This window comes from Serratia sp. S4, from assembly GCF_000347995.1.
GTDB classification, from domain to species: domain Bacteria; phylum Pseudomonadota; class Gammaproteobacteria; order Enterobacterales; family Enterobacteriaceae; genus Serratia; species Serratia quinivorans.
This window is the reverse complement of record NZ_KB661120.1, coordinates 4,955,059-5,012,729: the sequence shown is the minus strand read 5'-3', so window position 1 is coordinate 5,012,729 and position 57,671 is coordinate 4,955,059. Positions and strand designations below refer to the sequence as shown.

General features: G+C 56.0%; 45 protein-coding genes (2 of these 45 only partly in view). 26 read left to right on the top strand and 19 right to left on the bottom strand.

The features are described 5' to 3' along the window. From SERS4_RS0124140 to SERS4_RS0124125, 4 genes are all read right to left on the bottom strand, one after another. Positions 1-610, bottom strand: partial view of a molecular chaperone gene (locus SERS4_RS0124140; protein ID WP_172641839.1) — the 5' portion only. The gene continues 116 nt to the left of window position 1, outside the view; only the first 610 of its 726 coding nucleotides appear in the window; the start codon lies at positions 608-610; its stop codon lies off the left edge, out of view. A gap of 49 nt (positions 611-659) precedes the next feature. Then, on the bottom strand, positions 660-3,161 hold the full coding sequence (locus SERS4_RS0124135; RefSeq protein WP_017894333.1) for a PapC/FimD family outer membrane usher protein: 2,502 nt from the start codon (positions 3,159-3,161) through the stop codon (positions 660-662). 98 nt (positions 3,162-3,259) lie between these two features. Next, the gene (locus tag SERS4_RS0124130) at positions 3,260-3,811 is read right to left on the bottom strand and encodes a fimbrial protein (RefSeq protein WP_012147346.1); all 552 of its coding nucleotides are present in this window, start codon (positions 3,809-3,811) and stop codon (positions 3,260-3,262) included. Positions 3,812-3,898: 87 nt separating this feature from the next. Next, positions 3,899-4,429, bottom strand: coding sequence for a fimbrial protein (locus SERS4_RS0124125; RefSeq protein ID WP_006317526.1), 531 nt, complete (start codon positions 4,427-4,429; stop codon positions 3,899-3,901). Between the two features lie 762 nt (positions 4,430-5,191). Between SERS4_RS0124125 and SERS4_RS0124120 the strand changes: the two genes are divergently transcribed. The 5 genes from SERS4_RS0124120 to fetB all read left to right on the top strand — a co-directional run bounded on the left by SERS4_RS0124120 (position 5,192) and on the right by fetB (position 8,674). Beyond that, on the top strand, positions 5,192-5,605 hold the full coding sequence (locus SERS4_RS0124120; protein WP_012147345.1) for a hypothetical protein: 414 nt from the start codon (positions 5,192-5,194) through the stop codon (positions 5,603-5,605). A 2-nt stretch (positions 5,606-5,607) separates the two neighbouring features. Next, on the top strand, positions 5,608-6,756 hold the full coding sequence (locus SERS4_RS0124115; RefSeq protein ID WP_017894332.1) for an FKBP-type peptidyl-prolyl cis-trans isomerase N-terminal domain-containing protein: 1,149 nt from the start codon (positions 5,608-5,610) through the stop codon (positions 6,754-6,756). A 15-nt stretch (positions 6,757-6,771) separates the two neighbouring features. Next, on the top strand, positions 6,772-7,053 hold the full coding sequence (locus tag SERS4_RS0124110) for a FaeA/PapI family transcriptional regulator (protein ID WP_026142570.1): 282 nt from the start codon (positions 6,772-6,774) through the stop codon (positions 7,051-7,053). Between the two features lie 183 nt (positions 7,054-7,236). Beyond that, positions 7,237-7,914 carry an iron ABC transporter ATP-binding protein FetA gene (fetA, locus tag SERS4_RS0124105; protein WP_017894330.1) on the top strand — a complete coding sequence of 226 codons (678 nt, stop codon included), beginning with the start codon at positions 7,237-7,239 and terminating at the stop codon, positions 7,912-7,914. Then, positions 7,901-8,674: an iron export ABC transporter permease subunit FetB gene (fetB, locus tag SERS4_RS0124100; protein WP_017894329.1), complete on the top strand. Its 774-nt coding sequence runs from the start codon at positions 7,901-7,903 to the stop codon at positions 8,672-8,674. Before fetA ends, fetB begins: the two co-directional genes overlap by 14 nt. A gap of 191 nt (positions 8,675-8,865) precedes the next feature. On the opposite strand, the gene SERS4_RS0124095 is transcribed toward fetB, so the two are convergent. Together SERS4_RS0124095 and SERS4_RS0124090 are read right to left on the bottom strand one after the other, a co-directional pair. Further along, positions 8,866-9,702, bottom strand: coding sequence for a TIM barrel protein (locus SERS4_RS0124095; protein ID WP_017894328.1), 837 nt, complete (start codon positions 9,700-9,702; stop codon positions 8,866-8,868). Between the two features lie 46 nt (positions 9,703-9,748). Continuing rightward, complete coding sequence (locus tag SERS4_RS0124090; protein ID WP_017894327.1) at positions 9,749-11,176, bottom strand: sugar porter family MFS transporter; 1,428 nt, start codon at positions 11,174-11,176, stop codon at positions 9,749-9,751. 563 nt (positions 11,177-11,739) lie between these two features. Between SERS4_RS0124090 and SERS4_RS0124085 the strand changes: the two genes are divergently transcribed. Both SERS4_RS0124085 and iolB read left to right on the top strand, forming a co-directional pair. Further along, on the top strand, positions 11,740-13,245 hold the full coding sequence (locus SERS4_RS0124085) for a CoA-acylating methylmalonate-semialdehyde dehydrogenase (protein ID WP_012147338.1): 1,506 nt from the start codon (positions 11,740-11,742) through the stop codon (positions 13,243-13,245). An 85-nt stretch (positions 13,246-13,330) separates the two neighbouring features. Continuing rightward, the gene (gene iolB, locus SERS4_RS0124080; RefSeq protein ID WP_017894326.1) at positions 13,331-14,152 is read left to right on the top strand and encodes a 5-deoxy-glucuronate isomerase; all 822 of its coding nucleotides are present in this window, start codon (positions 13,331-13,333) and stop codon (positions 14,150-14,152) included. 117 nt (positions 14,153-14,269) lie between these two features. Here the strand turns inward: iolB and SERS4_RS0124075 are convergent, their stop codons facing one another. After that, positions 14,270-15,106, bottom strand: coding sequence for a MurR/RpiR family transcriptional regulator (locus SERS4_RS0124075; RefSeq protein WP_012147336.1), 837 nt, complete (start codon positions 15,104-15,106; stop codon positions 14,270-14,272). A 197-nt stretch (positions 15,107-15,303) separates the two neighbouring features. Continuing rightward, positions 15,304-17,232: a 5-dehydro-2-deoxygluconokinase gene (gene iolC, locus SERS4_RS0124070; RefSeq protein ID WP_017894325.1), complete on the bottom strand. Its 1,929-nt coding sequence runs from the start codon at positions 17,230-17,232 to the stop codon at positions 15,304-15,306. Positions 17,233-17,766: 534 nt separating this feature from the next. Between iolC and iolD the strand changes: the two genes are divergently transcribed. The 4 genes from iolD to iolE all read left to right on the top strand — a co-directional run bounded on the left by iolD (position 17,767) and on the right by iolE (position 22,665). Further along, entirely contained in the window at positions 17,767-19,707 is a 1,941-nt protein-coding gene (iolD, locus tag SERS4_RS0124065) for a 3D-(3,5/4)-trihydroxycyclohexane-1,2-dione acylhydrolase (decyclizing) (protein WP_017894324.1), read from the top strand. Between the two features lie 64 nt (positions 19,708-19,771). Beyond that, complete coding sequence (locus tag SERS4_RS0124060) at positions 19,772-20,785, top strand: Gfo/Idh/MocA family protein (protein ID WP_017894323.1); 1,014 nt, start codon at positions 19,772-19,774, stop codon at positions 20,783-20,785. Positions 20,786-20,824: 39 nt separating this feature from the next. Then, positions 20,825-21,709: a sugar phosphate isomerase/epimerase family protein gene (locus SERS4_RS0124055; protein WP_012147332.1), complete on the top strand. Its 885-nt coding sequence runs from the start codon at positions 20,825-20,827 to the stop codon at positions 21,707-21,709. 59 nt (positions 21,710-21,768) lie between these two features. Continuing rightward, positions 21,769-22,665, top strand: coding sequence for a myo-inosose-2 dehydratase (gene iolE / locus SERS4_RS0124050; RefSeq protein WP_017894322.1), 897 nt, complete (start codon positions 21,769-21,771; stop codon positions 22,663-22,665). Between the two features lie 134 nt (positions 22,666-22,799). Here the strand turns inward: iolE and SERS4_RS0124045 are convergent, their stop codons facing one another. From SERS4_RS0124045 to SERS4_RS0124035, 3 genes are all read right to left on the bottom strand, one after another. After that, positions 22,800-23,120 (bottom strand): hypothetical protein, encoded by a 321-nt coding sequence (locus tag SERS4_RS0124045; RefSeq protein ID WP_017894321.1) that lies wholly within the window; start codon positions 23,118-23,120, stop codon positions 22,800-22,802. 481 nt (positions 23,121-23,601) lie between these two features. Beyond that, entirely contained in the window at positions 23,602-24,780 is a 1,179-nt protein-coding gene (locus SERS4_RS0124040) for a P1 family peptidase (protein ID WP_017894320.1), read from the bottom strand. Beyond that, positions 24,777-25,295, bottom strand: coding sequence for a GNAT family N-acetyltransferase (locus tag SERS4_RS0124035; RefSeq protein WP_017894319.1), 519 nt, complete (start codon positions 25,293-25,295; stop codon positions 24,777-24,779). Before SERS4_RS0124035 ends, SERS4_RS0124040 begins: the two co-directional genes overlap by 4 nt. Before the next feature lie 387 nt (positions 25,296-25,682). Here SERS4_RS0124035 and SERS4_RS0124030 point away from each other — a divergent pair, with 387 nt between their 5' ends. The 4 genes from SERS4_RS0124030 to gntK all read left to right on the top strand — a co-directional run bounded on the left by SERS4_RS0124030 (position 25,683) and on the right by gntK (position 29,932). After that, complete coding sequence (locus SERS4_RS0124030; RefSeq protein WP_017894318.1) at positions 25,683-26,378, top strand: pirin family protein; 696 nt, start codon at positions 25,683-25,685, stop codon at positions 26,376-26,378. 279 nt (positions 26,379-26,657) lie between these two features. After that, entirely contained in the window at positions 26,658-27,653 is a 996-nt protein-coding gene (gene gntR / locus SERS4_RS0124025) for a gluconate operon transcriptional repressor GntR (protein WP_017894317.1), read from the top strand. Between the two features lie 330 nt (positions 27,654-27,983). Then, positions 27,984-29,300 (top strand): gluconate transporter, encoded by a 1,317-nt coding sequence (gene gntT, locus SERS4_RS0124020; protein WP_012147326.1) that lies wholly within the window; start codon positions 27,984-27,986, stop codon positions 29,298-29,300. A gap of 104 nt (positions 29,301-29,404) precedes the next feature. After that, positions 29,405-29,932 (top strand): gluconokinase, encoded by a 528-nt coding sequence (gene gntK / locus SERS4_RS0124015; protein ID WP_017894316.1) that lies wholly within the window; start codon positions 29,405-29,407, stop codon positions 29,930-29,932. 48 nt (positions 29,933-29,980) lie between these two features. Here the strand turns inward: gntK and SERS4_RS0124010 are convergent, their stop codons facing one another. Continuing rightward, positions 29,981-30,574 (bottom strand): YhgN family NAAT transporter, encoded by a 594-nt coding sequence (locus SERS4_RS0124010; protein WP_012147324.1) that lies wholly within the window; start codon positions 30,572-30,574, stop codon positions 29,981-29,983. A 238-nt stretch (positions 30,575-30,812) separates the two neighbouring features. Between SERS4_RS0124010 and asd the strand changes: the two genes are divergently transcribed. From asd to glgP, 6 genes are all read left to right on the top strand, one after another. Continuing rightward, entirely contained in the window at positions 30,813-31,916 is a 1,104-nt protein-coding gene (asd, locus tag SERS4_RS0124005) for an aspartate-semialdehyde dehydrogenase (protein ID WP_017894315.1), read from the top strand. Positions 31,917-32,413: 497 nt separating this feature from the next. Beyond that, on the top strand, positions 32,414-34,600 hold the full coding sequence (glgB, locus tag SERS4_RS0124000; RefSeq protein ID WP_026142568.1) for a 1,4-alpha-glucan branching protein GlgB: 2,187 nt from the start codon (positions 32,414-32,416) through the stop codon (positions 34,598-34,600). Continuing rightward, positions 34,597-36,582, top strand: coding sequence for a glycogen debranching protein GlgX (gene glgX, locus SERS4_RS0123995; RefSeq protein WP_017894312.1), 1,986 nt, complete (start codon positions 34,597-34,599; stop codon positions 36,580-36,582). The genes glgB and glgX overlap by 4 nt, the downstream gene beginning before the upstream one ends. Positions 36,583-36,594: 12 nt before the next feature. After that, positions 36,595-37,872 carry a glucose-1-phosphate adenylyltransferase gene (glgC, locus tag SERS4_RS0123990; protein ID WP_012147320.1) on the top strand — a complete coding sequence of 426 codons (1,278 nt, stop codon included), beginning with the start codon at positions 36,595-36,597 and terminating at the stop codon, positions 37,870-37,872. 140 nt (positions 37,873-38,012) lie between these two features. Beyond that, complete coding sequence (glgA, locus tag SERS4_RS0123985) at positions 38,013-39,446, top strand: glycogen synthase GlgA (RefSeq protein ID WP_012147319.1); 1,434 nt, start codon at positions 38,013-38,015, stop codon at positions 39,444-39,446. Positions 39,447-39,537: 91 nt separating this feature from the next. Beyond that, on the top strand, positions 39,538-41,985 hold the full coding sequence (glgP, locus tag SERS4_RS0123980) for a glycogen phosphorylase (protein ID WP_012147318.1): 2,448 nt from the start codon (positions 39,538-39,540) through the stop codon (positions 41,983-41,985). 43 nt (positions 41,986-42,028) lie between these two features. Here glgP and glpD read toward each other — a convergent pair whose 3' ends face one another. Continuing rightward, the gene (gene glpD, locus SERS4_RS0123975; protein ID WP_017894311.1) at positions 42,029-43,537 is read right to left on the bottom strand and encodes a glycerol-3-phosphate dehydrogenase; all 1,509 of its coding nucleotides are present in this window, start codon (positions 43,535-43,537) and stop codon (positions 42,029-42,031) included. Between the two features lie 385 nt (positions 43,538-43,922). Between glpD and SERS4_RS25875 the strand changes: the two genes are divergently transcribed. Further along, a complete protein-coding gene (locus SERS4_RS25875; RefSeq protein ID WP_017894310.1) occupies positions 43,923-44,459 on the top strand; it encodes a virulence RhuM family protein in 537 nt (178 codons plus the stop codon). 203 nt (positions 44,460-44,662) lie between these two features. On the opposite strand, the gene SERS4_RS0123965 is transcribed toward SERS4_RS25875, so the two are convergent. The 4 genes from SERS4_RS0123965 to malT all read right to left on the bottom strand — a co-directional run bounded on the left by SERS4_RS0123965 (position 44,663) and on the right by malT (position 49,887). Continuing rightward, a complete protein-coding gene (locus SERS4_RS0123965; protein ID WP_012147315.1) occupies positions 44,663-45,421 on the bottom strand; it encodes a DeoR/GlpR family transcriptional regulator in 759 nt (252 codons plus the stop codon). A 36-nt stretch (positions 45,422-45,457) separates the two neighbouring features. Next, the gene (gene glpG / locus SERS4_RS0123960) at positions 45,458-46,294 is read right to left on the bottom strand and encodes a rhomboid family intramembrane serine protease GlpG (protein ID WP_017894309.1); all 837 of its coding nucleotides are present in this window, start codon (positions 46,292-46,294) and stop codon (positions 45,458-45,460) included. A 166-nt stretch (positions 46,295-46,460) separates the two neighbouring features. Continuing rightward, positions 46,461-46,787, bottom strand: a complete 327-nt coding sequence (gene glpE / locus SERS4_RS0123950; protein WP_012147313.1) for a thiosulfate sulfurtransferase GlpE — start codon at positions 46,785-46,787, stop codon at positions 46,461-46,463. Between the two features lie 385 nt (positions 46,788-47,172). Next, the gene (gene malT, locus SERS4_RS0123945) at positions 47,173-49,887 is read right to left on the bottom strand and encodes an HTH-type transcriptional regulator MalT (protein WP_017894307.1); all 2,715 of its coding nucleotides are present in this window, start codon (positions 49,885-49,887) and stop codon (positions 47,173-47,175) included. A 544-nt stretch (positions 49,888-50,431) separates the two neighbouring features. Here malT and malP point away from each other — a divergent pair. Together malP and malQ are read left to right on the top strand one after the other, a co-directional pair. Beyond that, positions 50,432-52,837 (top strand): maltodextrin phosphorylase, encoded by a 2,406-nt coding sequence (gene malP / locus SERS4_RS0123940; protein WP_026142567.1) that lies wholly within the window; start codon positions 50,432-50,434, stop codon positions 52,835-52,837. 9 nt (positions 52,838-52,846) lie between these two features. After that, entirely contained in the window at positions 52,847-54,937 is a 2,091-nt protein-coding gene (gene malQ / locus SERS4_RS0123935) for a 4-alpha-glucanotransferase (RefSeq protein WP_017894305.1), read from the top strand. 81 nt (positions 54,938-55,018) lie between these two features. Here malQ and nfuA read toward each other — a convergent pair whose 3' ends face one another. Then, entirely contained in the window at positions 55,019-55,594 is a 576-nt protein-coding gene (gene nfuA / locus SERS4_RS0123930; RefSeq protein ID WP_012147309.1) for a Fe-S biogenesis protein NfuA, read from the bottom strand. A 67-nt stretch (positions 55,595-55,661) separates the two neighbouring features. Continuing rightward, the gene (gene gntX, locus SERS4_RS0123925) at positions 55,662-56,345 is read right to left on the bottom strand and encodes a DNA utilization protein GntX (RefSeq protein WP_017894304.1); all 684 of its coding nucleotides are present in this window, start codon (positions 56,343-56,345) and stop codon (positions 55,662-55,664) included. Between the two features lie 42 nt (positions 56,346-56,387). Between gntX and bioH the strand changes: the two genes are divergently transcribed. Both bioH and SERS4_RS0123910 read left to right on the top strand, forming a co-directional pair. Then, positions 56,388-57,182 carry a pimeloyl-ACP methyl ester esterase BioH gene (gene bioH / locus SERS4_RS0123920; protein WP_012147307.1) on the top strand — a complete coding sequence of 265 codons (795 nt, stop codon included), beginning with the start codon at positions 56,388-56,390 and terminating at the stop codon, positions 57,180-57,182. 244 nt (positions 57,183-57,426) lie between these two features. Further along, positions 57,427-57,671, top strand: the 5' portion of a protein-coding gene (locus tag SERS4_RS0123910) for a YdgH/BhsA/McbA-like domain containing protein (protein WP_012147306.1). It continues 37 nt past the right edge of the window; only the first 245 of its 282 coding nucleotides appear in the window; its start codon is at positions 57,427-57,429; its stop codon lies beyond the right edge, outside the window.

Below are 57,671 nucleotides of genomic sequence, written 5' to 3'. Positions count from 1 at the left end.
CGCTCAGCTTGAGGGGCTCGCTGGATTTCGGCTTCAGCATCACCGGCTGGAAGCCACCTAGTGCGCCGCCGCCCTGTTTCTGCGTCTGACGGGTCATACCGGTCAGGGTGATATAAAACGGCGTTGGGTTCTCAACGGTGAAACCGCCGGCGCTTTTGTGAAACACCAGCTTCTCCTGCCACACTTCGCCTTTAGGCGCGACGATGGCCTTCGGGCGATAAAACAGTTTGATCTGGGTTTGCAACGCCAACTGCATCACATTGGTTTTGCTGCTTTTCGGCGGGATCTCTCGCAGGTTGAAATAGAACACCGATTCGCGATCCTGTGGCAGGCGATCGGCCTCCGGCGTCTTGGTGATACGCACCACGCTGCGTTCGCTGGCCTCAACCCGTTGCAATGGCGGCAACACCACCAGCGGTGAGGTGACTTTCTGGTGCTGCTCGTTTTCCAGCCAGGACTGCGCCAGGAAGGGCAGTTCCTTATTTTCATTGACGATATTCAGGCTGATCGATTTCGCGTCGCTGAGGTAAACGGCGCGGGTGCGATCCAGCGATATCGCCGCGTTGGCGACGGGGGCTGCGGCGGCCAATGCCAGGCCCAGCGAGGCCATTTTTGCTAACGGAAAGTGGTTCATCATCTTCAATTCTCTACGTTACGGATTACAGTTTGGCGCACGGCAGCAAGAGCTGATCCAGCGGCTTGGCGGCGCCCGGTATGACAATGCGGCACTGACGCTGGCCTTCCCAGGCGACGTCGAGTTGCTCTTGCGGCTGTACGCCGGTCAGGTAGACCGAGCCACCGTCGTTCACTACGGCCACTTCGCGGCCTTTTTCGCTCAGCACCGTGGCACCAAACGGCGGTTCACTGCCGTCGGCCAGTTTGATGGTGGCCAGCAGCTTGCTGCCTTTCACCACCTCAAAGTGGCGGTAGCCAATGGCCCCTTCGGTCAGCGTGCCCTGTACTACGGCGCGGGTGGCCTCCACGTCGTCCGCCAACGTATTGACGTCGATGCGGGTGTCGGTGTTGTAGTAGCTGGTGATGTCGGAGATCACCGCCAGGCCGAAACGGTTGCTGTAGGCGCGGCCGTTGTTGATTGGCACCCCGGCAATGCCGTCGGTATCGAGCATCATCCGGCTGCCGCCGTTGCTGGAGTTCTGGTGTGCGGCTATGCCGTGTCGGGTGGCGGTAATGCCACTGCGGAAGGTACCGCCGATCGACGAATAACTGTCCTGTTGATAAGAGGCGCTGGCGTTGAGCGAACCAAACGAAGCGTTATGGCTGTAGTAACCACGGGCCAGTGATTTGCCTGACTGGTTAAAGCCACCGCTGACCTGCCAGGTGTTGTTCGGATCGGTGTAGTCGTTGTAGGACGCCATCTGCGTCACGTCGCTGTTGCTGGTTTGCAACGAGTAGCCTACCCGACGGCGATCGCCAATCGGCACGCTGAAATTCACCATCACGCTATCGTCGGTGCGGCCGTGATAAGTGGTGCGATAGGCCGACAACGAGGCGGTGATGTTGCTGACATTGCCGACGTTGAACAGTTTACTGGCAGACAACCCGTAACGATCCTGCGCCCTGGCATCCCAATAGGTTTGGTGCGAATAGGTCAGGTAAGCGGTGATCGCCTTGGCGCTGTCTTCCGCCATAAAGGTTTTGCTGGCGGTAATGGTGTACAGCTCTTTTTGCCGCCCGTCGTAGCGCTCGTCGTAATCGTTGTAGCGTTCCTGCAGATATTGCGACATGTTCATGAATTTGCGCTGTGAGAAGCGGTAGCCGGCAAAGGTGATCTGGCTGTTCATCTCATCAAACCGCTTGGCGTAGTTGACCTTGAACGACAGGCCGCTGGCGGTCGGCTCATTGGGCAAGCGGGCGATAGACTGCGTCACGTCCACCGACATGGCGCCAAACACGTTCAGGTCACGACCCAGGCCGAGTGCCCAGGCGTTGTAATCGCCGCCAAGCAACGCGCCGCCGTACAGCGACCAGGCACTGGTTAATCCCCAGGAGAAATCACTGGCGGAGAATAGCGGCCCTTGCGTTCGGTGATCGTAAGCCGAGGGCTTGCCCACGGCGACGTTGTAGCGGACATAGCCGGGGCGCGTCAGGTAAGGAATGGTGGCGGTGTCTACCTGGAAGGTCGATACGCTGCCGTCCTGTTCTTCTACCTTCACATCCAGCCGACCGCGTACCGAACTGTTGAGATCCTGAATGGCGAACGGCCCGGCGGGCACGGTGGTTTCGTACAACGTGCGGCCTTCTTGCGACACGGTGATCTTGGCGTTGCTTTTGGCAATGCCGCGCACTTCCGGTGCATAACCCTGCAGGTTTGGCGGCAGCATACGCTCGTCGCTGGCCAGGTTAAGGCCGGTGAAGCGGTAGGAGTCGAACACGCCCGAGTCGAGGAATATTTCGCCGAGTGTCAGCTTGGCGGCCTGCATCGGCAGCGCGCGATAGGCGTAAATCTGGTTCCAGTCGAAATTGCTGTCGCGCTGACCGGCCTGCTGATTGTAGGTCGCCTGATAATCGGCGCGCAGACGCCAGGCGCCCAGGTTGGCGCCGACCGTCCCGTAGCTGCTGAGGTTTTCTGCGGTGTTGTTATTGTGGCTTTGCTTACCGACCTGGCCGCTGATGCTGTAGTCCAGCAACAAACCAGGGATGCCGTCATCCCACTGTTCCGGTGGCGTCCAGTCCGGATCGGAATATTTCATCCAGGCCTGTGGAATAGTGATCGCCAGCACGCCCCCGCCGATGCGGTCGGAAATGGTCGCCCCTTTGATGCCGCTGATATCGGCGCAGCTGTTGTCGTGCCACAGGGTGATTTTTTTGACGACTTCTTCTTTCAGCGCCATTTTCTCTATCAGATCCGGCGGCAGACAGACACGGGAACGATCCTTTTGGTCCGGCGACGGGTAATACTGGATGCTGCGCTGCGGCAGGGTTTTCTGGTTGATCTTGATATCCAGCAGATAGGCGCCGGGCATGACATAATCGGCGTCGGAAAAACGCGATAAATCCACTTTGCTGCGATCGCCAATATCTAATACGTCGGTATTAAATTCCGTGGCGGAAAAAGCCGAATGCACCCAGAGGAAAGATAGAATGACGGTGAGGGGTATTTTTTTCCGTGTCAGTAATGACGTCATAGAATAATCACTCATGGCAAATCCGCGCCCAATAGCAGGTCATCCTGTACGACCTGAATACGTAATACGTGATGTCATTCAGTGCCCTATGCAGGCACCCGCCTAACGAGGCGTTACAGATAAGACAGGGTGAATTTCGCCAGTGAGCTGAATCCGCCGGCTCGGGCCCTGTCAGGGTGAATACGTAGCTGAGCGCTAAAGCGCAGCGTATTGTCGCCGGCGACAATCTGATAATCCGCCGTGGTGCTACCCAGCGGGATCGGGATACCGGCAGCGGTCAGCAGCTCAATGGCCACGCCTTGCGCTTCGCCGTAGACGGCCAATAACTCGGGATCCCGGCTGTCAGCCGTGCCGTCGAAGGTGACGGTGGCTGCGCGGTAGATAAAGTCGGGTTTTACCTGGCTGGCCAATTCGCAATTCACCAGCTTGATTTCAAAGTTGCGGCGACTGCCAATCAGCACCGGCTGCGTATCCAACGCGGCATCAGTCATGGATATCAGCCCGAAATCAACGGTCTGGTCCAGGCTTTCGCTGGCAATCCCGCAGGGGGTTTCGACGATCTCGCCGCCCAGATTGAGCGTGCCGTGGCCCTGATTTTTTGCCGTCGCTTCGGCGCTGCAAACGCTGAGCGCGATAAGCACTACGCCCCAAATCCGCTTGGTCATGCTGGCTCTCCCTGTTGCCGTTGGTGCCGTTACCCAATATCCGTGCAGGTAAAGCGGGGATACCGCAGTGATATCCCCAGCGAGGGATTACAGGTAGGCCAGAGTGAAGTTTGCAACGCTGGTGAATTCGCCTGGAACCACGGCGCCAGAAGCGCTGCTGCCTTGCAGATAGGCGGCGAATTTCAGGGAGTTATTGCCTTCGGTCAGGCCCTGACCATCGGTCGCGGTGCCCAGCTCAACGTCTTTGGAGTGCAGGTTGTCATAGATCATGATGCCAGCGCCGGTTGCGGTGCCGCTCAGAGCCAGCAGTTTGCTGTTATCTGGATCCGGAGTCCCGGTGAAGGTCACCTGGACGTTCTTCATCGTGGCGATGGAACAGTCTTTTAGTTCAATGCTGAATGGCTCAGAGCTGGATTTACCTTCTTTGGCCAACAGACGGCTGCTGATTTGGCCCATTGGCACAGTTTGGTCAACAGATTCCGGTGCTACGCTGCATGGCGCATCAATAATTTCACCGGTAAAAGTGACTTTACCGCTACCCTGGTTAGATGCGGCGTGAGCAACAGATGCAGAAGCGAAAGCAATCACGGTTGCCAGCATTAATTTATTCAGTTTCATTTCTCAAGTTCCTGTAGAGAGTATTTAAATAAAAAGAACAGCACATCTAAATCCCCCACAGCGGCAGCAACTTCATGTCACCGACGCGGTAGTTGGAGCCAGATCCTTTTGCTCTGGGCAATACGCCACCGTCCGTTATTCATGAGTGAATAACGAAAGGTTTTGTAAGTCGAATAGGCGAAATCCATAGAATTAAAATAGGTATATCGCCGTAGCGTTTTGCTGGGATTATTCTTGCAAATAATAGACTTGATTGGAAATGGCTTTTATTAAGTTGAGTCAAATACAGAATATAAACCCAAAAGGAAAAAGAAATATATATGATTGAAAATCAATAGATCGTATACAACTATTATCCAGAATAAATGACTATATAAATAGCAATATGCGAGATATTAGATTGCCAGAATTAGTCTTCACACTACAATTAGCAATATTGTTTTGATAATATCGCCCTCAGACAGCAGATGATGAATTCTGGCTGTTAATCATAAGTTAAAAGTTAACTCGTTGTTTTGAAAGGTATGTAGGCCATAAATACTGGCTTGCATGCGGACTTTATTCATTGTGGTGCGGCTAACCCTCTTCGTGAAATTAACAAATTTATAACAATGTGATTGGCTGTCGGATTATTACCAATATCCGCCTGTTGCCGTGCGATTTTGTTATTTAACTCGTTAGGATTAATCAGAAGAAGTGAGATCTGGCAGGGCTTCGCGACACAATAATGACCTAAGTGATAATTAAGGGATGATAAACGGAATGATTACAATAACTGATGATTCAACTCGCCGTTCTGCTACCGTTATGGCCGCGTTGATAATGACATGTTTACTGTTGTCCGGCTGTGTTGGAAAAAATAGCACGGGTAACGTTGCCGTGAAAAAAGTTTCACAGAATAATCCTAAGGAAAACACTGATGAGCAACGCATTGCGCTTTGTCAGCAACGGGTCAATTCGCTCAAGGATATTAATCCGCAAAGCTACCAGAAAAGGATAGCTTATTTTAACGGACTGTTATCCAACGCCTCCGGATATGCCGGCATTCGCAGTAATGTCGATGAAAGTACCCGTAAGGCTATAGACGCACTTTATAAATACAAGACCGAGAAGTTCTGCGCCGACGTTGAACATGAGCTGATGTCCAGTCTGTCCAGCCGGGTGGAGAGCCTGTAGCCATGAAAAAGTACGCGGAAGGAGCCGCGGCTTTACTGCTGTTGATTGCAGGAGGCAGCGCGTTAGCGGCAGGTAATGCGTCTGGCGGGGATGACGGCATCCCTGCATTGCTGAAATTTGCCGAGCAACAGCAGGCCGTGCCGGTGGTGGAAAAAGTGCCGCCGACGCCCCCGCCTGCGGCCAGCAAGCCAAAACCTGCGCCCGTTCCGCGTGGGGATAACGCTCGGCTAGCGGCGTTGAATCAGGCGTTACAGCGGCAGGCCGACACTATCCGCCTGTTGGAACAGCAGTTGGCAACTCAGGCTCAACCAACGATGCCGGTACCGCTACCCAAGGCTGCACCTGTGGATATCCGGCCGCTGGTGGCGGCGTTAAAAGGCGTTCGCCGGGCCATTGCCACACCGCCGGATCTGCTTGCCATGGCGGCAGCACTGGCACGGCAGCAGCGGTTGGTCGCGGAGCAAGAGCGGCAATTGCAGCAGCTCAACCGCCAGCTTCAGGCACCGGAGCTGGTCAGTGTGGCAGATAAACAGGCTTACGCCGCCGGGGTTTCGCTCGGACGCGACATTCTGCGGCTGCAGGAAGAGAACCAACGGCTGGGGATTGAGGCCGATCGGTCACGTCTGCTGGCGGGTATTGGCGATACGTTGGCGGGCAAACCGCGGCTGGACAACGCCGCTATCGACAGTGCGCTGCAGGCTGCAGACGCTGCATTGCAGCAGGCCCGGCAGCAACGGCAACAGGACATACGGCAGGATGGCAAAGCCTATCTTGCCGATTTTGCCAAACAGCCGGGGGTACAAAAGGATGAACTCGGCTTCTATTACCGCGTGGATTACGCCGGCAGTGGGCAGATAGCCGCAGGCGACAATGTCGATATTGTGGTGCGTGAAAGCCTGCCCGACGGGCAAGTGATCAAGGATATGGAGTTGGCCGGCACGGTGATCTCACAACCCCTGGCACAGTACCCGGCGCTGTTCCGCGCAGCCATCGGCAAACTGAACAAACACGGTTCGATGACTCTGGTGGTGCCGGCGGCGCTGGCCTATGGCGATAAGGGAAGCCCACCCGCCATACCACCTGGGGCCACCATGATTTATACCCTGCGCGTGGCCGACGCCTTGCCGCAGGACAGGAGCAGGCAAAAGTAACTCAAGGAGAACGCGATGGCCAAGGTGCCGATAACATATGAAATCAGGAAGTCACATATGCTAAACGTGTTACGAAAACTGTGTATGGAACGTGCGGCCGGAGCCGATGGACAGCATCCACCCGCGCCGGAACACTGGCCCAAAACCAGGGAGTTGGCGGATAAATGCGGTGAGAATATTTACACTACGCGTACCTTGCTATTGGCGTTGGAAAAAGAGGGCAAAGTGAGTTGTACCCATCGCAGCATCAATAATTCGTTGCGCTGGTATATTTGCACATCACCTAAAAAAGCGTAATTCCTTTCCCGTTTTGTGTTTTGACTACCTTTCACAGCAGAGACTTATAGGGCTGACGGAGCGAAATGCCCCTCAGCCCGACTCCTTTGTTACGGCTAATGACCAACCATTGTCAGTGCATTTTTTTAAGCTCTATACTGGTGGCCTGAGCGCCAATATTTTTATGAGGGATGCGGTTTTATAATGAAGGAAAGCAAAGAAATACTGTTGTTGGATGATATTCATTATCAAATAGGTGAGCAGGTTATTCTGGATTCTGTCTCTTTCGGCCTGAATCAGGGTGAATTTAAACTGATTACCGGGCCGTCCGGCTGCGGGAAAAGTACGCTGCTTAAAATCGTTTCCTCGCTGATCGACCCGACCCGTGGAAAAGTTATTTTTGCCGGTAAGGCCATCACCGAAATACCTCCGGAAGAATATCGCCAGCAGGTGTCTTACTGTTTTCAAACCCCTTCGCTGTTTGGCGACAGCGTGTATGACAATATTGCGCTGCCTTACCAGATCCGTAAGCAAAAACCGGACGAGAAAAAAATGCAGGCCGATCTGGTGCGCTTTGGGCTGCCGGAAAATATGCTGAAAAAAAGCGTGAATGAATTATCCGGTGGGGAGAAACAGCGCATTTCCTTGATCCGTAATCTGCAATTTATGCCCAAAGTGCTGTTATTGGATGAGATTACCAGTGCGTTGGATGAAGATAATAAGCGCAATGTAAACGAAATTATTCATCAACTGGTAGAGCAGCATGGCGTGGCAGTGCTGTGGGTCACGCATGATAAAGATGAAATCAAACATGCGGATGATGTGATTACCCTGGGTGCGCACGGTGCTCGCGCACAGGAGACAAACGATGAACCAGCATAATATCAGCAATGAATCCCTGGTGCTGTCGATGGTATTGGTTATGATCGCCATTTTCATCAGCCATAAAGAAAAGTTGGCGTTGGAAAAAGACATTATCTGGAGCATTTGCCGCGCGGTGGTGCAGCTGATTATCGTCGGCTATGTGCTGAAGTACATTTTTGATGTGAACAACGCTATTCTGACCGTGCTGATGGTGCTGTTTATCTGCTTTAACGCCGCTTACAACGCGCAAAAGCGCAGTAAATATATCGGTCATGCGTTCATGACGTCATTTATCGCCATTACCACTGGTGCGGTACTGACGCTGGTGGTGTTGGTGCTGACCGGCTCGATAGAATTTACCCCGATGCAGGTGATCCCGATTTCCGGCATGGTGGCCGGTAATGCGATGGTGGCGGTGGGACTGTGCTACAACAACCTGGGGCAGCGTTTCAAAAGCGATCAGCAGAAGATTCAGGAAATGCTCAGCCTGGGGGCATCACCGAAGTTTGCCTCGGCTGCGCTGATCCGCGACAGCATCCGCGCTTCGTTGATCCCGACGGTAGACTCGGCCAAAACCGTCGGCCTGGTCAGCCTGCCGGGCATGATGTCCGGTCTGATCTTCGCCGGTATTGACCCGGTGAAAGCCATTAAGTACCAGATTATGGTGACCTTTATGCTGCTTTCCACCGCCAGCCTGTCGACCATTATCGCCGGCTATCTGGCCTACCGTAAGTTCTACAATGCCCGCCATCAACTGGTGGTGAGCACGCTGAAATAGCGCCATAAAAACGGCCTCGGAAGAGGCCGTGAGTTTGATGACAAAGTTGTCTTGGAACCCGAGATACCCGGGTCTAGCGCACCGAGGGACGCTCCGGCGGGCAAGCCGCTACGACCCCTTCGGCACGCTCTCCCTAATAATGGGCTTTGTCAGTAGTCTGACGGCCTCCGAAGAGGCCGTTTTACTGTCGATTACCCTTGCAGCAGAGCGATGCTCTGGCGGATTTCACGTTCGATATCCGCCTCTGTCCAGCTATCCAACTGCGAAGAGAACGGCTCGAAGGCGTAAATGCCGGTGTAGCCCAGGCGCTCCAGATTCTGCACCTGCTTTTTGCTCTCCAGCCGATCCTGATGACTCAACATAATGCGTTCTTCGTCGCTGAGCGCGCTTTTGCTTCGCGCATCTTCCACCCCGGAAAGGTGTACCAGACCGATACCCTCAATCTGAATCTGCTCATCAAACTCAGGCTGCGCCACATCACTTAAATAGTGGTGGAAGGTATCCAGCACGATCTTGTACGGCGCGCCGGAGTCGCGAATCAGGGATTGCGTCAGCAGCGATGATCGCAGTGAACTGATGCCGAACCCCAGCGGTTCGACGTAGCCCTGCACGCCATATTGCTTGAACAGGGGAGCCAGCAGCTTCAGCGCCGCCAGCGTATCGGTTTTTTTCTGCTCCTCACTGCGCCGATCGTCCGCGCTGCAGTGTGGACACAGTACCAGCGCCTGGCTATGGATCGCCTGAGCCTGCGACAACAGCGCCTCGGCGTTTTGCAGCAATATGGCCTGATCGCCTGGCAGGTTAAACCTGCCGAGGGCGTTAATGGTGACGATTTCGATACCGTATTTGGCCGCCAAAGCATTTAATTGATCGTTGCTCAGGTTATCTGTCACCTTGCCGCTCGGCATATCGTTGCGCAGCTCAACTTTGCTGAGCCCGCACTTTTTTACCAGGCTGAAAAACGGCTCCAAATCGAGATTGGGTGCGATCTTGCGGTTAATACAAAAACGGTCTGGCGCAATGGTCATGATGCATTACTCCTGAATGGTTTGATACAGCCTGAGAATTGCCGACTTACAGCGGCGTGCGTTGTGTTTCGGGTGGCGTTTGGCGATAGCGTTTGGCCATCACCACGTCTTCCATTTTTTCCAGCGAGACGCCTTTGGTTTCCGGTATATAGCGGCCGATGAACCAGTAGCTAAACAGGCAGCAGGCGGCAAAGACCCACATCGGGAAGGCGCCGTGGAAGCTGGAGAACAGATAAGGATTGTCGTTGATCATCGGGAAGCTCTGCGAAACGACAAAGTTGGCCAGCCACATGCAGCCGACGGCGATGCTCATGCCCTGTGCTCGCATGCGATTTGGGAAGATTTCCGACACCAGAACCCAGGCACCCACTCCCCAGGACAGGGCGTAAAACACCATAAAGAACAGCATGCCGAACAGGGCAAGGTAGCCGGTGGCCTGGGTGTAGAGCGCATAAGAGGTGATAAGCAACCCGGCAATGGCGCCAAGGGTGCCGTAACGCATCAGCGGAATGCGGCCCATGCGATCCATCAGCATGGCGCCAATCACTGAACCGACCAACTGCAGCACGCCGATCCAAATGGTTTGGAACAGTGCCTCCTGGGCATTTTCGGTAACGGTTTTCAGCACCATTGGCGCGTAGTACATCATTACGTTGACGCCAGTGACCTGTTGCAGCATGGCGATCATACAGCCGACAAAAAGAATGAAGCGCACCCGCACGTCGCCGAAGTTCAGCTTCTGCTGGCTTTTTTGTTGGTCCTGCTGCAATGAGTCTTTGATTTCCTGCAGTACGCTTTGCGCATGGGCAGCGTTGGAGACTTTGGTCAACATCGCCAAAGCCTGGCTGTCACGACCGACCATGACGCTCCAGCGCGGCGATTCCGGAATGATAAACACCAGCATCAGGAACAACATGCACGGGATCACTTCCGACCCTATCATCCAGCGCCAGCCCATCTCCACCAGCCAGGCTTCGCTGGCGATGCTGGCGATTTTGAAGTTAACGTAGAAAATCACAATTTGGCCGAACACTATGGCGAACTGCTGCATGCTGAGCGCTCGACCACGCATGTCTTTAGGTGAGACTTCCGACATATACATCGGTGAGACGGTGGCGGCAATGCCGACGGCCAAACCGCCAATAATGCGGTAAATCACAAACCAGGTGAAGGTCATGGCCAGGGCTGCACCGACCGCTGAAATAGTGAACAGCACCGCCGCCAGCATCAGGGCCTTTTTACGGCCGTAACGCGCAGCCAACGGCCCGGCACCAAAGGCACCGACCACACAGCCGATCACCACGTTAGATACTGCCCAGCCGGTTTCAAGCGGGCTGAGGTCAAAATAGGTTTTTAGGGCATCGATCGCGCCGGAGATCACGGCGGTGTCATAACCGAACAGAATGCCGCCGAGTGCTGCAATGCCGCAAATTCGCAGTATGTACCCGGTGTTGTGCTTACGCTGATGTGACATGTGTTGCTCCGATTTTTTCCTGGCTTCCACCCGCGCAGTAGGTTGTAGGGAATAGGGAGGCGGAAGGGTGTGAACCGTGCCTGTCATCAAGGCGGTGATATTTGAATGATTCTTCTCTAAACAAGAACATTTATTTCATAATTAGTGAATAATGAAATATTGATTTTTAGATCCAGTTCAAAAAAAACCGCAAACAGCCAACAAGGGTTGCCGGGCGATCCTATTGCGTCAGGTTTCGCTATTTTGTCCGGTGGGACGCCTATTTCTGTATAAAAGTCAGGGCTAATTCCCGTAGCACGAAGGAGAAGTGGTACGGCGAGTTTTTTTCGCCATGTAATGGCTTTGCACAAGGGCATGGCAAAATTGCGACCTTCCGCACTAAAAACAAATTTTCTAAAATAATTTATTTGAAACTTTTTTTTCAATGAAATAGAGTTTGCTTCATCCGGTCAGGATTTAGCCTGCTTGTGGGCCGTTTCCGGCAGGCGGTGTGATGAAAACGCCACCGCTTGCGGCAGTGCCGCAGGCAGTCAGGCGACAGCGGACTTAAAAGAGGGTGAGACATGAAAACCGTGGGTAACTTTATTGGCGGGCAGGTGTGCCTGAGCAGCAGCAATCAAACCGTCGACGTACATAACCCGGCTACCGGGCAGGTCGAACGTCGCGTTACGCAGAGCACTGCCGCCGAGGTGAAGCAGGCCATTGATGTGGCTCACCAGGCCTTTGCCGACTGGTCGCGTACCACGCCGCTGCGCCGGGCGCGCATCATGTTCAATTTTAAGGCGCTGCTGGAACAGCATCGCGACGAGCTGGCAGCGCTGATTGTCAGTGAGCACGGCAAGGTTTACTCCGACGCGCTGGGCGAACTGACCCGCGGCATTGAAGTGGTCGAGTTTGCCTGCGGCATTCCGCATTTGATCAAGGGTGAGTATTCGGCGGACGTCGGCAGCGGCGTTGACAGCTTCTCGCTGATGCAGCCGCTGGGCGTGGTCGCAGGTATCACCCCGTTCAACTTCCCGGCGATGGTGCCGATGTGGATGTTCCCTATTGCGTTGGCCTGCGGCAACACCTTCGTGCTTAAGCCACCGGCGCTGGTGCCTTCGGCTTCGGTGCGGATGGCGGAATTACTGAAAGAAGCCGGCCTGCCGGATGGCGTATTCAACGTAGTGCACTGCGCTAACGAAGATGCCGCGCAGCTGTGCACCGACCCGTATATCCAGGCGGTGAGCTTTGTCGGCTCGTCCGCCGTGGCGGAACATATCTATACTACTGCCAGTGCCCACGGCAAGCGGGTGCAGGCCTTCGGTGCGGCGAAAAATCAGGCGATTATCATGCCGGATGCCGATTTGGACGCGACGGTAAATGCCTTGATGGGCGGGGCTTTCGGCTCTGCCGGCGAACGCTGTATGGCGCTGCCGGTGGCGGTGGTGGTCGGTGACGACACGGCCGATAAACTGATCGCCAGACTGAAACCGTTGATCGCTCAACTGCGCGTTGGCCCAGGCATTCAGCAGGGCGGCGAAGAGAACGAAATGGGGCCGCTGGTCTCCTCGGCGCACCAGAAAAAAGTATTGGGTTATATCGATCTTGGCGTCGAAGAAGGCGCAACCCTGGTGGCCGATGGCCGCAATTATCAGGTGGCGGGCTACCCGGACGGCTACTATGTCGGCGGCACCCTGTTTGACCACGTCAAACCAAACATGCGTATCTATCGCGAAGAGATTTTCGGACCTGTGTTGGGTATTGTCCGCGTGCCGGACTACCAGACCGCCATCGACACGGTCAACAGCCATGAGTTTGGCAACGGCAGCGCCATCTTTACCAGCAACGGCCACTACGCGCGTCAGTTCGTGCAGGAAGTGCAGGCCGGTATGGTGGGGGTTAACGTACCGGTGCCGGTTCCTATGGCATTCCATAGCTTCGGCGGCTGGAAGCGCTCGGTATTTGGTGCGCTGAACGTGCATGGCACCGACGGTGTACGTTTCTACACCCGCATGAAAACCGCCACCGCCCGCTGGCCAACCGGGCAGCAAACGGTGTCTGAATACAGTATGCCGACGTTGGGTTAAGCCCATTTAGGCAACAGGGGCCGTTATTCCAATGGAGTAGCGGCCGTTGTCGTTTTACCGAATCGCCAGGTTACAGGAGGAATATATGTCTTCATTACTCGCCAAGTGTCAGCAGCCGGATGGCCAGGGGCGCATCCAGCATGTCACCCCAGAGAATGCCGACTGGCGCTTTGTCGGCTTTGATGTTTATCGCCTTGAGGTCGGCCAGTCGCTGCGGTTGGAAAGCGGCGACAAAGAGCTGTGCCTGGTGTTGGTCGCCGGCATCGCCTCCGTCGCCACTCTGCGTGCGGAATACCCGAGCATCGGCAAACGCATGAGCCCGTTTGAACGCACACCGCCTTATGCGGTATACGTGCCGCATCACGACAAGATTGAAGTGCGGGCGGAAAGTGCCCTGGAATTGGCGGTCTGCAGCGCCCCGGGTCATGGGCACCTGCCGTCGCGCTTGATCACCCCGGCGGAGGTCGGCGTCGAACGTCGTGGCAAAGGGCGCAACCAGCGTCTGGTACACAACATTCTGCCGGACAGCGAACCGGCTGACAGCCTGCTGGTGGTGGAGGTGTATACGGATGAGGGTAATACCAGTTCGTACCCCAGCCACAAACATGACCAGGAAGACTCGCCGGATGAAACCTACCTGGAAGAGACCTATTATCACCGGATCCAGCCGGAGCAGGGTTTTTGCATGCAACGGGTGTATACCGACGATCGCTCACTGGATGAGTGCATGCCGGTGTATAACCGTGACGTGGTCAAGGTGCCGCGTGGCTACCACCCGGTGGCGACGCTGGCCGGTTACGACAGCTACTATCTCAACGTGATGGCCGGGCCGGTGCGGCTATGGAAGTTCACCTGGGAAAAAGACCACGCCTGGATTAACACCGACGGCTATCCCGCAGCAAAATAATTGCCTATTTACGACGTTGCCAAGATGAGCGTCACCCTCTCCAGGGGGAGAGGGCCGGGGTGAGGGGATTTCACGCCACTATGCCTACCCTTTCCCAAGGGAGAGGGTAATTCTTCGTTACTCTTCTTTGGCGTTATTCAGCGCCAGCGATACTGCCAGGGTCTGCGCCAGACACATTGAAGCAACCTGGGAGCGGAAGCCATCCACCTGCGCCTCTCGTACCACAAAGCACACGTCGCTGAAGGCAGCCAACGGGCTGACCTGGCTGTCGGTTATGGCGATCTGCTGCGCTCCGTTCTTGGCACCCAATTCAACCAGTTCCAGTGCTTCCTGCGCATACGGCGAATAGCTGATGGCAATCACCACGTCATTCGGCTTCACCATGCTGAGCTGTTCGGTAAACATGCCGCCCAGCCCGTCGATCAGGAACGCCCGGCGCTCCAGATGGCGCAACGCATAGGTGAGATAGGATGCGACGCTAAATGAGCGACGCAGGCCAATCACGTAGATATTCTCGGCGTTGTTCAGCAGTTCAACCGCCCGATCCAACTGCTCGGAACTGGTTTGCATCGCCAATTGTTGCAGCGCCTGGGCATTGACCATGGTGAAAACGTTAAGGATTTCCGCCGGCTTTTCCGGGGCCACGTTACCGTCGGTAGAGGTCTGCCGGAACAGGCGTGCCCGTTCGGTGTAGTTGACCGTTTCCTCCATCAGGTGCTGGCGGAAAACCTGTTTCATTTCGTTGAAACCGCTAAAGCCAAAGGCGTTGGCAAAGCGGATCAGGGTTGAAGGGGGGACGCTGGCCTGTGCGGCGATGGAGGCGACGGTATCGAAAGCAATGCTGTTACTGTTATCCAAAATGTAACGCGCCACCTGTTTTAAACGCTTGCTCAGCGTTTCATACCGGTGGCGGATCTCGTCCTGTAACAGCGAAAGTTGAGTTGGGTTGTTCATCCATTCGGCTCGCAGTGGGGGCTAAGGCGTATCGGCCTGACGCCTGAGTTATTGACAGGTTATTCTAACAGATGGATTGGAAATTTCATTTCAACAAAAAGCGATTTATTCGATTGCAAGTTGCGTTACTTCACAGAAAAAAGGCAAAAAAATCCCCTTAAAGCGGCGAAAATCCGTTTAAGGGGAGGGTTCGGCAATTAATGGTGGTGAGAGGTTGGGCGATATTGACGCCAGAAACCAATCAGCGTCAGGTATTTTTGTTTCACCTGCTCGATTAACGCGGCGTCATCCAGCTCACCCTGCAGCCAGCGGCGTGAAGGTTGGCCAAAAATGGTGCGCCCGACGGCAAAACCTTTTACCCAGCGTGCATCCGCCGCCGCGGCAAAACCCGCCTTCAGTGTTTCTTCCGGCGAATCCAGCCCCAGAATCAGCACCCCGCGACACTGGGGATCGTTAGCGTCGATCAACGCGCCGACCTGCTGCCAGTTCTCAGCACTCAACGGTGGCAACTTCCACCAGTCCGGTTTAATTCCCAGTTGATAAAAGTGCTGCAGCATTTCCAGATAGTGGCTTTCATCCTTGTCGGCGTTGCTTTCCGGCAGGATCACTTCCAGCAACAGTTCATGGCCGGATTTGCAGCAGCCGCGATACACATCGCCAATCAGTTCATCCTGCTCGCGGCGCAGTTCGGCGGCGTCATGCGGATGGTAAAACACCAGACATTTCACTACGTGCTCCTGCGGCCAGTCGATCAGCTGCGAGCCAATATTGCCGTGCTCCAACCGCAGCGGACGTGAGCCGGGCAGTTCGACCGGTCGACCTATCCACCAACCTTGCCCGGTTATCTGGTTCAGCGCCGCCTGGCCATAGGTGGTATCGGCCAGAATGCCGCTGTTGCCCTTCAGCCCGGCGGCCTCTGCGGCCTGTTGCGCCGCCGTCAGCAGCAGGGTTTTCAGTTTGGGGATGCGTTCTTCGCTGACGTTGGCTTCTCGCGCCATATCCGCCAGCTGTTTGCGGTGATCGAAGGCGAACACGCAGAGCTCCGGCCATTGCTGTTTGCGGGTGGTGACCCGGTGCAGATGGTTAAGCCGCTCATCGCGGTCCGGGCGTTTCACTTGCTGTTCGCGTTGCAGATAGTCATCCAGCTCCTGCTTGCTGGGCATCGCCGGGGCGCAGCCGTGGCGCGAAACCACCAATGCGCCGCAGGCATTGGCATAGCGGCAGGCCTGATCCCAACCTTCATCGTTCAGATAGCCACGCAGCAGGCCGGACATAAAGGCATCGCCTGCGCCCAGCACGTTCAGCACTTCAACCCGCACCCCGGAATGCAGCTTTACCTGCTGCCAGTCGGCGGCGATCTCGCCTTCGAATACCGAACAGCCCTGTGCGCCGCGCTTACAGACCAGCGTGGCCTGGGTCGCTTTACGCACGTTTTTCAGCGCGGTCAGGGTGTCGGTGCTGCCACCGGCAATGTGAAACTCTTCTTCGGTGCCGACGATTAGATCAAAGTGATGCAGCACCTCCTGCAGTTCGCGGGTCACTTTCTCTGACTCGACAAAGCGGGTTTCACCGTCACCCAGCGACGTCAGACCCCACAGCACCGGTCGGTAGTCGATATCCAGCGCGGTGCGCAGGCCATGGCGGCGGGCGTATTCCAGCGCTTTTAATACCGCGGCGCGGGTGTTTGGGTGTGACAGGTGAGTGCCGGTTATAGCCAGCGCGTGCGATGACGCGATGTAGGACTCATCGATATCGTCCGGCGTCAGCGCCATATCGGCACAGTTCTCACGGTAGAAAATCAGCGGGAAGGTTTCCTGATCCTTGATGCCGAGGATCACCAGACCGGTCAGCCGCTGGGGGTCGGTGATCAGGCACTGGGTGTCGGCTCCGACGCGTTGCAGTTCTTCACGCAGGAAACGGCCCATATGCTCGTCGCCGACGCGGGCCAGCATGCCGGACTTCAGGCCCTGAATGGCGGTGCCATAAGCCACGTTGCCGGAAGAGCCACCGAGATATTTGGAGAATGTGCTGGCATCTTCCAGGCGTGCGCCGATCTGTTGTGCATAGAAATCGACGGCAATACGCCCGAGACAAATGACATCAAGCTGTTTTTCTTGTGTAGCCATACCCGTTTCCTTCTGTATTAAGCCAAACCCCGACTACGAAGCATTTTTGGAGTATGAGGAATAAAAATTTCAATTTCAAGATTGAATGAAATTTATACCCCAAAAATGTGATGCATTTAAAACGGCGCCAATACGTTAGCTGAAAGCACTAAAAACCGCGTCCTGTCTGATGCGAAAACACCGGTTAACGGCAAGGTTATCGCTTGTGTCACAAGCTGACGATGCCAAGGGTTGCGGTACCCTCGGCTGCTGCTGGACTGAGGTGTCGGCGGGAGCTGGAGCGCTAAGTCAGTGAATTCTAAAGGCATGAATGAAACGTCGTTTTCATCAATATGCGATCTTTATCGCAAAATGAAATGTTTCTTCTGTAATGTGATTTTATGAAAAATATATTTGTTTATAATCGCTTCACGTTTCAGGTTGTCGGCCTAAGTAGCGCAGCGCGCTTGAAGGCAACGGGGACCACAGAGATTCCAGGCTCGGCATGCAGGTATTTTGCCGGAGCGGGCGCGACTAATCTAAAAGGGTGAGCAAATGGGCAAGATCCGGTTAACCATGGCACAGGCACTCGTCAGGTTCCTTGATAACCAGTATCTGGTAGTCGACGGCGTGGAAACCAAATTCGTCAAAGGCATCTTTGCGATTTTCGGTCACGGCAACGTACTCGGTCTGGGGCAAGCGCTGGAACAGAACAGCGGTGATCTGATAGTGCATCAGGGGCGTAATGAGCAGGGCATGGCTCACGCAGCGACCGGTTTTGCCAAGCAGAAACTGCGTCAACAGATCTACGCCTGCACCTCTTCTGTCGGTCCGGGTGCCGCCAATATGATCACCGCCGCCGCGACCGCGACCGCCAACCGCATTCCTTTATTACTGCTGCCGGGCGATGTTTACGCTTCACGCCAACCGGACCCGGTGTTACAGCAGATTGAACAGTCCTACGATCTCAGTATCAGCACCAACGACGCTTTCCGCGCGGTGAGCAAGTATTGGGATCGCATTGTGCGACCGGAACAGTTGATGAGCGCCTGTATCAACGCGATGCGCGTGCTGACCGATCCGGCGGAAACCGGTGCGGTGACGCTGAGTTTGCCGCAGGACGTGCAGGGTGAGGCCTACGACTACCCTGACTACTTCTTCCAAAAACGCGTGCACCGGCTGGATCGCCGTCCGGCGACCGAAGGCATGTTGGCCGACGCGCTGGCGCTGCTGACCACCAAGCGTCAACCGCTGCTGGTGTGCGGCGGTGGGGTGAAATATTCGCAGGCCGGTCAGGCGCTGCGCGAGTTCGCCGAACGCTTCCGGATCCCGTTTGTGGAAACCCAGGCCGGCAAGGGCACAGTCCCGTCCAACCACCCGTTTAACCTGGGCGGCATTGGTGAAACCGGCTGTCTGGCGGCCAATACCCTGGCCAGACAGGCCGATCTGGTGATTGGCGTGGGCACCCGTTATACCGATTTCACTACTTCGTCCAAATGGCTGTTCCAGCATCCTGACGTTGATTTTCTCAACGTCAACGTCAGCGCCTTCGACGCCGGTAAGCTCGACGGCCTGCAGGTACTGGCCGATGCCCGTGAGGCACTGTCTGCCCTGGGGGCATTATTGGCTCAGGCCGATTACCGCGCCGGCTGGGGCAACGCCATTGCCGAAGCGCGTAGCGCACAACAGCAGGAAACCGCCCGAGTTTATGCGGTGGAATACACCGGCGAAGGTTTTGTACCGGAAATTGACGACCACCTCGATCGCGACAGCGTGTTTGCCGAATTTATCGAAAAGACCGATTCACTGCTAACCCAAAGCCGGGTGCTGGGGGTGCTAAACCAGCATCTGCCGCAGGATAGCGTGATCGTCGCCGCTGCCGGTAGCCTGCCGGGGGATTTACAGCGCGTGTGGCAGAACCATGGCGAGCACGGCTACCACGTGGAGTACGGTTATTCCTGCATGGGTTACGAGGTCAACGCCGCGCTGGGGGTCAAGTTGGCTGAGCCGCAGCGTGAAGTGTACGCGATGGTCGGCGATGGTGCCTTTATGATGCTGCACTCCGAGCTGGTCACCTCAATTCAGGAAGGCTGCAAAATCAACGTGGTGCTGTTCGACAACATGACCAACGGTTGCATCAACAACCTGCAGATGGAACACGGCATGGACAGCTACACCACCGAATTCCGCTTCCGCAACCCGCAGGGCGGCAAACTCGACGGCAAACTGGTTCCGGTCAACTTCGCCATGCTGGCGGCGGCTTACGGTTGTAAAACCTACAGCGTGACCACCGAACAGCAGCTGATCGAGGCGCTGGCCGATGCTCGCCTGCAAAGCGTTTCTACCCTGCTGGACATCAAAGTGCTGCCAAAAACCATGGTGCACAAATATCTCAGCTGGTGGCGCGTGGGCGGTGCTCAGGTGGCCGACAGCGAAAAAATTGTCGCCGTGGCCCGCAAGCTGCAAGAGAACATCGACAAGGCACGCGACTACTGATTAACACATTGCTTGATGACCCAGACCTTGCGTCTGCCGCAACTATTTGAAGAGGATAACGAAAATGACACTGAACATTGGGGTTATTGGTACCGGCGCAATAGGTCGGGATCACATTCGTCGCTGCAGCAAAGTGTTGCAGGGCAGCCGCATCGTGGCGGTCAACGATATCAATCGTGACAACGCCGCCAAGGTGGTGAGCGACCTGAAGCTGGACGCCAAGGTGTATGACAATGGCCACGATCTGGTCAAGGCCGCGGACGTTCAGGCGGTGCTGGTGACCTCCTGGGGCCCGAGCCATGAAGAGTTCGTGCTGGCGGCGATTGCCGCCGGCAAGCCGGTATTCTGCGAGAAGCCGCTGGCGGTCACTGCGCAGGGCTGTAAAAACATCGTTGAGGCAGAGGCCAAACACGGCAAACGCCTGGTGCAGGTAGGCTTTATGCGCCCTTACGATCAGGGCTACCGAGCACTGAAGCAGGTGCTGGCCAGTGGGCAAATCGGCGAACCGCTGATGCTGCACTGTGCGCACCGCAACCCTACCGTTGGTGAAGCTTACACCACGGATATGGCGATCACCGACACCCTGATCCACGAGATCGACGTGCTGCGCTGGCTGCTGGATGACGACTATGTTTCGGTTCAGGTGGTGTTCCCGCGCAAAAGCGCCAAGGCATTTCCGCACCTGAAAGATCCGCAGATCGTGCTGTTTGAAACCGCCAAGGGCACGCGTATCGACGTCGAAATCTTTGTTAATTGCCAGTACGGCTATGACATCCAGTGTGAAGTGGTGGGTGAAACCGGCATTGCCAAACTGCCGGAGCCGTCTTCAGTACAGATGCGCAGCGGGGCCAAACTATCTACCGAAATTCTGACCGACTGGAAAGATCGCTTTATCGATGCTTACGACGTTGAGCTGCAAGGCTTTATCAACGACGTGCTGGCCGGCAAGTTGACCGGGCCTTCTGCCTGGGACGGCTATGCTGCAGCCGTGACGGCCGATGCCTGCGTGGCTGCGCAGCTCAGCGGCGAGATCGTACCTGTGACTCTGCCGCCGCGCCCGGCGTTCTACAACAAGTAGTGTGTTGAACGCGGTACTCACGTTTAAAGGGGAATCACCATGAAGATCGCTTTTGATGTTGATGTCATCAGGGACCTGGGCATCACTAAAATGGTTCAGCAGGTGGCGGACTGGGGCTATCAGTATATTGAGCAGTCGCCGCATCCGCAGATCAATCCGTTCTACAAGCATCCGAAGGCCGGGCGTGAAGTGATGGCGGAATACAAAAACGCGCTGAAGGCCACCGGCGTGGAGATTTCCTCATTTATCGTGGTGTATCGCTGGTCCGGCCCGGGGGAAGATCGTCGCCAGGCGGCGGTAAAAAACTGGCGCAGGATGATAGAGATCGCGGTGGAAATGGGTGTGCAGGTGATCAACACCGAACTGGCAGGCAACCCTAATGAGCCGGAGATCTGTGAAGAGTTGTGGTATCGCTCCATGGAGGAGCTGTTGCCGATTATCGAGCGCGAAGGTATTCGCATGGAGATCCAGTCTCACCCGTGGGACTTCTGCGAGTTGAGCAATGAAACCGCCGATATCGTTAAATCGCTACGTAGCGATCACGTCAAGTACCTCTACAGCGTGCCGCACACCTTCTACTACGACAAAGGCCAGGGTGACGTGGCCGGCATGCTGAAATATGCCGGTGACGATCTCTCGCATGTATTGATCGCCGATACCATGAACCATACCAAACACTGTCGCTATATCGTCAACCCGCCGGGTGTCGATGCCGCAGTGCACCAGCATATGGGCATCGGCGAAGGGGAAGTGGACTTCGATACCCTGTTCCAGACCCTGCGCGATATGGAGTTTGCCAACCGCAGCTTTAAGGTCGGCGGTGAGTCGATTATCTGCACCTCGCTGTTTGGTTATCCGGAAAGAATGAAAACCCAGGCGGTAGCGACCCGCGAGCGAATCGAAAAAGAGCTGCTGGGTAAATAAATTTCTCGGCTGCGCGGGTTGGCATCACCGTCGGGCCGTTTCGACTATTGAGGCTGAAAATGAATAAAGACAACGTAAAACTGGCCATCGCCCCGATTGGCTGGACCAATGACGACATGCCTGACCTGGGCAAAGAGAATACTTTCCAACAGTGCGTCAGTGAAATGGCGCTGGCCGGGTTCACCGGTAGCGAAGTGGGCAGCAAGTACCCGCGCGATCCGGCGGTACTGAAACCGATGCTGGATATCCGCGGTATTCAGATCTGCAACGCCTGGTTCAGCACCTTCTTCGCCGATGGCCTGAAAGAAAAAACCATTGATGAGTTTATTAATCATATGAATTTCCTGCATGCGATGGGCGCCAAAGTGATTGGCTGTTCCGAGCAGAGCAAGAGCATTCAGGGCACCACCAAAGGGGTGTTCGAAGAGAAGCCATATTTCAGCGATGAAGAGTGGCAGCGGGTGGCCGATGGCTACAATGAGCTGGCTAAAATTGCCGCTGACAAGGGGATGCAGGTCTGCCTGCACCATCATATGGGCACCGGCATCCAGACTACCGCCGAGATCGACCGCTACATGAGCATGGTAAACGACGACGTTTACCTGCTGTTTGATACCGGCCATGCCTACTACTCCGAAGGCAGCCAGCAGGCGATGATGGCAATTCTGGAAAAATACCTGCCGCGCATTAACCATGTGCATTTGAAGGACGTGCGCGACGAAGTGGTGGCAGAGGTGAAGGCCAACAAACTGAGCTTCCTCGACGGCGTGAAAAAAGGCACCTTCACCGTGCCGGGTGACGGGGTCATCGACTTCCGGCCGGTATTCAAACTACTGGACGAGCGTGGTTACAAAGGCTGGATGGTGGTGGAGGCCGAGCAGGATCCGGCGTTGGCCAATCCGTTTGAGTATGCGGTGAAGGCACGGCGTTATATCAAAGAGACTGCCGGCATTTAATCCGGCCGTGATCTGCAAGGGGCGCTTGATTAATCAATGCGCCCCTTTTTATTCTGGCTGTCAGGCGAGGGTTTTCCAGGTGGTGACCAGCCTGCCAGTCACGAACAAAGGCCTTTTGGCGTTTGCTCTTAAAACTATACGCATTGGAAAACGAGCTTTGCGACGCCATTAACCAAAAGGTGCGAATCGGTTTCTGATTTAACTTCTTTCATCGCCTTGTTTTGCAGTTTGCAATAATCTGCAGCATCCTTTGCTACCAGGGCCTCGGCGCCAGTTACTCTTCCTCGGCCAGGTGAAGCTTCCACCGCCGCCGTATAATCTCCATTCGGCAGTTTCTCTATGTTGCTATGATAAGATAAACCAATAAATCCGACCCGGGTATTGTCGTTTTTTACTGCGCAACCGGATAAGAGAAGTGCAGTTCCTAATAATAAAGTACAAAAACGCATTGTCATTTGATAGTTACTCCGTCTGTGTATTGTTGTGTGTCCCAACATAAAGACAGCCGTCGATAACCTGAGTTCTTATTCGAAGTGTGCAAATCAATGTCGTTTAGTTTTCATTGAGAACATATATCAAAATATTGCTACTGAATGGTCTTATTTTCATTATAATTTCATATATAACAATTTGTTGCGTGTTAATTTGAAATGGATGTGTGGTTTTGGCGTTACATTTATGGTCGGTTTATTGATTAACGGGTAAAGATGTGTGCGTTTGTTTTTAACGCAACTTTATATCCACGGGATATTAAATGCCTAAAGTGTCGGGTCTGTATTTTGTTGATTGTTTTTTTAAGGCTTAATAGCCAATTCTCTTTTCTATTTAGTCCATTATATAGTTCTTCATTATCTCAAAGAGACTGCCGGCCTTTAAGCTGGCAGAGATCTGCAAGGGGCGCTTGATTAATCAATGCGCCCCTTTTTATTCCGGCTGTCAGGCGAGAGTTTTCCAGGTGGTGACCTGTCCGCCGGGCCATGGGGTTGCTGCGTAAACGCCACGGGCGATCGCTCGCGCCAGAGTGTCCGCTGCCAGCGCACCAATCTGCAGCACCGCCAGCTCTCGGCTGCCCTCGACTTTACGCTGGCCAGTGGACAGGGCAAACACCACGTCGCCGTCGAACGGGCTATGCAATGGGCGAATAGCCCGCGCCATGCCGTCCTGTGCCATCATTGCCACGCGTTTAAGCTCTACCCGGGTCAATGCCAAATCGGTGGCGATACAGGCCAGGGTGGTGTTCTTCCTGCCGCCCGTCGGTTCTTCGGGCATCCAGTCTTCGCCCTGGCCGTGCAGTTGTGCCAGTGCCGAGGCCCCGCCATTGCCAAACTCGCCGTTGATTTCATAAGGCGTAGCCCAGAAGGCACGGGTGCCGGGAGCCACCACAGAACCCAGGCTGTTGACCGCTACCAGTGCGCCGACGGTAGCGCCATTAGCCGCCATGATTGAAGCCGACCCGAGGCCGCCTTTCAGCTTGCCCATGCCGGTCATGGCGCCATAGCCTGCACCTACGGTACCGAGCGGGAAGTCGTGACCTGCTTTGCTCGCAGCCTCGATCCCCAGCTGACGATAAGGAGGATTAAGCTGCCAGTCTTTATCGCCGGCGTTGCTTAGATCGTACAGGCAGGCGGTGGGCACGATCGGCGAGACCGGCACGCCCGGAGCCGGGCGCAGCGCATAGCCTTTGCCCTGTTGCCCGAGCCAGGCGGCCACGCCATCCGCCGCCGCCAGGCCATACACCGAGCCGCCGCTCAGCACCAGCGCATCGAGGGTTTGCACCAGGTTATCTTCACCCAGCGCATCGGTTTCACGGGTTGCCGGGCCGCCACCGCGTACGTCGACGGCGGCTGTCGCCGGGCGATCCGGCAAGATCACCGTGGTACCGGTACGCACCCGACTGTCCTGGGCGACACCGACCCGCAGACCGGGCACGTCGGTAATCAGGTTACGGGCGCCGGTACGGACGGCTGGAGAGGTTGGCATCGCGGCCCCCAGAAAGGTGGTGGGAGAAAGGATGCCGATAGCACCCGTTACGCAGGCCAGCGTTTGCACAAAGGTGCGGCGGCTGACGGTGAAGGGGCGGTTTGCCGCCCCTGATCCACTTTTGCTTTCACTCATAATGAGGGTTTTTTCTGCTGTTCGCTGCGAAAACGCGCCATGTGATGGGAATCGACCAGCTCGCCGTCGCGCATGGCATAGGCGCGGCTGGTGCCTTCGATTTCAAAACCGAACTTGCGGTAAAGCGCAATGGCGGCCTGATTGTCGGTAAACACCGTCAGTTCGATGCGTTCGATGGCCGCCCAATTGTCGCAGAGGTCAATCATCGCGGTCATCAGACTGCTGCCGACGCCTTTGCCCTGATGGCGGTCATCAACGCCAATGCCAAAGCTCGCCACGTGACGGCGGCGCACCCGCTGGTTCAGCATAAGGCCCAGTTGGCCGACGATCTGCCCGTCGATGCAGGCCACCAGGCTATGGGTACCCGGTTGAAGGTTGGCAAGGCGTTGGTGCCACGACTCGATTGAATGTAGTGGAAGATGTAGCGTGTCACGGTAAGCCTTCGGCTGAGAATAAAGTTGATGCAGGGCCTGTGCATCTGCCGTTTCCACGTGACGAACTACGATTTCACTCATTACGCTGCTCCTTTGGCTTACCGGTTGAATAACCTCTGAATTTATCCGTTTAATGTTTCGAGTCAATATTATTTCGGATTGGTTAAAAAAACGCTTTACAGATACGAATGATAATGATTATTATTGCGATGCGTTCTCGGGAGAGTATCAACCTTTGGTACCCTCGCTACGAAGGCACGACATTGCTCACATTGCTTCCAAGTATTACTTAGCCAGCTCGGGTGCTGGCTTTTTTTTTGCCTGCGTTCCGCCCTCCAAGCCTCCTCCAAATTCACTGCCCATGGCTCCAGAACTCCATCTAATTTTTTGAACAGAGGGAAGAGTTTTTTGCGCTTTCTTATTCTGCTGTCAGGACTAGACTGTAAAAAACATTGAGGAGAGTTGAATATGATTTATTTACGTAAGGCAGAAGATCGCGGTCATGCCAATCATGGTTGGCTGGACAGCTGGCACACCTTCTCATTTGCCAACTATCACGATCCTGATTTTATGGGTTTTTCGGCGCTGCGGGTGATTAACGAAGACGTGATTGACGCAGGGCAGGGTTTTGGCACCCACCCGCATAAAGACATGGAAATCCTGACCTACGTGCTGAGCGGCACGGTAGAACACCAGGACAGCATGGGCAATAAAGAGCAGATCCAGGCCGGTGAATTCCAGATCATGAGTGCCGGCACCGGAGTACGTCACTCCGAGTACAACGGCAATAGCGATCGTCCGTTGCACCTGTACCAGATTTGGATCATTCCCGATCGGGTTGGGCTGGAGCCCCGTTATGAGCAACGCATGTTCGATGCGCCACAGGGGCGCCAACTGGTGCTGTCGCCGGACGCACGTGAAGGTTCTCTGAAGGTGTTCCAGGACATGACGCTGTCCCGTTGGGTGTTAGGTAAAGACGAGCTGGCGGAGTGCCCGATTGAAGCCGGACGTCGCGTGTGGATCCAGGTGGTACGCGGCAAGGTTGTGGTCAACGGTCAACAAGCCGGCACCAGCGATGCTTTCGCGGTGTGGGATGAAACCGCACTGTCGATTAAGGCCGATGAAGACAGCGAAATCTTGCTGTTCGATCTGCCGCCAGTCTGATTAAGCGGTAAATATCAAGGGCTCACGCGATGAGCCCTGAGTCTGATGATAAAGTTGTCTTTGAATCCGAGATACCCGGGCCTAGCGCACCGAGGGGCGCTCCGGCGGGCAAGCCGCTACGACCCCTTCGGCACGCTCTCCCTAATAACGGGCTTTGTCAGTTGTCTGGGGACTCACGCGGTGAGCCCTTGAGTTTGCTCTTCCAACAACCAACAATATCGGCCCCGGTTTTTTTTTGCTAAAATGAGCGCCCATTCACGGTTAGCCAGTTCATTGATAATGAAGAAAAAACGGCCGGTACTCCAAGATGTTGCAGACAAGGTTGGCGTGACCAAGATGACGGTGAGCCGTTATCTGCGTAATCCCGATCAGGTTTCTGCCGTCTTGCAGCAAAAAATTGCCGTCGCGCTTGATGAGCTGGGCTACATTCCCAACCGTGCGCCGGATATCCTTTCCAACTCCACCAGCCGCGCCATTGGCGTCCTGCTGCCGTCGCTGACCAACCAGGTGTTTGCCGAAGTATTGCGCGGCATCGAGAGCGTCACCGATGCGCACAATTACCAGACCATGCTGGCGCACTACGGCTATTTGCCGGAGCGTGAAGAACAGCGCCTGACCTCGTTGCTGTCTTACAATATTGATGGACTGATCCTGTCTGAACGTCACCATACGCCACGTACCATGAAAATGATCGAGGTTGCGGGTATCCCGGTCGTCGAGCTGATGGACTGCGTTTCGCCCTGTATCGATCTGGCGGTAGGTTTCAATAACTTTGAGGCCGCACGCCAGATGACCCAGCAAATCATCGCGCACGGCCATCGCCACGTGGTGTATTTTGGCGCGCGTCAGGATGAACGTACCATTATCAAACAGCAGGGCTATGAACAGGCGATGCGTGAATCCGGTCTGCAGCCGTACAGCGTGATGACGGCGCGTTCGTCTTCTTATTCCGCCGGTGGTGAACTGCTGCGTCAGGCGCAACGCGACTACCCGCAGATTGACAGTATTTTCTGCACCAACGATGACCTGGCAATAGGGGCTACCTTCGAGTGCCAGCGGCAGGGGCTGTCGATCCCCAACGATATGGCGATTGCCGGTTTCCACGGCCATGATATCGGCCAGGTGATGGTGCCGAAGCTGGCCAGCGTGTTGACGCCGCGTGAACGCATGGGGCAAATCGGCGCCGAACGCCTGTTGGCCCGACTGCGGGGTGAAACGGTCAGCCCGCGCATGGTGGACGTCGGTTTCACCGTGATCCCCGGTGGCAGTATCTGATCGGTTTTAAGCCATTTTAATTCTGGAACCGCGCTGCTTGGCGCGTTTTCATTTCCCTCTGTAAGCCTGCCCCCTGTTACCCCCATAAGTTTGATCTCTATCCCAGAACGGGAATTTTAGCCCGTTACCCGGTTCCGGCGATCGGGTTGTTACCGGTATCATGATACCGGTAACAATGAGTGTGCGGTGATATTGATCGCGATAGAACCTTTGCCTCAGCACCACCTACAGCTCGTCTTCTAACACCGGGAAGAGCCTAAAAATACAACAAACGCGCGCTTTACGATCTATCGTAAAGAGGGTCTGCGATAAAAAGGTTGGAGAAAAATTATGCCATTAGTGATTGTTGCAGGCGGCGTAGCGCTGCTGCTGCTGCTGATGATTCGCTTTAAGCTGAACGGCTTTATCTCTCTGATTCTGGTTGCTCTGGCGGTCGGGATCACCCAGGGGATGCCGGTCGATAAAGTGATCGGCTCCATCAAGGCCGGCGTTGGCGGCACGCTGGGTAGCCTGGCGCTGATCATGGGTTTTGGTGCCATGCTCGGCAAGCTGCTGGCGGACTGCGGCGGTGCCCAGCGCATCGCCACTACGCTGATCGAAAAGTTCGGTAAAAAACACATTCAGTGGGCAGTGGTGCTGACGGGCTTTACCGTCGGCTTCGCGCTGTTCTATGAGGTGGGTTTCGTGCTGTTGCTGCCGCTGGTCTTCAGTATCGCCGCTTCCGCGCGCGTTCCTCTGCTGTATGTTGGTGTGCCAATGGCGGCTGCGCTGTCGGTAACCCACGGTTTCCTGCCGCCGCACCCTGGCCCAACGGCGATCGCCACCATCTTCCATGCCGATATGGGTAAAACCCTGCTGTACGGTACGCTGCTGGCTATCCCGACGGTGATCCTGGCCGGCCCGGTTTATGCTCGTTTCCTGAAAGGTATCGACAAGCCGGTACCGGAAGGCCTGTATAACCCAAAAATCTTCACCGAAGCGGAAATGCCAAGCTTTGGTATCAGCGTGGCAACCTCTCTGGTGCCGGTGATCCTGATGGCGCTGCGCGCGGTAGCCGAAATGGTGCTGCCGAAGGGTCATAGCCTGTTGCGCTTTGCCGAGTTCTTCGGCGATCCGGTAATGGCGACGCTGATTGCGGTGCTGATTGCTATCTTCACCTTTGGTCTGAACCGTGGCCGCACCATGGATGAAGTGATGGGCACCATCACCGACTCCATCAAGATTATCGCCATGATGCTGTTGATCATCGGCGGTGGCGGCGCGTTCAAACAGGTGCTGGTCGACAGCGGCGTAGAGAAATATATTGCCGCCCTGATGGAAGGCAGTAACGTCTCGCCGATCCTGCTGGCATGGTCGATTGCCGCCGCGCTGCGTTTGGCTCTGGGTTCGGCTACCGTGGCGGCGATTACCGCCGGGGGTATCGTTGCTCCGCTGATCGCCACTACCGGCGCCAGTCCGGAACTGATGGTGATCGCGGTCGGTTCAGGCAGCGTGATTTTCTCTCACGTCAATGACCCGGGTTTCTGGCTGTTCAAGGAGTACTTCAACCTGAGCATCATGGAAACCATTAAATCCTGGTCGGTGCTGGAAACCATCATTTCAGTCTGTGGTTTGGTAGGTTGCCTACTGCTGGCGACGGTCGTCTAAAATACTGAGGTTTCCGGCACCTTGGCGGTGTCGGAAACTATTTTGAGTTTGGGGCGCATTTGATGACGCTACCAGCGTCATCTGATCCCATAAGGGCATGACATATGAGCAATCCACAGCACCACGTATTTATTTTGATGGGCGTTTCCGGCAGCGGAAAATCCGCCGTGGCCAACGCCGTTGCCCATGAGGCCAATGCCGCCATGCTGGACGGCGACTACCTGCACCCGCGTGCCAATATCAATAAAATGGCCGCCGGGCATGCATTGGACGATAACGATCGTGCCCCGTGGCTGGCGGCGTTGAATGACGCGATTTTTGCCATGGAGCGCACCAACGATGTTTCACTGCTGGTCTGTTCGGCGCTGAAAAAGAGCTATCGTGACCGTCTGCGCGAAGGTAACCGCAACCTGCATTTCGTCTATCTGAAGGGTGACAAGGCGGTGATTGAAGAGCGTCTGAAGCAGCGCAAGGGCCACTTCTTCAAACCGCAGATGTTGGTTTCCCAATTCGCTACTTTAGAAGAGCCGAACGAGCAAGAACAAGACGTGCAGGCGATCGAGATTGACCAGCCGCTGGACGGCGTGGTGGCCGATACCCTGGCCTATATTCGTCGTGTTGCAGCCCAGTAAGCCGGGCTGCCGCCACTTCTCGGCGCCGCACCGGCGCCAGTAGCTTCGCTACAACTTCATGTAAGCTCTCACGCCGTCCAGGAACATCTGGGTCGACAGCATTACCAGAATCAGCCCCATCAGCCTTTCCAGCGCACTCACCCCTTTGCTACCCAGCAGGCGCAGGAACAGGTTCGACATCAGCAAAATAGCGGCGGAAATCCCCCAGGCAATCAGCAGTGCCACCACCAGATATGAAATCTGGTTTGGATACTGGTGCGACAGCAGCATCAGCGAGGCCAGAATCGAAGGGCCGGCCACCAGCGGGATGGCCAGTGGCACCAGGAAAGGTTCTTCACCGGCGGAAAGCCCGCTGCTGTCACCCTCCTGCGAGGGAAAGATCATCTTGATGGCGATCAGGAACAGAATAATCCCGCCGGAAATGGATACGGTTTCGGTGCGCAGATTAAGGAACGCCAGAATTTTTTCTCCGGCAAACAGGAAAATCAGCATCAACAGCAGGGCGATCAGCAGTTCACGGATCAACACCACCCGACGACGACGCGGCTCCAGGTGCTTGAGCACCGACATGAAAATCGGCAAATTGCCCAGCGGATCCATGATTAAAAACAGCAACACCGTGACCGAAATCATCTCTGTCATTACTACCTCTGAATCTGAAAAGTGCGTCGGTCATCCCGACCGCTTAATAACCTATACCCTATGACTTTCAAGTTACAGCCAGGCGACCAGCCGGCTCATCCCCAGGTATATAAGAAGGATTGCTGAGAATCGCTCACCCATCGAATAAATTCACTTTGCGCCTGCGCCGACATTTTGTAAGGTGGAGAGATATTGCACACAACTTATAGCAGTCATCCTCCAAGGCAGGACAGTCATTATGAAAAACGTTGGTTTCATCGGTTGGCGCGGAATGGTCGGCTCCGTACTCATGCAACGCATGACACAAGAGCGTGATTTTGACGCCATTCGCCCGGTCTTTTTCTCCACCTCGCAACACGGCCAGGCGGCACCCACCTTCGGCGGCCAGCAGGGCACGCTGCAGGATGCTTACGATGTTGATGCGCTGAGCGCGCTCGACATTATTATTACCTGCCAGGGCGGCGATTATACCAACGAAATTTATCCAAAGCTGCGGGCAACCGGCTGGCAGGGGTACTGGATCGACGCGGCTTCTTCTCTGCGCATGAAGGATGACGCGATCATCATCCTGGATCCGGTCAACCGTGACGTGATTCAGCAGGGCCTGGATAAAGGCATCAAGACCTTTGTCGGCGGTAACTGCACCGTCAGCCTGATGCTGATGTCGCTGGGCGGCCTGTTCGCCAATGATCTGGTGGAGTGGGCGTCCGTGGCTACCTATCAGGCGGCTTCCGGCGGTGGCGCGCGTCACATGCGTGAGCTGCTGACCCAAATGGGCATGCTGCACGCCGACGTGGCGAAAGAGCTGCAGGACCCGGCTTCGGCGATCCTGGATATCGAACGTAAGGTCACTGAGGCCACCCGCAGCGGCAAACTGCCGACCGATAACTTTGGCGTGCCGCTGGCCGGCAGCCTGATCCCCTGGATTGACAAGCAGCTCGATAACGGCCAGAGCCGTGAAGAGTGGAAAGGTCAGGCGGAGACCAACAAAATCCTTAACAGCGGCCTGGTGATCCCGGTCGACGGTCTGTGCGTGCGCGTCGGCGCGCTGCGCTGCCATAGCCAGGCGTTTACCCTGAAGCTGAAAAAGGACGTTTCGCTGCCGGAAATCGAACAAATGCTGGCGACCCATAATGACTGGGTGCGGGTGATCCCGAACGACCGTGAACTGACCATGCGTGAACTGACGCCGGCAGCGGTCACCGGGACGCTGAACACTCCGGTCGGTCGCCTGCGCAAGCTGAATATGGGGCCGGAATACCTGTCTGCGTTCACCGTGGGTGACCAGTTGCTGTGGGGTGCAGCCGAGCCGCTGCGCCGCATGCTGCGCATCCTGCTGTAAACCTGAACTGTACTTCCCGGGGGCTGACCTCTTTTGGCCCCCAAAAGCCTTATTTTCTTCCTTTTTCTTCGTTTCTGCGCGCTATGGACCAAATCGCTGCAAAGGGGGAAAAGCACACAAGTCATCAGCACTTCTCCACGCGGGCAGCAGCGCAAAGACGCTGTCAGGCTGGCAGTTTTCTTAATGAAGAGTTTTCCTTGCTAATGGGCAATGTTTTTAACCGGCATTGGCTATGCTTAAAGGGCTGGCGGATACATTTTCACCAGCGCTAAAAATAAGCATAAAGAGCGGAATTCGGGCCGGGAAGGTGAGAATTGATCAATAACCGACCGCAATCACGCTTTAGATACCGAATGAATTGCATGATAACCAAAACGGCTATGGATTAAGCGTTACGTCCTGTGGATCTCAAGGTGCAGCCATTTCGCTGCAACCTGAAAGACGATGAGCTTACGCGGCCCCTTATAAATCATGCTCTTAATCTTAGGAAGAAGACTATGCCTGTACTTCCCGATCGTGACGTGATTGATCAGCTTTTCTCCGGCAATTCTGCCGACCCCTTTTCTCTGCTGGGTATGCATGCGGCCGATAACGGCCTGCAGGTGCGTGCGCTATTGCCTGATGCCAGCGAAGTCTGGCTGCTGGAGCAGCAAACCGGCCGGCGTCTGGTGCAGCTAAACTGCGATGATGTGCGCGGCTTTTTCAGCGCTACGGTGCCGCGTCGCAAAACCCCGTTCCGCTATCAATTCGAAGTTCGCTGGCAGGATCATCAGCAGATCGTCGACGATCCCTACCGTTTCGGCACCCTGCTGCAGGATATTGACAGTTGGTTGCTGGCCGAAGGCACCCATTTGCGTCCTTATGAACGTCTGGGGGCCCATCTCAGTACGCTCGATGACGTCGAAGGCGTCAGTTTTGCCGTCTGGGCGCCGAATGCCCAGCGCGTCTCGGTGGTTGGCGAGTTTAACTTCTGGGACGGCCGCCGCCACCCGATGCGCCTGCGGCGTGAAAACGGGATTTGGGAGCTGTTCCTGCCGGGGGTGAAAGCCGGGCAATTGTACAAGTACGAAATTATAGACTGCTACGGCAATACCCAGTTGAAGGCCGATCCTTACGCCTTCGAGGCGCAAATGCGGCCGGATACCGCGTCGCTGGTGACGCCGTTGCCGGAGGTGGTGGAAAACACCCCGCAACGCCAGCGGGCCAATGATTTTGACCGACCGATTTCGATCTACGAGGTGCATCTTGGCTCGTGGCGGCGTCACACCGACGATAATTTCTGGCTCAGCTATGGCGAACTGGCCGTGCAGCTGATTGATTACGTCAAGGACATGGGGTTCACCCATATCGAGCTGCTGCCGATTAACGAGCATCCGTTTGACGGCAGCTGGGGCTATCAGCCGTTGGGGTTGTACGCCCCGACCCGGCGTTTCGGTACCCCGGCCGACTTCAAAGATTTTGTCGCGGCGGCGCACCGGGCGGGCATCAACGTGATCCTGGACTGGGTGCCGGGGCATTTCCCCAGCGATGCCTATGGCCTGGCGAATTTCGACGGCACCGCGCTGTATGAATACGCCGACCCGCGCGAAGGCTTCCATCAGGACTGGAATACCCTGATTTACAACTATGGCCGCCATGAGGTACGCAACTATCTGGCGGGTAATGCCCTTTACTGGTTGGAACGCTATGGCATCGACGCATTGCGTGTCGATGCGGTGGCTTCGATGATCTACCGCGATTACAGCCGTGCCGAAGGGGAATGGGTACCGAACTACTACGGTGGCAACGAAAATCTGGAGGCCATTGCCTTCCTGCGTTACACCAACCAGAGCATCGGCAAGGAGCGGCCCGGTGCGGTGACGCTGGCGGAAGAGTCCACCGATTACCCAGGGGTAACGCTGCCGCCGGAATCTAACGGGCTGGGGTTCCACTACAAATGGAATCTGGGTTGGATGCACGACACGCTCAACTACATGCAATGCGACCCGGTACACCGCAAGTATCATCACAATCAGATGACCTTCGGCATGTTGTACGCCTACACCGAAAACTTCGTGCTGCCGATTTCCCATGACGAAGTGGTGCACGGCAAGAAATCGATTCTCGACCGCATGCCCGGCGACGCCTGGCAGAAGTTTGCCAACCTGCGTGCCTACTACGGTTTTATGTGGGCGCACCCGGGCAAAAAACTGCTGTTTATGGGCTGCGAGTTCGCCCAGGGGCGTGAATGGAATTTCGACAGCAGCCTCGACTGGCATCTGCTGGAAGGGCTGGACGGCTGGCATCACGGCGTGCAGCGGTTGGTGCGCGATCTTAACCATTGCTATCAACAGCAGGCACCGTTGTATGAGCGTGACTACCGGCCGGACGGTTTTGAGTGGCTGGTGGTGGACGACCATGACAATTCGGTGTTTGCCTTCGCCCGCTATGATGCGCATGGCAATGAGCTGATCGCTGTCAGCAACTTTACCCCGGTGCCGCGTCACCACTATCGCATCGGTATTTCCCGCCCCGGTGAGTACCGGGAAATCCTCAATACCGACTCACACCATTATCACGGCAGCAATACCGGCAACCAGGGGCGCGTGGTGTCCGAACAGATTGGCAACCACGGCCGCGAGCATTCGATTAGCGTGACCGTACCGCCGCTGGCGACCATCTACCTGCTGCGGGAGGCGCAATGACTGAGCTGACGCCCGGCATCGCCGCGCCTCTCGGGGCGCACTATGACGGTAACGGCATCAACTTTAGCCTATATTCCGCCCATGCTACCGGGGTGGAGCTGTGCCTGTTTGACGAACAACAGCGTGAAGTTCGCCTGCCGCTGGCGACGCGCAGCGGTGATATTTGGCACGGTTATCTGCCGGGCGGCAAACCGGGCCAGCGTTATGGATACCGGGTGCATGGCCCGTTTGATCCTGCGCAGGGGCTGCGTTTTAACCCCAATAAGCTGCTGCTGGATCCCGCCGCCCGCGCGGTCGAGGGGCCGGTGGCCGATGACCCCTACCTGCATGGTGGCTATGACCGGCCGGATCGGCATGACAGCGCCGAGCTGATGCCAAAGTGCGTGGTGATCGACGAAGCCTACGACTGGCAGGATGATTGCCCGCCGGCCACGCCGTGGGGCAAAACGGTGATCTACGAAGCGCATGTGCGCGGTCTGACCCTGCAACACCCGGATATCCCGCAGGTGCTGCGTGGCAGTTTTGCCGCACTTGGGCATCCGGTGATGATCGCCTACTTCAAGCGCCTTGGCATTACCGCGCTGGAACTGCTGCCGGTGCAGCAGCACAGCTCCGAGCCGCGCCTGCAACGCCTCGGGTTGATTAACTACTGGGGCTATAACGTGCTGGCGCCCTATGCGCCGGATAACCGTTACTCCAGCCTGCGTACCGACATGACGCCGCTGCGCGAATTCCGCGACGCGGTGAAGGCGCTGCATAAGGCCGGGATTGAAGTGATCCTCGACGTGGTATTCAACCACAGCGCCGAGCTGGATACCGACGGGCCGACGCTGTCGCTGCGTGGCATCGATAACCCGGGCTATTACTGGCTCACTCCCGAGGGAGGTTACGTGAACGATACCGGCTGCGGTAACACGCTGCGGCTTGATCAACCACAGGGCGTGGCCTGGGTGATGGACTGCCTGCGTTTTTGGGTGGGTGAGTGTCACGTAGACGGCTTCCGCTTTGATCTGGGTAGCGTGCTCGGCCGCACGCCAGCGTTCGATCGCGACGCGCCGCTGTTCCAGGCGATGCTGGCCGACGACCTGCTGTCGCGCTGCAAGTTGATTGCCGAACCCTGGGATATTGGTCCCGGCGGCTATCAGGTGGGTGAGTTTCCCGGGCGCTTTGCCGAGTGGAACGACCATTACCGGGACGATATGCGCCGCTTCTGGCTGCAGGGCGATATTTCGCTCGGTCAGTTCGCCCAGCGTTTTGCCGCTTCCAGTGACCTGTTCAACCAACGCGGGCGTGCGCCGTACGCCAGCATCAACATGCTGACCGCTCATGACGGTTTTACCCTGCAGGATCTGGTCAGCTTTAGCCGTAAGCACAACCAACTGAACGGCGAAGGTAACCGCGACGGCAGCGACCGTAACTTTAGCAACAACCACGGTGTTGAAGGCCCGATAGCCGACGACGCCATTGTGCAACGCCGTAGGGCCAGCCGGCAGGTACTGCTTGCCACGTTATTGCTGTCCCAGGGAACGCCGATGCTGCTGGCCGGCGATGAACATGGACACAGCCAGCAGGGTAACAACAATGCCTATTGTCAGGACAACGCTATCACCTGGCTCGACTGGGCCACGGCGGATGACTCACTCACCGCTTACACCGCCGCACTGATCCACCTGCGCCAACAAATTCCCGCCCTGCAGCATGACCGCTGGTGGCAGGAGGGCGACGGTAACGTGCAGTGGCTGAACGCGCAGGGGCAATCGCTCAGCGCGCAACAGTGGGAGCAGGGAGATCTGCAGTTGCAGATCTGTCTGTCACAACGCTGGCTGGTGGTAGTGAACGCCACGCAGCAGGCGGTGGAGATGACGTTGCCTGCCGGCGATTGGCAGCTTGTCGCCCCCTTTACTCAGGAAGATTCGCGGGCGGTCTTACCCGCCTGGAACCAGGCTGCGCACTCGATTTGCGTGCTGGTCAAGAAAAAATAAAAGGAGTCAGCTATGGTTAGGTTTGAAAATAAAGACCCCCTGATGTTGGCACGCCAACTGCCGATTAAGTCCGTCGCCCTGATTTTGGCCGGTGGCCGCGGTTCGCGTTTGAAAGATTTAACCTCAACCCGTGCCAAGCCGGCCGTCCACTTTGGCGGTAAATTCCGCATCATTGATTTTGCCCTGTCGAACTGCCTGAACTCGGGGATCCGCCGCATCGGTGTGATCACCCAATACCAGTCTCATACCCTGGTGCAGCATATTCAGCGTGGCTGGTCGTTCCTCAACGAAGAGATGAATGAGTTTGTCGATCTGCTGCCGGCCCAGCAACGCCTCAGTACCGAGCACTGGTACAAGGGCACGGCGGATGCGGTGTACCAGAACCTGGACATTATCCGCCGTTACGACGCCGAATATGTGGTGATCCTGGCGGGCGATCATATCTACAAAATGGATTACTCGCGCATGCTGATCGATCACGTGGAAAAGGGCGCGCAGTGTACCGTTGCCTGCCTGCCGGTGCCGCGCGATGAGGCCAGCGAGTTCGGCGTGATGGAAGTGGACGAGAACGATCTGATCCTCGAATTTCTGGAGAAACCCAGCAACCCACCGCCGATGCCAGGTAACCCTGATATGTCGCTGGCCAGCATGGGGATCTACATTTTTAACGCCGACTACCTGTTCCAACTGCTGGAGGAGGACATGTCGACACCGGGCTCAACCCATGACTTCGGCAAGGATCTGATCCCGAAAATCACCGCCCAGAAAGCGGCGTGGGCGCACCCGTTCACGCTGTCCTGCGTAACCTCCAACCCCGAGTTGCCGCCGTATTGGCGCGACGTGGGGACGCTGGAAGCCTACTGGCGCGCCAACCTTGATTTGGCTTCGGTCACGCCGGAGCTGGATATGTATGACCGCGCCTGGCCGATCCGCACCCATATGGAGCCGCTGCCGCCGGCCAAGTTCGTGCAGGACCGTTCCGGCAGCCACGGCATGACCATGAACTCGCTGGTGTCCGGCGGCTGTATTGTCTCCGGTTCGGTGGTGGTGCATTCGGTGCTGTTCCCGCGGGTGCGGGTGAACTCGTTCTGCACCATCGACTCTACTGTATTGTTGCCGGACGTTAACGTCGGCCGTTCCTGCCGTCTGCGACGCTGCATCATTGACCGCGCCTGCCATATCCCCGAGGGCATGGTGATTGGCGAAAACGCCGATGAGGACAGCAAACGCTTTTATCGCTCGGAAGGCGGCATTGTGTTGGTCACGCGCGAAATGTTGTCAAAATTGTGAGTTAAGGTATCCGGCAGAACGATAGCCTGCCGCCATGTAAACGGATTGACTGATGGCTTGCAAAACGCGGATTAACAACAGCGGCAAGCCTGCTTTATTTCTTATCCAGAGGCATTTTTTGCCGACTCTCAGGAGTGATAATGCAGGTTTTACACGTATGTTCTGAAATGTTCCCCCTGTTGAAAACCGGGGGGCTCGCAGACGTGGTTGGCGCATTACCGGCGGCTCAGATCGCCGAGGGCGGCGATGTTCGGGTGTTATTGCCCGCTTTCCCTGACGTTCGTAATGGCATACCGGATTCCGTGCTGGTGGCGGAAATCGACTCGTTCGCCGGCCGGGTCGGCCTGCGTTACGGCACCTATCACGGTGTGGGCATCTACCTGATCGACGCCCCCTGGTTGTACGAACGCCCCGGCAGCCCTTACCACGACCAATCCATGAATGCCTATTCCGACAACCACCGGCGCTTTGCCCTGTTGGGTTGGATGGCCTGCGAACTGGCCAAGGGGCTGGACCGCTACTGGCGGCCACAGGTAGTGCATGCCCATGACTGGCACGCCGGGCTGGCTTGCGCCTATCTGGCGGCTAACGGCCACCCGGCGCGTTCTGTTTTCACCGTGCACAACCTGGCCTACCAGGGGTTGTTCTCCGCCCATCACGTGCCGGAACTGTGGTTGCCGCCTTCGTTCTTCAACATCTATGGCCTGGAGTTTTACGGCCAGATGTCATTCCTGAAGGCCGGTCTGTTCTACGCCGACCATATCACCGCTGTCAGCCCGACCTATGCGCGTGAGATCACCCGGCCGGAGTTCGGCTACGGCATGGAAGGGCTGTTGCAGGAACGCCAGCGGCAGGGGCGTCTTAGCGGCATTCTTAACGGCGTGGATGACAAGATTTGGGACCCGTCCCACGATCCGCGCCTGACTGCGCGCTATGACGCCGACAATTTGAAAAACAAGGCCAAGAATAAACTGCACCTGCAAAAAGCCATGGGGCTGAAAGTGGATGAGTCGCTGCCGCTGTTTGCGGTCGTCAGCCGTCTGACCAGCCAGAAAGGTCTGGATTTAGTCCTGGAAGCGCTACCGGCGCTGCTGGAGCAGGGCGGTCAACTGGCGCTGTTAGGGGCCGGCGATGCGGTGTTGCAGCAGGCATTTCTGGCCGCGGCCGCCGACTACCCTGAACAGGTTGGCGTGCAGATTGGTTACCACGAGGCCTTCTCGCACCGGATCATCGGCGGGGCCGATGTGATTATGGTGCCGAGCCGTTTCGAGCCCTGCGGGCTGACCCAACTCTATGGCCTGAAATACGGCACGCTGCCGCTGGTGCGCCGCACCGGTGGGTTGGCAGATACGGTAGTGGACTGCGCGTTGGAGAACCTGGCCGACGGCAGCGCCAGCGGGTTTGTTTTTGATGATTGCGACGCCGTCGCTCTGGGTAACGCCATTCGGCGTGCCATGGTGCTGTGGAGCCGACCCAAGCATTGGCGTCACGTCCAGCGCCACGCCATGAGCGTGGATTTTGGTTGGCAAGTTGCGGCACAGGAATATCTGTCGCTTTATCAACGCTTATCGTAACTATTGTTATGCCCTATGAATTTCAAGCTGCAGGTAACAAGGCTGCGGCTTGAAAGGCGACGGGCAATCACGCACTTGGGATCGAAAAACTATGACGTTACCGATTAGTTACACCTCACCCACGGTCAGTGTTGAAGCGCTGAAACACTCCATCGCCTATAAATTGATGTTTATTGTCGGCAAGGACCCGGCAATTGCCAACCAGCATGACTGGCTGAATGCCGTGCTGTTTGCGGTTCGCGACCGTATGGTGGAACGCTGGTTACGTTCTAACCGTGCGCAACTTTCACAGGATGTGCGTCAGGTGTATTACCTGTCGATGGAGTTCCTGATCGGCCGCACGTTGTCCAACGCCCTGCTGTCGATGGGCATTTATCAGGATATTGACGACGCATTAAATGAGATGGGGATGAGCCTGGGCGAGCTGCTGGAGGAAGAGAACGATCCGGGCCTCGGCAACGGTGGCCTGGGGCGGCTGGCGGCCTGTTTCCTTGACTCACTGGCGACGCTGGCGTTGCCGGGACGTGGCTACGGTATTCGTTACGAATACGGCATGTTCAAACAAAATATCGTCAACGGTCAGCAGATGGAATCGCCGGACTACTGGCTGGAATATGGCAACCCGTGGGAATTCCCACGTCACAACACGCGCTATAAGGTGCGTTTTGGTGGGCGGATCCAACAGGAAGGCGCCAAGGCACGCTGGGTAGAAACCGAAGAGATTATTGCCACCGCTTACGATCAGGTGATCCCCGGTTTTGATACCGATGCGACCAACACGCTGCGGCTATGGAGCGCCCAGGCCAGTAATGAAATCAACCTGGGTAAATTCAACCAGGGCGATTACTTCGCGGCCGTTGAGGATAAAAACCACTCGGAGAACGTGTCACGCGTGCTGTATCCGGATGATTCCACCTATTCCGGGCGCGAACTTCGCCTGCGGCAGGAGTATTTCCTGGTGTCGGCCACGGTGCAGGATATCCTCAACCGCCACTGGACGATGCATAAAAGCTTCGACAACCTGGCAGACAAGATTGCCATTCACCTGAATGACACTCACCCGGTCCTGTCGATCCCGGAACTGATGCATAGGTTAATCGACGAGCATAAATTCAGTTGGCTGGATGCCTGGGCCGTGGTGGAAAAGGTGTTCTCCTATACCAACCACACGCTGATGAGCGAAGCGCTGGAAACCTGGCCGCTGGATATGATCGGCCGGATCCTGCCGCGTCACCTGCAGCTGATTTTCGAGATTAACGATCACTTCCTCAAACACGTACAGGAAGTCGCGCCGGGAGACAATGACCTGCTGGCTCGAGTGTCTATCATTGATGAAACCAATGGCCGCCGGGTACGTATGGCCTGGCTGGCGGTGGTGGCCAGCCACAAGGTTAACGGCGTTTCTGCGCTGCATTCCGAACTGATGGTGCAATCGTTGTTTGCCGATTTTGCCCATATCTTCCCCGATCGCTTCTGCAATAAAACCAACGGTGTTACGCCACGCCGCTGGCTGGGGCTGGCTAACCGTCCGTTATCCGCCGTACTCGATGACAGTATCGGCCAGACCTGGCGCACCGATCTCAGCCAACTGAGCGAGATCAAGGCCAATGTTGATTACCCCAGTTTCTTGCAGGCTGTGCAGGCCGCCAAACGGCAGAACAAGGAGCGACTGGCTACCTACATCGCCAAAACGCTGAATGTGGTGGTCAACCCGGATGCGCTGTTCGACGTACAGATCAAGCGTATCCACGAATATAAGCGGCAGTTGCTCAACGTACTGCACGTGATCACGCTGTATAACCGTCTGCTGCAGGATCCGGAAACCGAGCGGGTGCCGCGGGTGGTGATCTTTGCCGGCAAGGCGGCCTCGGCTTATTACGCCGCCAAGCAGATCATTCGCTTGATCAACGATGTCGCCAAGGTGATCAACAACGATCCGCGCGTGCATACGCAGTTGAAAGTGGTGTTTATCCCGAACTACGGCGTCAGTCTGGCGCAGATGATCATTCCGGCGGCGGATCTTTCCGAGCAGATCTCACTGGCGGGCACCGAGGCGTCCGGCACCAGTAATATGAAGTTTGCGCTTAACGGTGCGCTGACTATCGGCACGCTGGACGGTGCCAACGTCGAGATGCTGGAACACGTGGGGGAGGAGAACATCTTTATCTTCGGCAATACCGCCGAGCAGGTTGAGGAGCTGCGGCGCAACGGTTACAACCCGCATCTTTACTATGAGCAGGATCCCGAGCTGCATCAGGCGCTGACTCAGATCGCCACCGGTGCTTTCAGCCCTGAGGAGCCAAAGCGCTACAGTAACCTGTTTGATTCACTGGTTAACCTGGGCGATCACTATCAACTGCTGGCCGATTATCGCAGCTATGTGGATACGCAGGACAAGGTGGATGAGGTGTATCGCAATCAGGATGACTGGACGCGGCGGGCAATATTGAATATCGCCAACATGGGCTACTTCTCTTCCGACCGCACCATTCAGGAGTATGCGGACGAGATCTGGCACATCAAGCCTATCAAGCTGTAAATACAAAAGGGCCGGAAATCCGGCCCTTTTTAGCTTTGGCGAGTTACGATGCCAGTGACAGGGTTTTCGCTTTCGCGTGTTCTGCCAGCCAGGCTTTTACCCGCGCCTGCTGCGCTTCATCCAGCCACATACCCAGTTTGGTACGACGCCAGATAGCGTCATCGAGTTCCACCACCCATTCTTTGTCGATCAGGTAGCGCAATTCGGCTTCATGCAGGCCATGACCGAAATCTTCGCCCAGGTCGCTGAGGTTATTGGCATTGGCCAGGATCAGCTCGCTGTGGCTGCCGTAGGTGCGTGCAAAGCGGCGTGCCAGGGATTCCGGCAACCAGCTGTGTTCACGGCGCAGTTTTGCGGCGTAGCTGTCGCGATCGCCACCGATGTCACCACCTGGCAGCGAACCGTTTTTGGTCCACGCCGGGCCACAACCAGGGTAGTAGTGCGCCAGTTTTTCCATCGCATGCTCAGCCAGCTTGCGGTAGGTCGTCAGTTTGCCGCCGAATACGGAAAGCAACGGCGCTTTACCCTGCTCGTCATGTACGTCCAGCGTGTAATCACGGGTCACCGCCTGCGGTGAATCGGACTCGTCGTCGCACAGCGGACGCACGCCAGAGTATGTCCAGACGATATCGTCACGGCCCAACTGCTTCTTGAAGTGGTCGTTATACACTTTCAGCAGATAGTTGATTTCGTTATCGTCGATCTTCACATCTTTCGGATCGCCGTGATACTCCACGTCGGTGGTGCCGATGATCGAGAATTCGTCATTCCATGGGATCACGAAGACGATACGATGGTCTTCGTTTTGCAGAATATAGGACTGTGGCTGATCGTGTACACGCGGTACCACGATGTGGCTGCCTTTGATCAGACGGATGCCATAAGGGGATTTCAGCTTCAGACCATCGTCGAAGAAGTGTTTCACCCATGGACCGGTGGCGTTCACCAGGCCCTTGGCGCGCCAGGTAAAGGTTTTGCCACTGTCGACGTCGACCGCTTCCACCATCCACAGGCCGTTTTCACGCCATGCACGGGTCACTTTGGTGCGTGTGCGCACTTCGCCACCGCGCTTTTCCACTTCCTGGGCATTGAGTACCACCAGGCGAGCATCGTCGACCCAGCAGTCAGAATATTCGAAACCGCGCTTCAATTCAGGCTTCAGCACCGATTCTGGTCCAAAGCGCAAACCCTTGCTGCCTGGCAGACTGGTGCGTTTCCCCAGGTGATCGTACAGGAACAGGCCGATACGGATCATCCAGGCCGGGCGCAGGTGCGGCTGATGCGGCAGACGGAAACGCATTGGGAAGGCGATGTGTGGTGCCAGTCGCAGCAACACTTCACGCTCGGCCAGCGCTTCGCTCACCAAACGGAATTCGTAGTGTTCCAGGTAGCGCAGGCCGCCGTGGATCAGTTTGGAACTGGCGGAAGACGTAGCACAGGCCAAGTCTTGCGCTTCCAGTAGCAGAACGGACAGCCCGCGCCCGGCAGCATCGGCCGCGATGCCGGCACCGTTGATGCCGCCACCGATAACGATCAAGTCTTTGGTTTCCACGTCAACTTCCTCCAGATGTTCGAAATAGCTCTTTCATGTTCGTTTTCGCTCATGATTGTAATCAAAAACCAACAAACAAGCCAAGACTTAACCAAACAAAAACATTTAGGCGTGATAGAGGTAACAGTTTGATGATAGTAGTTATACAAAAAGGAGGGGTATTAGGCATTGCGAGCATTGCCCTGAGCAGTGTGTTAACCGAGCTACTAATAAACCAGATGAATAATAAATGCTTATCTATCTAGAGGTTACAAGATACTAGAGTTTTTGAATCGTCAGAGTATATTTCTAAGTCGGATGTAGGAAAGTTCACGGGATTAAAACAGGAAAAACAGATGCAGAAGCGGCAAACAGCGTATCACGCTGTAACTCAAGGATGGCTAAAATGTCTGATAATGATCTGATTCTCTACACTTCTGAAGACGGTAAATCTCAGTTTATTCTACGTTCATTGGAGGGGCAGGTATGGCTTACGCAGTTAGAAATGGCCGAACTTTACCAAACCAGTAAGCAGAATATTGGCAAACATGTAAAAGGGGTGATCGCAGATAAAGAGCTGGCTGAAGGGGCAGTTGTAAACCGCAAGTTTACAACTGGGGCGGACGGTAAAGAGTACCTAACGCTGCTGTACTCTTTACCGATGATTATCTCTGTGGGTTATCGGGTTCGCTCAACTCGTGGTACGCAGTTCAGACAATGGGCCACTCGGACGCTGGGTGAATATATGCTCAAAGGCTTCGCTATGGATGACGAACGCCTGAAAGATCCCAAATGGGATTACTTCGACGAGCTTCTTGAGCGCATCCGTGATATTCGCACTTCCGAGTTACGCTTTTATCAAAAAATCCGCGATCTGTTTACGCTATCAGAAGATTACAGAGCTAACGAAAAAGACACTGGGTTAATGAACAGCCACTGTTGAGCCACTGTTGCTCCGTAAGTCGTGAACAGATGAAGTCTGTTGTACACCAACGTTATGAATCCTTCGATCAGCAAAGAAAAATGACTGATGCACGTGAGGCCGACCGAATTGAACTGGAACAACTTGAGCAGCTTGAAAAACGCTTAAGCAGGAAAAATGCTCCCTAGCACCTTATCCAAAAGGAGAAGATGCGAGAGAAGGGCTTAACACAACTCCAGCTGTACGTCGTACTGCTCGATGATTTTCATCACGCTTGGCGGCGGTAGTTGATCGGTAAACAGGTAGTCGATCAGGCTCATATTGCCGAGGTTAACCATCGCGTTGCGGCCGAATTTGGAATGGTCGGTGACCAACATCACGCAGCGTGAATTTTCGATAATTGCGCGTTTGGTGCGCACTTCGTGATAGTCGAATTCAAGCAGCGAGCCGTCCATATCGATGCCGCTGATACCCAGAATGCCGTAATCGAGACGGAACTGGGAGATAAAGTCCAGCGTGGCCTCACCCATGATACCGCCGTCGCGGGTACGTACCTCACCACCGGCCAGGATCAGACGGAAATCTTCCTTGGCGGTCAGCAGAGTGGCGACGTTCAGGTTATTGGTCACCACGCGCAGGTTCTTGTGATTCATCAGCGCATGGGCGACCGCTTCCGGGGTGGTGCCGATGTCGATAAACAGCGTGGCGCCGTCCGGGATCTGGCTGGCGACGCGTTGAGCGATACGCGCTTTCTGTTCCGACCACATCACTTTACGATCGTTGTAGGCGGCATTGACCGAACTGGAAGGCAAGGCTGCCCCACCGTGGTGGCGTTGGATTTTGTTCTGATCGGCCAGGTCATTCAAATCACGACGAATTGTTTGCGGGCTAACGTCAAAATGTTCGACCAGCTCTTCGGTACTGACATAACCCTGCAGGCGCACCAGCTCGATAATAGCGTCATGACGCTGTGTTTGCTTCACGGTAATCCCCTAAAACGCCTGGCTTGTACCTGGCTGTTATTGTTCGTTATGCGCGCGATGACGCGTGTCCCAAAATGCCATCAATAACCCTAACACTAAACCGGCTACGTGTGCCGCGTTAGCGATCGACATTCCTAAAATATCGAAATATCCGGCCACCAGCCACAGGACGGAAAACACCATCAGGCCGCGCGGCAGCATCAGACCGCGTTCCGGTGCTCGCTCGCCGCTGAGCCAGCAGTAACCCATCAGAGCGTAGACCACGCCGGACAGGCCGCCGAACAACGCACCGCTAAACAGCGACTGCGCCCAGCCGCTGAAGAAGGCCGAGACCACTGCCAGCACGAACAGTTTGCCGCTGCCGAGGCGTTTTTCCAGCGGGCCGCCGAGATACCACCACCACAGCAGGTTAAAGGTGATGTGCAGCAGTGAGAAATGGAGGAAAGCGTGGCTGACCCAGCGCCACAGCTGCAGGAACTGGCTGCTGTCTTGCGGCCAGGAGAGCCAATACATCAGGGTATCATCGCCCAATATCTGCATCAGGATATAGACCATAATGCACAGCGCCATCACGCCGAGCGTCAGCGGCCCGGCCTTGCTGCGCAGGGTTTGCAGATAGGAAAAACCCTGATAGTGCAGATCGGCTTCGGTATTGCCGGCCTGCCAACTGGCGGCGCGATAGCGACTGTTAAGTGGGTCGATCAGAAACTGCTGCAGTTCGTGCTGCACCTGCTCCAGATGGCTGTCGTCTGCCAGCCAGATTTCCGCCGCCTCGCCGGTATTGTGCACCCTAAGCTCAATGCCCTGTGTCGTCATGTAGTCGACAAAGGCCTGCGCCAGGCGGGGATTGGATACGGCGATTACTCTAACCATTGCTCTTCCGTCTAAGTGAATGATTTTAGCCGCCGGTGACCCGATGGCGTTGACGGCCGATTATAGCGTCGAAATCCTGAGCGCAGGCAAAGGATCTGCGAAAAACCAGTAAAAACACTCACTAACGGCGCGAGGAAGGAACCCGCCGCAGCGGGCGGGAAGAGGATTATGCGGAGGTTTCAACGTCCTGCGGATACTGACGCGCCCAGGCCTCAAAGCCACCGTCGATGCTGTATACCGCGTCAAACCCCTGATGCAGCAGGTATTGCGCCGCGCTGCGGCTGCTGTTGCCGTGGTAGCACATCACCATCACTGGCCGTTCAAAATCATTCTGCTGCATAAAAGTCTGCAGGCTGGCGTTGGTGAGATGAAAAGCGCCCGGCGTGTGTCCGGCTTCAAAACTCTGTGGATCGCGGATATCAACCAGGGCGGCGCTGCCGTCTTTCCAACGGCTGTATGCCTGCTCAACGTTGATCGCTTCAAACTGTTCCATGACTTCCGACTGCCTCGTAATTAGATAATGTCGCTATTGTAACCAACTCCGAGGCAATTAAGACCAGAGCAATATTGTGGTTTTTGGGGCGTAAATTTTTAAATTAACCCTGTGGGCTGACAGGCATGTCTTGAGGGACAGAAACAAAAAAACCGCCGAGGGGGCGGTGTTTTCGTGCTAGTCCGGTAAGCGGCCATTCCAGCAGGTTTGCTTCAGATGTAGTGCAAGCACGGTTCAGTGTTCATATTTTGTTCTGCTTGACATGAAGTGTCAAGTGTCAGGTCAGCATAAAAGGCATATAGTATTTGTGGGCTTTTCCGCCACCTTAAGCAAGTAAGCCAGATGGCCGCTTGGCGGCCATCTTTTCACATCAAAAGTACTTCCGTTAAGCGCCATATCCCATCATCTTCAGCAGCTGTTGTGCCTGCTGCACTGCTTCCTGGCGGTGGGCCACACCCAGCTTCTGGTACAGGTTACGAATATGGGTTTTGATGGTGGTGGCGGCCACTGCCAGTTCGCCGGCGATCTGGTCGTTGCTGTAACCGGAATAAATCAGCCCCAGCACCTGCCATTCGCGCTGTGTCAGCGGGCTGGTGCGGATCAGCTCGGGCACCTGTGGATGAGTTAGCAGCTTATCGACGAAGTTCTCGTCAAAATGCGCAAACTTATGCCGATGATGCTGATTGATGTCGCGCAGGATACGTTGGGCGCGGTGGTTTTCCAGCTCCGGCAGCGTATTGAGCTGGATCAGTTGGCGTAGCTGCTGCGCCATCGCCTCGCCTTCAATGACGAAGTGACTGATAAATCCGGTGCGACTGGCCAGTGACAGCGCTTCCATCAGCACCTTTTGTGCGTCGCTTTTGCGCTCCATCTGCCAGTAAAGTTGATTGCTGAGCAGCAGGTTACGGTTCAGATCGCTGACCAGCCGCAGGCGTCGGGCGTTTTCGTTGAGTTCATCCAATACCACTTCGGCCTCTTCATACTGGCCCAGCATGATTTGTACCCGGGCAATGTTGCGCCACTGGCCCTGCATAAAGTGGTTATCCGCCATGCCCGGCTTTTCAGTCTGGCGCAGCCATTGGGCAGCGGCGGTAGTATCACCGGTCATCTGCCAGTGGATCACCCGCGGTTTGTCGGCGTTGGTCAGCCAGTCGCGATGGTACTGGGTACCGTGCAGCAGCACTTCGCAACGCTGCATGTGCGCATTGGCGTTATCGAGATCGCCACGGGCCAGAGAACACTTGGCCAGCATGGCGATGCACTGCAACTGTTGCTGGGGCTGGTAGTTGGCCAGGATTTTCAGACCTTCGCGCGCCGCGTCTTCCGCTTCGTCCAGCCGCGACCATGACCACAGGATCTGTGAACGGATGCGCAGCAGGAACTCATGCATCGGCAACTGTTCCAGATGTTGTTCGCGCACCAGTTCAAACGCCTTGTCCTGTGTCTCAAAGGCGGCCTGCAGGAAACCCTGAGCAATCAGGATCTCGCTCTGCTGCAACAGCGCCCACAGCGCATAGTGGTAAGCCTGATGGCGTCGCGCCATCTGCTCGGTTTGCTGCATCATCGGCAGCGCACGGGCCAGTTCGCCCTTGCAGTGGTGGACTTCACCGGTCACCGAGGTGGCGACAATGCGGCTGTAATAACTGGAAAGTGGCAGGAACTTCAGCGCTTCGGTCGCCAGGCGCTCGGCTTCTTCCGGTTTACCGGCGTTGATCGCTACCTGGGCGCGCAGGGCGTCAAATTCGGCTTCCAGGGTGCGATCGACCTCAATTTTTTGCTCGCGCATCGCCTGTTCGGCGCGTTCCAGCAGGGTGTTCACTTCGCTGTAGCGGTGCTGACTTTGCGCTAGCCAGGCCTGCAGCAGCGCCAGTTTGGGATTTTGGATCAGCCGTTCATACGGCAGCGCATTCAGACACTCTTCCAGCAAGGCCAATTCGCTGTGATGAAACAGCGACCAGGCGTGCTGCAGCAGGATGTCGCGCAGCATGCTGACGTCGCTGGCGGCCAGCGCGTGGTGAATAGCCTCTGCCGGGTAACCCAATGCCAGCCAGCCTTCGGCGGCGGCACGGTGCAAGCCGGGCAGTTCCAGCGCCAGTTCCCATTGGCAGCGTTGACGCAGGAAAGTGGCGAATAGTGGATGGAAGCAGAACCATTCACCGCTGTCGTCCATACGGTGGATAAATAACCCCTGACGTTCCAGTTCTTCCAGCCGTTGCTGGCCGTTGTCTTCGCCGGTCAGACGTACGATCAGTGCATCATTCATCGAGCGCAGCACCGAACAGCGCAGCAGGAAGGCGCGCGCCTCGGCGTCGACGTGATCCAGCACTTCGTCTACCAAATAATCCGACAGATGGCTGGCGTTCAGCCCGGCCAGGCGCTTGGCGGACTGTTGGGCGGAGGAGGTCGACTGCCGGGCGGACAGGGCGATCAACTGCAGCGCGGTGGCCCAACCTTCAACCTCATCGCACAGGCGGCTGCTGTCTTGCGATTCCATTGGTGACACCAGGCGGCAGTCGAAGAACTGTTTGGCTTCCTGATGGGTAAATGCCAGCTGTTGCGTACCCATTTCCAGCAGTTGGTCGCGCACGCGCAAATTGGCAATGCCGAGCGGCGGCAGGGTGCGGGACAGCAGGATCAGCGTCAGGTTTTCCGGCTGGTGGCGCAGGAAGAAGCGCATGGCTTCATGAATGACATCATTGGTGATCAGGTGATAGTCATCAATCACCAGATACAGCGGTTGGTGCCAGTCGGAAAGTTCGATAAACAGTTGGGCAAACAGCGCCGACAGGCTGGCGTACTGATGCTTTTGGCTCAGCGCCTCGCTCTTCACGCAGTGGCCGCCGCTGGCGAGTTGCAGGGCGGCGATCAAATAGCTGGCGAAACGCTCGGGCTGGTTGTCGCTTTCATCCAGCGAATACCAGCCCAAATCTGATTTGCCGGCCGCCCATTGTGCGACCAGCGTCGTTTTTCCGTATCCCGCAGGGCAATTGACCAATGTCAGGCGATAGTTGGCCGTGCTGGCCAGTTTGGCCAACAGGCGATCGCGGATCACGGTATTTTGCAGCCGTACCGGGCGGCTCAGTTTTGATGGGATCAGCATAGTATTCCAGAGTGAAAAGCGCGGTTCCCGCCGCCGTAGGCCTGCCCGATGGCGTTTTATTCATCGCGACGCCTGCCGGGATCGGAGTGAGGCTAATTATTTTATGGCTCGTAATTAATCCCCCTCCTAACTTCTGACAACGTTAAACGTATTGCAACAAGGTTCAGCATTGGCTTGGAGTTAAATTGCTATTGATCACACTTTTTTACGTTTGCAGGCAAATCCCTGTGGAATAGCGGCGTGGTGGCACGGTTTGGTGACACAGATGCAGAAAAGCATTTCCGGCTGTGTGCAGCACTATAGCCGCTGCAATAACTATGCTAACGTTATTGAACAAGTTTTCACCTTATTCTCGGTGCTCGCTGCCTTCGTCGGTGGGCTTTTTTGCATGATGCAAGGGAGTCAAAAAGTGCCTGAGATCACAATTTTAGCTACGCCCCAATCCTCCTCCCCAGCTAATCCCCAGGCGGGATGATGCCTTCACACTTTCTCCCCGGCACGATAACGGTAATTTGACCCACTTACTGGATAGAGAGTTTTCCTTATGTCACAGCCTATGCTTAAAAAGGATGCTTTTCTGGCGGCACTGACCCGTCAGTGGCAACAGTTTGGCCTCAGTTCTGCACAACAGATGACCCAGCACCAATGGTGGGAAGCGGTCAGCCGCGCACTGGCCGAGCAGCTTGCTGCACAGCCTGCGCCGCGTAAAAGCAATAAGCCGCTGCGCCATGTGAACTACATTTCGATGGAGTTTCTGATTGGCCGCCTGACGGCCAACAACCTGATTAACCTGGGCTGGTACGACACCGTCGAACAGGCATTGGCGGAACAGGATATCAAGCTGGCGGATCTGCTGGAGCAGGAAACCGATCCGGCGTTGGGCAATGGCGGGCTGGGGCGTCTGGCGGCCTGTTTCCTGGACTCGATGGCCACAGTGGAACAACCGGCCACCGGCTACGGGCTAAATTACCAGTATGGGTTGTTCCGTCAGTCATTTAGCGGCGGCCAGCAGCAAGAAGCCCCGGACAACTGGCAGCGCGAAAGCTACCCGTGGTTCCGCCACAATGCGGCGCTGTCGGTGGATGTCGGCATCGGCGGTAAACTGGAGAAACTGGCCGATGGCCGCGAGCTGTGGCGCCCTGAGTTTACTCTGCGCGGTGAAGCCTGGGATCTGCCGGTGTTGGGCTTCCGTAATGGCGTGACTCAGCCGCTACGCCTGTGGCAGGCCACCCATCAGCATCCGTTTGATCTGAGCGATTTCAACGATGGCAAATTCCTGCAGGCGGAGAAGCAGGGCGTGGAAGCTGCCAAGCTGACCAAGGTGCTGTATCCGAATGATAACCACCAGGCGGGCAAGCGCCTGCGCCTGATGCAGCAATACTTCCAGTGTGCCTGTTCGGTGGCGGATATTCTGCGTAAGCACCATTTGGCGGGTCGCAAGATTGAAGACCTGCCGAAGTACGAAGTGATCCAGCTCAATGATACTCACCCGACCATCGCCATTCCGGAAATGCTGCGCATTCTGCTCGATGAGCACCAGTTGGACTGGGATGCCGCCTGGGCTATTACCAGCAAAACCTTCGCCTACACCAACCATACCCTGATGCCGGAAGCGCTGGAGTGCTGGGATGAGAAGCTGGTGCGCAGCCTGCTGCCGCGACATTTCTCCATCATCAAGCAGATCAACGCCAACTTCAAAAAGCTGGTGGATAAACACTGGCCGGGCGACGACGCGGTGTGGGCCAAGCTGGCAGTGCATCATGATAAACAGGTGCGGATGGCTAACCTGTGCGTGGTCAGCGGCTTCGCGGTCAACGGCGTGGCACAGTTGCACTCCGATCTGGTGGTGAAGGATCTGTTCCCGGAATACCACCAATTGTGGCCCAACAAATTCCATAACGTCACCAATGGCATCACGCCACGCCGCTGGCTGAAACAGTGCAACCCGGCGCTGTCAGGGCTGATTGACGAAACGCTGAAGGTGGAGTGGGCCAACGATCTCGACGCCCTGAAAGGGCTGGAGAAATACGCCGATGATGCGGCGTTCCGTCAGCGTTATCAGCAAATCAAACGCGATAACAAAGTCGTGTTGGCAAACTATGTGCACGACGTGATGGGGCTGACGCTCAATCCGGACGCGATTTTCGATGTACAGATCAAACGCCTGCACGAATACAAACGCCAGCATTTGAACCTGCTGCACATTCTGTCGCTGTATCGCCAACTGCGCGATAACCCGCAGTTGGATATCGTGCCGCGGGTGTTCCTGTTCGGCGCCAAAGCGGCACCGGGTTACTACCTGGCCAAGAACATCATTTACGCGATCAACCAGGCGGCGGAAAAGATCAACAACGATCCGCTGGTGAAGGATCGACTGAAAGTGGCGTTTATTCCTGATTACCGCGTGTCTGTGGCTGAACTGATGATCCCGGCGGCGGATATTTCCGAGCAGATCTCCACCGCCGGCAAAGAAGCCTCTGGTACCGGCAACATGAAGCTGGCGTTGAACGGCGCGCTGACCGTCGGCACCCTGGATGGCGCCAACGTGGAAATCGCCGAGCAGGTGGGCGAAGACAATATCTTTATCTTCGGTAACACCGTGGATCAGGTGAAGGCGCTGCTGGCAAAAGGCTATGACCCGCTCAGCTATCGCAAGAAAGACAAGCACCTGAAGGCGATCCTGGACGAACTGGCGAGCGGCGCATTCAGCAACGGCGACAAGCATGCATTCGACATGATGCTGCACAGCCTGCTGGAAGGTGGCGACCCTTATTTGGTGCTGGCGGACTTTGCTTCTTATTGCAAAGCTCAACAGCAGGTAGATGAACTCTATCGTGACCGTGATGAGTGGACGCGCCGTACTATTCTTAACACCGCGCGGGTCGGTATGTTCAGCTCGGATCGCTCGATCCGCGACTACCAACAGCGTATCTGGCAAGCCAAACGTTAAGGAGAGCGAATGGATCGCAAGGTCATCGATCAGGCGGCAGCTCAGGCGGGTATCGCTGCCGATTATATTAATGCCCACGGTCAACAGCAGGCGATCGCTGAGGACACCAAGCGCCGACTGCTGGACGCCATGGGGCGCAGCACGACCCCGCAGGAGGCCGCAGTACTGCCACTACCGGCGGTGAAGGTCTTCTATCAGGGGGCGCCGGTGGCGTTGCCGCTGGCAGGGAGCGGCGAGTATCTGTGGACGCTGCAGCGCGAAGACGGTGGCCAGCAACAGGGGCGCGCCAGTGCGCGTAAAACCTTTACCCTGCCGGTTGAGTTACCGCCGGGGTATCACCAACTGACGCTGAAACAGGGCGAGCAGCAGTGGCAGTGCCGGCTGATCGTGGCACCGAAACGCTGCTTTGAACCGGATGCCTTGCTGACCGGAAAGAAGTTGTGGGGCGCTTGCGTCCAGCTTTATACCCTGCGATCCGACAGTAACTGGGGCATCGGTGACTTTGGCGATCTGCGCCAGATGGTGGAGCAGGTCGGTGAAAGGGGCGGTGCTTTCGTTGGCTTGAACCCGATCCATGCGCTGTATCCTGCCAACCCGGAAAGCGCCAGCCCGTACAGCCCGTCATCGCGCCGCTGGCTGAACGTGATTTATATCGATGTGAACGCGGTGGAGGATTTCCAGCGCAACGAGGCCGCGCAGCGATGGTGGTTGAAACCGGCCACGCAAAAGAAACTGGCCGCCGCGCGCAGCAGCGAACTGGTAGATTACAGCACGGTGACGCAGCTTAAGCTGGCAGCGTTGACGCTGGCGTTCCCGCAGTTCCAGGCGCGCAAAGCGGGTGACGAGCAGCGTCAGGCATTTGAGCAGTTTGTTCTCGACGGTGGCGAAAGCCTGTATCAACAAGCGGCCTTTGATGCGCTGCATGCCCATTTGGCCGCCGTTGACAGCAGCCTGTGGGGCTGGCCGGCCTGGCCTGAACAATATCAACAGGGCGACAGCGCTGCGGTGCAGCAATTTTGTCAGCAGCAGCAGGAGCAGGTGCAGTTTTACTTGTGGCTGCAGTGGCTGGCCGCCAGCCAGTTCGCCGATTGTTTCCGCCTGAGTCAGCAACAGCAGATGCCGATTGGCCTGTACCGGGATTTAGCGGTCGGCGTGGCAGAAGGGGGCGCGGAAACCTGGTGCGAGCGCGATCTTTATTGTCTGAAAGCCTCGGTGGGGGCGCCGCCGGACATTCTGGGGCCGCTCGGACAAAACTGGGGCCTGCCGCCGATGGACCCGCATGTGATGACGGCGCGTGGCTACCAGCCGTTTATCGATCTGCTGCGTGCCAATATGACCAGCTGCGGTGCATTGCGCATTGATCATGTGATGGCGTTGCTGCGCCTGTGGTGGATCCCCTACGGTGAAACTGCGGTTCACGGTGCCTATGTGAAATACCCGGTGGATGACCTGTTGGCGGTGCTGGCGCTGGAAAGCCAACGCCACCGCTGTATGGTGATTGGCGAAGACCTCGGTACCGTTCCGGTTGAGATTGTCGCGAAGTTGCGCGACAGCGGGGTCTATTCCTATAAGGTGCTGTATTTCGAACGTGACGGTGAGAACCATTTCCGCGCGCCGCAGGCCTATCCGGTGCAGGCTATGGCGACCATTACCACGCACGATCTGCCGACGCTGCGCGGCTATTGGCAAAGTGGTGACCTGCAGTTGGGCAACCAACTGGGGTTGTATCCGGATGCGGAGATCCTCAAAGGGCTGTTTGCCGACCGCGAACGTGCCAAGCAGGGGTTGCTGGACGGGCTGCACCACTATGGTTGTGTGCCGCAGAAGGTGGGCAAAAAGGCGGCATTGTTGAATATGAGCCCGCTGCTTAACCGGGGCTTGCAGCGTTACGTTGCCGACAGCGCCAGCGCGTTGCTGGGTCTGCAGCCGGAAGACTGGCTGGACATGGCGGATCCGGTCAATATTCCCGGTACCAGCAGTCAGTACCCTAACTGGCGGCGTAAACTGACCCAAACGCTGGAGGAGATGTTTGCCGACCAACAGGTCAACCGCTTACTGAAGGATTTGGACAAGCGGCGGCGTAAGGTATCGGTAGGGTAATTGAGTTAAAAATGCCGGATTGGGTAAACCGAATCCGGCATTTTTTATCCGCTGTGTGGCATGTTGCCCTGGAACAGGGGATTAATAATAGGAGTGTTCGCCGCGCTGGTGCTCGGTCAAATCGCGCACGCCTTTCAGTTCTGGGAACTTCTGCAGCAGCTCTTTCTCGATGCCTTCCTTCAGGGTCACATCGACCATGGAACAACCGTTACAGCCGCCACCGAACTGCAGGATCGCCAGGCTGTCATCAGTGATTTCCATCAGCGTCACACGGCCACCGTGGCCTGCCAGCTGTGGGTTGATCTGTGACTGCAGTACGTATTCAACACGCTCCATCAGCGGTGCGTTGTCGTCCACTTTGCGCATTTTGGCGTTTGGCGCTTTGAGCGTCAGCTGCGAGCCCAGTTGGTCGGTGACGAAGTCAATTTCGGCATCGTCCAAATAAGGCTTGCTCAGTTCGTCGATATAGGCGGACAGCTTTTCGAACTTCAGTTCGGTGTCTGTTGCTTCAACCGCGTCCGGCGGGCAATAAGAGACACCGCATTCGGCCGTAGGCGTACCCGGGTTGATCACGAATACGCGGATTTGGGTGCCTTCCTCTTGATTTGCCAGCAGTTTGGCAAAGTGTTCCTGTGCAGTATCTGTTATACGAATCATGGCATTAGCTCGTTAGTTCAAATAGTTGACTTTAATACTAGGTTATAATACGCCCATTGCCGTGGCACTACAACGTGCGGCAAACGCACCAAATCTGTATTGATGCCACGCCCTGCCGCTGCAACAACCTGGCAATTTCTGCCACCGTGCTGCCCGTCGTTACTACATCGTCCAGCAGGGCGATGTGTCGGCCCTCGAGGGATTCATGGCAACGAAATGCTCCGCGCAGATTACGCCGCCGCATGCGGGCCGGCAACCCCTGCTGTGGGGCGGTTTTGCGTACCCGGCTCAGGGCGGCGGGGCGGTAGTCGCAGCCCAACCAGTAGGCCAGCGGTCGTGCCAGCAGGTTGCTCTGGTTATAGCCGCGTCGCCAGCAACGTTTTGCCTGCAAGGGTACCGCTAAAATCACATCGGGTCTGTTCAAATACTGCTCTCGATGCGCTTGTTGCCAGTTTAGCAAAATTAGCCGGGCCAGCAGCGGCGCCAGCTCCGGCGTATGCTGAAACTTGAATTTTTTGATTAGCTGACGCAATGGGGCCTGATAATCGCTGACGAACACCAGTGCCTGCCAGGGGGGCGGTTGCTGCAGGCAGCGGCCACAGGGTAATGCGGTATCGCCGGCGGGCAGGCCGCAGCGGGGGCAGCATAAGGGCTTGGTCGGCAGGTGGCGCAGGCAATAGCTGCAAATGCCATGATGGCTGAGGCGTAATGGCTGTCGGCATAGCCAACAGCGGCTGTAGATTGATAGCATAGCCGTCCTCCCTGACGGATGAGAATGAAAGGACAATAACCGATGACAGCGTTGTACTGGCAAACAATAGGTGAAGGCGATCGCGATCTTGTGCTGCTGCACGGCTGGGGGCTGAACGCGGAAGTATGGAGTTGCATGCTTGAGCGGCTGACGCCGCATTTTCGTCTGCATCTGGTCGATCTGCCGGGTTATGGCCGCAGCCAGGGTTTTGCTGCCATGTCGCTTGAGCAAATGGCGGAAATTGTGTTGGACGCCGCGCCGGCGCAGGCCTGGTGGTTGGGTTGGTCGCTCGGCGGGTTGGTGGCCAGCCAGATTGCGTTGACGCAGCCACAACGGGTGCATGGGTTGATTACCGTGGCCTCTTCACCCTGTTTTGCGGCGCAGGATGATTGGCCGGGGATCCGCCCGGAGGTGCTGAGTGGTTTTCAGCATCAGCTGAGCCAGGATTTCCAGCGCACCGTAGAGCGTTTTCTGGCATTACAAACGTTGGGCACGGAAAGTGCGCGGCAGGACGCCCGCCTGCTGAAATCGGTGGTGCTTAACCAGCCGATGCCGAGCGTTGAAATACTGAACGGCGGGCTTGAGATACTGCGGACCGCTGACCTCCGTCAGTCTTTGGCGGGGCTGTCACTGCCACTGTTGCGGATTTACGGTTATCTGGACGGATTAGTGCCGCGTAAGGTCGCCGGATTGCTCGACGTCAGTTGGCCTCACTCGTCATCAATCATCATTGCGAAAGCGGCTCATGCGCCATTCATTTCCCAGCCTGATGAATTTGCAGAAATTATTGGCACTTTTGTGGCCGAAAATGGGATCTGCCGCCAAAACGCACAATAAAGCGCTAAAAAAAGAGCGGTTTAGTGGATAAAAAATAAAGCTGTCCGATACTTAAGGGGGTAACTGCGTTGGTTGAAAATGAAAAAATCACCCATGGTTTTTTCACTTTGGCGTTTCGTCTCTGGGAAACGGCTCTCGTCAGGGAAAGCAACGAGGTCAGCAGATGTCACGGCAACTGGTGTTATGACGCATTTACTCTGGACAGCTTTCATAATAAATAAACTATCCATTGAGAGGTAATGTAATGAAATCTTTGAAAATGATTATTGCCGCGTTAGTTGTAGGTTCAGTGTCTTTCAGCACCATGGCAGCCACCCTGCTGACCAAGGAAGATCTGGCCAAGAATCCGGGTAAATACGAGAAAGTGGGTTCGGTGTCTACTACCGCACAGACCACGTCGCCAATGGATGCAAAAGAAGAACTGTCCAAACTGGCTGATGAGAAAGGCGGTCAGTATTATGTGATCATTGCTGGCCGTGAACACGGTAA

Excerpts from the sequence above, each read along its gene's own strand:
- SERS4_RS0124120 (WP_012147345.1), top strand. The coding sequence starts at position 5,192 with ATGATTACAATAACTGATGATTCAACTCGCCGTTCTGCTACCGTTATG.
- iolE (WP_017894322.1), top strand. The coding sequence starts at position 21,769 with ATGAATAAAGACAACGTAAAACTGGCCATCGCCCCGATTGGCTGGACC.
- glgA (WP_012147319.1), top strand. The coding sequence starts at position 38,013 with ATGCAGGTTTTACACGTATGTTCTGAAATGTTCCCCCTGTTGAAAACC.
- gntR (WP_017894317.1), top strand. The coding sequence starts at position 26,658 with ATGAAGAAAAAACGGCCGGTACTCCAAGATGTTGCAGACAAGGTTGGC.
- SERS4_RS0124115 (WP_017894332.1), top strand. The coding sequence starts at position 5,608 with ATGAAAAAGTACGCGGAAGGAGCCGCGGCTTTACTGCTGTTGATTGCA.
- SERS4_RS0124060 (WP_017894323.1), top strand. The coding sequence starts at position 19,772 with ATGACACTGAACATTGGGGTTATTGGTACCGGCGCAATAGGTCGGGAT.
- SERS4_RS0124130 (WP_012147346.1), bottom strand. The coding sequence starts at position 3,811 with ATGACCAAGCGGATTTGGGGCGTAGTGCTTATCGCGCTCAGCGTTTGC.
- gntX (WP_017894304.1), bottom strand. The coding sequence starts at position 56,345 with ATGCTATCAATCTACAGCCGCTGTTGGCTATGCCGACAGCCATTACGC.
- SERS4_RS0124095 (WP_017894328.1), bottom strand. The coding sequence starts at position 9,702 with ATGACCATTGCGCCAGACCGTTTTTGTATTAACCGCAAGATCGCACCC.
- SERS4_RS0124110 (WP_026142570.1), top strand. The coding sequence starts at position 6,772 with ATGGCCAAGGTGCCGATAACATATGAAATCAGGAAGTCACATATGCTA.
- asd (WP_017894315.1), top strand. The coding sequence starts at position 30,813 with ATGAAAAACGTTGGTTTCATCGGTTGGCGCGGAATGGTCGGCTCCGTA.
- nfuA (WP_012147309.1), bottom strand. The coding sequence starts at position 55,594 with ATGATTCGTATAACAGATACTGCACAGGAACACTTTGCCAAACTGCTG.
- SERS4_RS25875 (WP_017894310.1), top strand. The coding sequence starts at position 43,923 with ATGTCTGATAATGATCTGATTCTCTACACTTCTGAAGACGGTAAATCT.
- fetB (WP_017894329.1), top strand. The coding sequence starts at position 7,901 with ATGAACCAGCATAATATCAGCAATGAATCCCTGGTGCTGTCGATGGTA.
- glpG (WP_017894309.1), bottom strand. The coding sequence starts at position 46,294 with ATGGTTAGAGTAATCGCCGTATCCAATCCCCGCCTGGCGCAGGCCTTT.
- SERS4_RS0124055 (WP_012147332.1), top strand. The coding sequence starts at position 20,825 with ATGAAGATCGCTTTTGATGTTGATGTCATCAGGGACCTGGGCATCACT.
- malQ (WP_017894305.1), top strand. The coding sequence starts at position 52,847 with ATGGATCGCAAGGTCATCGATCAGGCGGCAGCTCAGGCGGGTATCGCT.
- glgC (WP_012147320.1), top strand. The coding sequence starts at position 36,595 with ATGGTTAGGTTTGAAAATAAAGACCCCCTGATGTTGGCACGCCAACTG.
- malP (WP_026142567.1), top strand. The coding sequence starts at position 50,432 with ATGTCACAGCCTATGCTTAAAAAGGATGCTTTTCTGGCGGCACTGACC.
- SERS4_RS0124035 (WP_017894319.1), bottom strand. The coding sequence starts at position 25,295 with ATGAGTGAAATCGTAGTTCGTCACGTGGAAACGGCAGATGCACAGGCC.
- SERS4_RS0124045 (WP_017894321.1), bottom strand. The coding sequence starts at position 23,120 with ATGACAATGCGTTTTTGTACTTTATTATTAGGAACTGCACTTCTCTTA.
- glgB (WP_026142568.1), top strand. The coding sequence starts at position 32,414 with ATGCCTGTACTTCCCGATCGTGACGTGATTGATCAGCTTTTCTCCGGC.
- SERS4_RS0124040 (WP_017894320.1), bottom strand. The coding sequence starts at position 24,780 with ATGAGTGAAAGCAAAAGTGGATCAGGGGCGGCAAACCGCCCCTTCACC.
- glpE (WP_012147313.1), bottom strand. The coding sequence starts at position 46,787 with ATGGAACAGTTTGAAGCGATCAACGTTGAGCAGGCATACAGCCGTTGG.
- iolC (WP_017894325.1), bottom strand. The coding sequence starts at position 17,232 with ATGGCTACACAAGAAAAACAGCTTGATGTCATTTGTCTCGGGCGTATT.
- SERS4_RS0124010 (WP_012147324.1), bottom strand. The coding sequence starts at position 30,574 with ATGACAGAGATGATTTCGGTCACGGTGTTGCTGTTTTTAATCATGGAT.
- gntK (WP_017894316.1), top strand. The coding sequence starts at position 29,405 with ATGAGCAATCCACAGCACCACGTATTTATTTTGATGGGCGTTTCCGGC.
- SERS4_RS0124090 (WP_017894327.1), bottom strand. The coding sequence starts at position 11,176 with ATGTCACATCAGCGTAAGCACAACACCGGGTACATACTGCGAATTTGC.
- iolB (WP_017894326.1), top strand. The coding sequence starts at position 13,331 with ATGTCTTCATTACTCGCCAAGTGTCAGCAGCCGGATGGCCAGGGGCGC.
- glgX (WP_017894312.1), top strand. The coding sequence starts at position 34,597 with ATGACTGAGCTGACGCCCGGCATCGCCGCGCCTCTCGGGGCGCACTAT.
- fetA (WP_017894330.1), top strand. The coding sequence starts at position 7,237 with ATGAAGGAAAGCAAAGAAATACTGTTGTTGGATGATATTCATTATCAA.
- SERS4_RS0124030 (WP_017894318.1), top strand. The coding sequence starts at position 25,683 with ATGATTTATTTACGTAAGGCAGAAGATCGCGGTCATGCCAATCATGGT.
- malT (WP_017894307.1), bottom strand. The coding sequence starts at position 49,887 with ATGCTGATCCCATCAAAACTGAGCCGCCCGGTACGGCTGCAAAATACC.
- SERS4_RS0124085 (WP_012147338.1), top strand. The coding sequence starts at position 11,740 with ATGAAAACCGTGGGTAACTTTATTGGCGGGCAGGTGTGCCTGAGCAGC.
- SERS4_RS0124135 (WP_017894333.1), bottom strand. The coding sequence starts at position 3,161 with ATGAGTGATTATTCTATGACGTCATTACTGACACGGAAAAAAATACCC.
- SERS4_RS0124125 (WP_006317526.1), bottom strand. The coding sequence starts at position 4,429 with ATGAAACTGAATAAATTAATGCTGGCAACCGTGATTGCTTTCGCTTCT.
- glgP (WP_012147318.1), top strand. The coding sequence starts at position 39,538 with ATGACGTTACCGATTAGTTACACCTCACCCACGGTCAGTGTTGAAGCG.
- iolD (WP_017894324.1), top strand. The coding sequence starts at position 17,767 with ATGGGCAAGATCCGGTTAACCATGGCACAGGCACTCGTCAGGTTCCTT.
- SERS4_RS0124075 (WP_012147336.1), bottom strand. The coding sequence starts at position 15,106 with ATGAACAACCCAACTCAACTTTCGCTGTTACAGGACGAGATCCGCCAC.
- bioH (WP_012147307.1), top strand. The coding sequence starts at position 56,388 with ATGACAGCGTTGTACTGGCAAACAATAGGTGAAGGCGATCGCGATCTT.
- gntT (WP_012147326.1), top strand. The coding sequence starts at position 27,984 with ATGCCATTAGTGATTGTTGCAGGCGGCGTAGCGCTGCTGCTGCTGCTG.